The organism is Spirillospora sp. NPDC048911 (assembly GCF_043198015.1).
Taxonomy (GTDB): Bacteria; Actinomycetota; Actinomycetes; order Streptosporangiales; family Streptosporangiaceae; genus Spirillospora.
The window spans coordinates 1,182,946-1,238,531 of record NZ_JBICUD010000002.1 but is presented as its reverse complement, the minus strand read 5'-3'; the positions used below and the strand labels follow the sequence as shown (position 1 = coordinate 1,238,531).

Below are 55,586 nucleotides of genomic sequence, written 5' to 3'. Positions count from 1 at the left end.
AGCGTGACCATCAGCTTGCAGGAGGCGTTCTCGCACGCCGCCGGAACGTAGGCGAAGCCCTCGTTGCCCATGCTCACCGAGGCCGGGTTACCGCCGGGAACGTAGGCGCTCTGATCGAACTGGACGAGCTTGCCCGTCAGCGGCGACGTGGTGGCCGGCGCCACGGTGCCGAACAGATGGGTCAGCATCTGTTTCACCGGATCGGCGGTGCCGCACTTGTTGACGTAGGGGGACGTGGTCGAGCCGCAAGCGTTCGGGCCGATCGGGCTAACCCAGGCATGCCCAGCGCCAGACGTCTTGTCGTAGGCGACGTTGGCGCCGAGGTCCCGGTAGTAGGTGGCGAGATCGTCGTTGACGGCCGTCTTGACGGTCGCGTCGGCGGTGCCGTGGAAGAGCCAGACCGGGGCGCCCGACAGGCCCTGGACCGGGTCGAGACTTCCCGCCGCCGCCCGGTCCCGCGTCAGCTGTTCGAGCTGGGCGGGGGTCTTGCGCGGCAGCGTGGTCTCCATGCACGCGTACAGGGCGGTGCTCAGGTTGTTCTGGGCGCAGTCGTACGCGCCGGCGGAGAAGATGCCGGCGCCCTTGAAGACACTGGAATAGGCGACGTGGAGCTGGTTGGCCATGAAGCCGCCGGACGACAGTCCGCTGACGTAGGTGGCCGAGATGTCGTGCTCGGTGAGCGTGCTCCGGGTCGGTGGCGGCACCGACGCCCTCGCGACGGATAGGGATGCCATCAAGCTCAGAGCCGTCAGAACGACCAGGAGCACGGGCCTGATCCGCATGATCGCGCCTCCTCACGAACGGGATCCCGTCAGTGTGAAAGCCCGATGTGACCCAGGCCACGTCGCCCGAGCACATACTTGCCGCGCCTCGTGTGTGGCGGAGGCGCGGCGAGTGCGGCGTGCGGCGCAGGGTCGCGGGGTCGCAGGAGGCGCCGGCGTGACGCCTAGACCTTCTTCTCCGCTAGGAGCTCGGCTATGGCTTGGAGGGCCAGGACGTAGGACATGAGGCCGAAGCCTGCGATCGTTCCGGTGGCGACGCCCGCTACGACGGAGTTGTGGCGGAACTCCTCGCGCGTGGCGGGGTTGGAGATGTGCACCTCGACCAGGGGCGCCGTGCGCTGGGCGAGCGCGTCGCGCAGCGCGTACGAGTAGTGGGTGAACGCGGCGGGATTGAGGACGATCGGAAGCCGTTCGTCGGCGGCCTCGTGCACCCAGCGGACCATCTCCGCCTCGTCGTCGGTCTGCCGGACCTCGGCGTGCAGGTCGAGGTGGCGGGCGGTGTCCCGGCACAGCGCGACCAGGTCGTCGAACGTGGCGGCCCCGTACACGTCGGGCTCGCGCGTGCCCAGACGGCGCAGGTTGGGCCCGTTCAGGACGAGGACTCTGTTCATCGGTTCGCTCCGCTCCGGGCGTTCATCGGCCGACCTCCTGGTAAGCGGCGGCGAGCAGGTCTTCGCCCGGGCCCTCCAGCCGGCCGGGAGAGGCGACGGCGTCGAGCACGACGAAGCGGAGCGTGGCGCCGCGCGACTTCTTGTCGATGGTCATGGTGGCGCGGAGCTCCTTCCACGCCTCCGCCCCGTACGAGACGGGCAGGCCGACGGAGGAGATCACCTCGCGGTGCCGGTCGACGACGTCCGGCGCGAGGCGCCCGGCGAGGCGGGACAGCTCGGCGGCGTAGACCATGCCGATGGCGACCGCGTGGCCGTGCCGGAACCGGTAGTCCTCGGCCTTCTCGATCGCGTGGGCGAGCGTGTGGCCGTAGTTGAGGATCTCCCGGAGCCCGCTCTCCTTGAGGTCGGCGGACACCACGTCGGCCTTGACCTGGACGGCGCGTTCGACCAGCTCGCGGGTGTGCGGCCCGGTGGGCGACGCGGCGCCCGCCGGGTCGGCCTCGACCAGGTCGAGGATCACGGGGTCGGCGATGAAGCCCGCCTTGATCACCTCGGCGAGGCCGCTGATGTAGTCGTCGGGCGGCATGGTGACCAGCGTGGTGAGGTCGCACAGCACCCCGGCCGGCGGGTGGAAGGCGCCGACGAGGTTCTTGCCCTCGGGGATGTTGATGCCGGTCTTGCCGCCGACTGCGGCGTCGACCATGCCCAGCAGGGTCGTCGGGACGAGCACCGCCTTGACCCCGCGCAGCCAGGAGGCGGCGGCGAAGCCCGCCAGGTCGGTGGTGGCGCCGCCGCCCACGCCGACGACCGCGTCCGTGCGGGTCATGCCGAGCTGGGCGAACCGCGACCAGAGCCCGGCGAGCACGCCCACCTCCTTGGCCGCCTCTCCGTCCGGCACCGGCAGGGCGTGCACGGTGTAACCGGCCTGTTCGAGCGCGCCGCACACGGGCCGCGCGATCTCCGGCAGGCCTTCGGCGTGGACGACGGCCACGGCCTGCACGCGGTCGCCGAGCAGGCCCGGCAGCTCGCCGAGTACGCCGGCGCCGATGACCACGTCGTACGGCTCGGCGCCGCCGACGTGCACCCGGGACTCGGTCACGAGCGCTCCAGTTCCTTGACGATCTCCTCGACGAGCTCGGCGGGGTCGCGGCCGTCGGTGGCGACCGTGATCGCGGCGAGCCGCTCGTAGATCGGCAGCCGTTCCTCCAGCAGCTTGCGCAGCTGGCTGCGGGGGTTCATGACCAGCAGCGGCCGGGCCGAGGCGAGCCCGACCCGCTTGACCGCCTCCGACAGCCCTACCTGGAGGTAGACGACCGTGTGCCCGGCGAGCAGTTCTTGGGTCTCAGGGGCCAGGACGGCGCCGCCGCCGAGAGCCAGGACGCCGTCGTGCTCGGCCAGCGCGGCCCGCACCGCGGCGTGTTCGAGGGCGCGGAAGTGGTCCTCGCCGTCGTCGATGAAGATCTCGCCGATCGGCTTGCCGGCCGCGGTCTCGGTGTCGGCGTCGGTGTCGCGCAGGGCGACGCCCAGGCGCTCGGCCAGGGCCGCACCGACGGTGGACTTGCCCGAGCCGGGGGGCCCGATGAGGACTGCCTTGGGCCGCGTCATGTGAGTTCCAGCGTCATTTGATTTCCAGGGAGGACAGGTATCCCCGCACGTTGCGGGCGGTCTCCTCGATCGAGTCGCCGCCGAACTTCTCCAGCACGGCGTCGGCCAGCACGAGCGCCACCATCGCCTCGGCCACCACCCCGGCGGCGGGCACCGCGGTCACGTCGCTGCGCTGGTTGATGGCCTTGGCGGGCTCGCCGGTCCGGACGTCGATGGTGTCGAGGCGCCGGGGCACGGTGGAGATCGGCTTCATCGCGGCCCGGACGCGCAGCACGTCGCCCGTGGTCATGCCGCCCTCGACGCCGCCCGCGCGGTTGGTCCGGCGCCGGATGCCCCCGTCCGTCATGTCGATCTCGTCGTGGGCGCGCGACCCGGGCCGGCGCGCCGTGGTGAAGCCGTCGCCGACCTCGACGCCCTTGATCGCCTGAATGCCCATGAGGACCCCGGCGAGCCGGGAGTCCAGGCGCCGGTCCCAGTGCACGTGGCTGCCCAGGCCCGGCGGCAGCCCGTAGGCGAGGACCTCCACGACGCCGCCGAGGGTGTCGCCCGCCATCTTGAGCTCGTCGATGTGCGCGACCATCTCGGCCGACGTCCCGGCGTCGAAGCAGCGCACCGGGCTCTCGTCGACCGCCGCGAGATCGTCCGGGGCGGGCAGGGCGGCGTCCTCGGGCACGGCCACCTCGCCCAGCGCCACCACGTGGCTGAACACCTCGGCGCCGAGCGCCTGCCGCAGGAAGGCCTTGGCCACCTCGCCCAGCGCCACCCGCGCCGCGGTCTCCCGCGCGCTGGCCCGCTCCAAGATCGGCCGCGCGTCGTCGAAGCCGTACTTCTGCATCCCCACCAGGTCGGCGTGGCCGGGCCGCGGCTGCGACAGCGGGGCGTTCCGCGCCTGCGCCGCCAGGACGTCGGGATCGACCGGATCGGCCGACATCACCGTCTCCCACTTGGGCCACTCGGTGTTGCCGACCTCGATCGCGACCGGTCCGCCCTGCGTGAGCCCGTGCCGGACCCCGCCGAGGATCGTGACCTCGTCCTGCTCGAACTTCATGCGGGCGCCCCGCCCATGCCCGAGCCGCCGGCGGCGCAGCGCCTCGGCGATATCGCCTGAGGTCACGCGCACACCGGCCGGAAGGCCCTCCACGATCGCGGTGAGGGCCGGGCCATGGGACTCCCCCGCGGTCAACCAGCGCAGCATGCCGTCGATCCTAGTGACTCGGCGCCGGTGGGCGGAGCCGCGTCCGGCTGATGAGAACCACCGGAACGCCCCACCGCCGCCCTGCCGACGGGTAGCGTGATCACAACGAGACGTCCGAGACGGAGGTGGCGCGCCATGACGGACGAGGACTGGAAGCCGGTCGGCATCGACACCACCACCCCGAACGCCGCCCGGATGTACGACTTCTTTCTCGGCGGCAAGGACAATTTCCCCGCCGACCGCGCCGCGGCGGAGAAGATCCTGGAGTTCGTGCCGGAGGTGCACCACGTCGTCCGGCAGAACCGCGCGTTCCTCGCCCGCGCCGTCCGCCACCTCGCCGAGAACGGGATCCGCCAGTTCATCGACGTCGGCACCGGCCTGCCCACGCAGAACAATGTGCACGAGGTGGCCCAGGCCTTCGCGCCGGACTCCAGGGTCGTGTACGTCGACAACGACCCGGTCGTCCTGGCCCACGCCCGCGCGCTCCTGACCGGCGAGGGCACCGGGGAGGTCGCCGTCGTCGAGGGCGACCTGCGCGACCCCGAGAAGATCATGTCGGACCCCACGGTCCACTCCATGATCGACTTCGACGAGCCGGTCGCCGTCCTGCTCCTCGCCGTCCTGCACTTCATCCCGACGGAGCCCGCCGACCTGGTGCGCCGCCTCTGCGAACCGCTGGGGCCGGGCTCCTACCTGGTGATCACCCACGCGACGCCCCAGGACAGCCGGCTGGAGGACGTGCCCAAGGTGATGGACGTCTACAACTCCTCCACGGCCCCGGTGACCCTGCGCGACCACGACGAGATCCTGCCGTTCTTCGATGATTTCGACCTGGTCGACCCTGGCCTGGTCTACGTCTCCCAGTGGCACACCGACCCCGACCGCGTCCCGTCCGGCCCCGACCGTTCCCGCGCCTACGGAGGCGTGGCCCGCCGCCCCGTCTAGTCTCGAGGCATGTCCCCGGAGCAGGCGGCGCTGGCGCTCATGCGCCACGTCGCCGACACCGTCCCGGCGTACGCCGCGTTCCTGGCCGATCACGACATCGATCCAGCGGCCGTCACCGCCCTGCACGACGTACCGGTGACGACCAAGGACACCTACGTCCGCCGCCGCTACCCCCTCGCCGAGCGCTGCCGCGACGGAACGATCGGCGACATGATCGCCGTCTCCTCGGGCTCCACCGGCGAGCCGACGTTCTGGCCCCGCTCATCCACCTGCGCCCGTTCGCCGACCCCGAGTACTTCCCACCAGGCGTACAACACCGCTACACCCGTAGCTCCTTGCCGTAACAGCGGCTGGTTGGGGAGTCTCGGTAGTGGCCGAATTTGAGGACGAAGTGGCCTAGGGGGCCTCGAATTCGGCGGGGTCCGTGGGGGTCTCGTCCTCGCTTCCGTAGCGCAGGACGTACTCCTGCTGGACCTCGGCGATCAGCTTCGCCGCGATCGGGTCGTCGTAGGCGCAGGGCACTAGCTCCATGATCGAGAGCGTAGGCGTTTCAGGCGATTTGGGGCCAGTCGAGGATTGCTGCCAGGTCGCGGATGTCGGCCAGGAAGCCCAGGCGGTTGGCGCGGATGGTGGGGTTTTTGTCCATCACCATGACGTCGTCGAAGTAGGCGTCGATGGGCTCGGCTAGGGGGAGGGTGGCGGCGGTGAATTCGGGGAGGGTCGCGTAGTGCGGGAGCTCCGTGCGGACGCGGACGAAGGTGTCGTAGAGGCGTTGTTCGGCTTGTTCGGTGAAGAGGGCGGGGTCGTATTCGGGGTTTGTGTTTTGGGGGACGATGCGGAGCACTCTTTGGAGCGCGGTTGTCAGGCGTTGGAAGTGGGAGTCGTTCAGGAGTTTGCTTAGGTCACCGGCGGCTCGTTCGGCGTAGGCGGGTGAGCCGGCGTGGGGCATGACCGCGCGGACTACCTGGATCGGGTGGCCTTCGTCTATGAGGGACTGTTCCAGGCGGCGGGCTACGAATTGGGTGGCTTCTGTGAGGGCCTCTGGGGGGACGTCGACGGGCTGGTTGCGGGCCGCGATCGCCAGGCCCTCGTCCACGGTGACCGCCGCCAGGCGGGGGTTCGTCCGCAGGATCGCGGTGAGCGCGAGGGCGGCGCGGCGCAGGCCGAACGGGTCGGATCCGCCTGTGGGCGCGGAGCCCACGGCGAAGAGGCCGGCGAGGAGGTCGAGGCGGTCGGCGGCGGCGAGCAATGACCCGGCGATGCCGGTGGGGAGCACGTCACCGGCCGAGCGGGGCAGCTCCATCTCGTAGAGCGCCTGCGCGACGTCTTCGGTTTCGCCGGCACGGCGCGCGTACTCGCGGGCCATCGTCCCGGCGAGGCTGGACAGCTCGATCACCATGGACGTGGCCAGGTCGAACTTCGCCAGCTTTCCTGCGCGGCGGACGACCTCGAACTCCTCATTGGCCAGGTCGACATGGCTCGAAAGCTCGTTGGCGATCGCACGGATGCGGGCGGCGCGGTCGGCCATCGAGCCGAGACCTTCGGCGAAGGTCAGCTTCTCCAGGCCGCTCTTGAGTGCCTCGGGCTTGCTGCGCAGGTCGTGCTGGAAGAAGAACGCGGCGTCCTCGTAGCGGGCGCGCAGGACGGCGGCGTTGCCCGTGGCAACCGCAGTGGTGTCGCAGGCGCCGTTGGCGACGGTGACGAAGTACGGCAGGAGGTTGTTCGTGGACGAACGCACCGGCAGGTAGCGCTGGTGCTTCTTCATGACCGTGGTGAGGATCTCTTCGGGCAGCGTGAGGTAGGACTCGTCGAATGCGCCCAAGACGGCTGTGGGCTTTTCGATGAGGTTGACGATCTCTTCGACGAGGGCCTGCTCGGCGGGGAAGTCGATGGTGCCGCCCGAGGAGCGAGCGAGTTCTCCGGCGGTCTCGATGATCTCGGTGCGGCGGCGGTCGATGGCGGGCTCGATGCCGTTCGCCCGGAGGGTCTCCAGAAGGGCGGCGGCGGCCGGGACGGAGACCAGGGGCTCGGCGGCGGTTCGGTGCACGCGGGTGATTCGGTCGGTCCTGAGGCCGGCGATGCTTGCGGGGACTACGTGCTCGTCCAGCAGCGCCACGAGCCAGCGGATGGGGCGGCTGAACGAGAGGCCTGGAGTGTTCCACCGCATGTTGCGGTCGGCGCGCAGGCTCTTGACCAGGCGGGGAATGAGGTCTGCCAGCACCTCGGCGGCGGGGCGGCCGGTGACGGCGCGGGTGAGCCCGGCGTACTCGACGTCGCCGATCATGACCGTGCCGACGTCGGCGGGGTCGACTCCCTGGCCGCGCGCGAAGCCCTGCAACGCCTTGGTCGGGTTGCCGTCGGTGTCGTACGCGGCCGAGAGACGCGGGCCCTTGACGACCTTCCGGGTGTCGGGCTCCCGGGGCTGGAGGTCGGTGACCAGCACGATGATCCGGCGGGGCGTGGCGGCCGTCTCGATCTCGGACGCGTCGGTGATGAGCCCGCTCTCCTCCAGGCTCTGGCGGAGGGCATCGGAGACATGGGCGGTGGTCGGGGCCACCTCGTGCGGCGGGAGCTCCTCGACTCCGATCTCGAACGCGAAGGTGCCGGGCTCGGAGATCTCCGGAAGGGCGGCGGGCGTGTTCTCAGGTGGCCGCTGGATCGTGGCGTTGCCCAGGGGGTGGTCCAGTTCGGCCCGGCGTTCGACCCATAGTTCTGCCACCTCGTGCGCCAGGCCGCGCATGCGGGCGAACGCGCGGGCGCGCTCGGTCGTGCCGATCGCGCCGCGCGAGTCGAGGACGTTGAAGGCGTGCGAGCACTTCAGGACGTAGGAGTGCGCGGGGACGGGCAGCCGGGCGTCCAGCATCCGGCGCGCCTCGCCGGCGTACGAGTCGAAGAGGCTCCGGTTGGTCTCGATGTCGGCGTCGTCGAGGTAGTAGCGGCTCATCTCGTACTCGGACTGCCCGAACGCCTCGCCGTAGGAGATGCCCGGCGCGTACGCGATGTCCTTGAAGTGGGAGACGCCCTGGAGCGCCATGATGATGCGCTCCATCCCGTAGGTGATCTCGACCGAGACCGGGTCGAGCGTCAGCCCGCCGGACTGCTGGAAGTACGTGAACTGCGTGATCTCCAGCCCGTCCAGCCACACCTCCCAGCCGAGGCCCCACGCGCCGAGCGCCGGGGACGCCCAGTTGTCCTCGACGAACCGCACGTCGTGGGCGTCGAGGTCGATCCCGAGGGCCCGCAGGCTGCCCAGGTAGAGCTCCTGCGCGTCGCCGGGCTCCGGCTTGAGGATCACCTGGAACTGCGTGTGCGTCTGCAGCCGGTTGGGGTTGTCGCCGTACCGCGAGTCGTCGGGGCGGACGCTGGGCTCGACGTACGCGACGCGCCAGGGCTCGGGGCCGAGCACGCGCAGCGCGGTCGCCGGGTTGAGGGTGCCCGCGCCGACCTCGGTGTTCATCGGCTGGGTGACGAGGCAGCCGTGCCCCGCCCAGTAGCCGGTCAGCCTGATCAGCGCGTCCTGCATGGTCAGCACGGGGGTCCTCCGGAGGGCGACGGGTTCTCAGCGTACGGCGGTCACCACCCGGCGGGGGGTCACCGCCCGAGACCTCGCCTGATCGCCACCTCGACGGGCGAGTACGCCCCGTCGGCGCGCTCGATGTCGAGCTCGCGCCCGGCCGCCGGGAGGAGCGGCGGCTGTGCCATGAACCGCGGCTCGGTGCCATGGTGCGGCTGGGCCGCGTGCACGACGAACGGGTGGCAGAGGTACACGTCACCGGCCTGGCCCGTCGCGTATGCGACGGGACGATGGTCGCTGGCGGACACGGCCTTGCCCGCGAGCTCCATGAACGGCAGGCCCCTGTCCCCCGCCGGTTCGAGGATCGGCGGGACGTCCAGGTGCGAGCCCACGCGGATACGTGTGGGGGCGTCGTCCTCGCTCACGTCGGAGAAGAGGAAGAGCATCAGCAGCACCCGCCCCTTGGAGAAGACGTTCGTCCGCCAGGTCATGAAATTGGCGGGGTCGTCACCTTGGAGGCTGGCCTCGACGTGCCAGCCGTCGTCGCCGGGCTCCTCGTCGCTGGGAAAACGGACCGGGAAGGTGCCGAGACCGCCCTGCGGCTGCCAGCGGCCCTCGCCCACCAGCGCGTCGAACGCGGCGTGCAGGCGCGGCGTGTTGGCGGCCCGCCGGAAGGGCTCCTGCGCGTAGTGGCCGAGCCGCACGACGGGCGTGGTCCAGGTGGAGCAGTCGTTCGGATCGGCTCCGGTGTCCCGCCAGAGGATCTCGCGGCACTCCGCGACGAGGTCCTGCGGGACCGCTTCGGCCAGCCGTACGAAGCCGTCCCGGATAAAGGTCTCTGTCTGCGCGCCATCGGGCATGATCCTCAGCATGCCCGCCGGTGGCCGCATCCGGCCAACCATTTTTCAGGCGTGGACGAGAACGGCGAGCAGGGCCCCGAGCAGGAGGAACGGCCCGTACGGCAGCTCGGACTTGCGCCCGGTGCGGCGCGCGGCCAGCAGCCCGGCCGCGACGAGCCCGCCGATCACGAACGTGGCGACGACGCCGAGCAGCCAGGCGTCCAGGCCGAGCCAGCCGAGATAGAGGCCGAGGACTCCGGCGAGCTTCACGTCACCGAGGCCGATCGCGCTCGGCATCAGGAACCACTGGACCGCGAACAGCGCCCAGAGCGCCGCGAGCCCTATCAGCGCGTGCAGGAAGCGGCCGCTGCCGCCGTCGGTGAACGGCGCCGCCGCCCCCAGCAGCGCCGCGCCGACGCCGTACGAGGGAAGCGTGAGCGGGTCGGGCAGCCGTTTGATCGCCACGTCGACGAAGCCGAGCGCCGTCCCGACCGTCCCGAGGCAGAGGAACGCGGGCAGGGCGGGTTCGACGCCGACGCGCCAGGTCAGGAGGGCGAGAACGGCCGCGCAGACGAGTGCGGCCGGGACGGGCCGTGCGCGCAGCGGTTCGGTCCAGTCGGCCCGAAGCGACCAGACCCGGGGGGGTGCCTCCACGGAAAGCGACCCTAGCGGGCGCCGCCGCGCAGCACGGTGAGCTCGACGCCGCCGACGATGCGGCCGCGCAGCAGCTCGGCGAGGCGGTCGGAGACGCGCTGGACGGTCTGCCGCTCGTCGTGGCCGGGCACGACGGCGAAGCGGATCGCCAGCTCGGCGGCCTCGCCCTTGCCGATCTTCACCCCGCTGACGGCCGGCTCGGAGCCGAACGCGGCCTCGATCGCGGCGAGCATCTCGGGGTCCTCGTGCGGCGGCGGGATCGGCCGGCCCTCGGCCAGCAGGTGCAGGCGCAGCCCGTCGACGGCGAACGGCACCGGGCCCGCGACGTCGACCACGAGCGCGTGGGCGCCCTCGTCGAGCGCGGCCAGGCAGGCCTGCCGCGCGTGCACCGCGACCGGCCGGGCGTCGGGCCGCCACGCCTGCAGCGTCTCGGTGGAGGTGAACCCGAGCACGCCGCGCCGGCCGTCCTCGCCGACGAGCGTGGGCAAGGCCATGTCGCTGGACTTCTCGCGGCGGAGCTCGCCCGGGGCGACCGCCTCCTCCTCGGTGAGCACGGCCACGACGGGCACGAGCAGGCGCGAGTCGTAGAGCTCCGCGAGCACCGCGTGCTCGCCGACGCGCCCGCCCGCGTATCCGGCGAGGGCCTCGGCCAGCCGCGGGTCGGCGCTGCCGTCGTCCGCGGGGAACTGGGGTTCGGGAATGGTCTTACCTGACACGGCAGAGAGGCTATAGCCTCCCGTGACCGCACCGGGTACCTACTTCAATACTCTCCGATATCGATCGGTTCGTCATCCCAGGTCGGCGATGGCGGCGACCGTGCCGCCGCCGGACGGCCCCTGGTGCACGGCGGCGACCGACACGAACACCGCCGGGTCGCCCGTGACCGAGGCCGCGACGCCGCCGACGCACGCCTTGATCTGGCGGTGCCAGTGCACGTCGGAGTCGTCGAGCATGATGTTGCGGCGGCCCCGGACCGAGCCGCTCGGGTCGGCCTCGCACTTGATGAAGACGTTGACGAGCCGGTCGCCGAGATCACTCAGGTGCGGCCGGTCGGGCAGGTCCAGGCCGGTCGAGCGGATCGCGTCCCAGACGCCGTCGGCGTCGAGCGCGTCCTTCATCACACCGTGCCCGGCGCGGTAGCGGCCGCCGATGCCGCGCACGTTGCCGACGACGACGATCTGCGCCCGGTCGAGCTCCACGCCCGACGAGCAGGACGCCACCGACGAGTAGAGCGACAGGTCGCGGTGGATCTGCTCGGCGGCGGGCGGCTCGATCTCGCCGAGCACCACGGCGATGCCGAGGGCGGTGGTCGAGTTGGAGATGTCCATCGACTTGAGCGTGTCCTCGGTGACGACGCCCTGGCCGCGGCGCTTGGCGTCGTTGATGGTGTCGAGGGTCAGCAGCGGCGTCTTGGTCTGGACGTAGTGCACGTCGGCCGCGTCGTCGATCCCGGCGATCTTCATGGCCGCGCGGACGCCGGCGGCGACCTTGTCGACCATCGCGGGCCGCCCGATGTCCTCGGGCAGGATGACGTCGCTCATCGCGACGCCCACCGACAGCCGCGGCTCATCAGAGGCGGGCACCGACGCGGGGTCGACCGTGGCGAAGACGGTCGCGTGCGGGCTGAGCACGCCGTCCGTGCCGCCCGACCACACCAGCGGGACGCCGCGCACCTCGTCCTCGGAGCGGGTGCCCTTCGCGAGCAGCACCTCGCGGAACGCCCGGTCGGCGAGGATGCGCGTGTAGTCGTTCACGCCTCCGTTGCCCTCGGTCTTGCCCACCACCGCCAGCACCCGGTCCGCCTCGATGACGCCGTCGTCGATGAGACGGGCCAGCCCGGCGGCGTCGGTCACGCTCTCGATGGGGATCTTGCGGACTTCGATCGGATCGGGCACGTCGCGTCACTCCTCGCGTTCGATGATCGTCCCGGCCTTGCCCTCGACCGCGTCGGTGATCCGGTCGAGCGAGGTGATCGCCGCGCGCCGGCCGCCGCCGGCCATGAAGCGCAGCAGCGCCTCCACCTTCGGCCCCATGCTGCCACCAGCGAAGTGCCCGGCGGCGGCCAGCGTGCGCAGTTCGGCGGCGGTCGTCCGGTGGAGCGGGCGGGCGCGCGGCGTGCCGAACCCCACCATCACGTGCTCGACGTCGGTGGCGATGACCAGGGTCCCGGCGCCGAGCCGCCGGGCGAGCAGCTGCGCCGCCAGATCCTTGTCGACGACGGCCTCGACGCCGGCGAACGCCCCGTCCGCGCGGACGACCGGCACTCCCCCGCCGCCCGCCGCCACCACGATGTGCCCCGCCGCCAGCAGCACCTGCGCGGCGTCCGCGTCGAGGATCTCCAGCGGGTCGGGCGAGGCCACCACGCGCCGCCAGCCGCGCTCGCCGAACGACTTCCAGGACTGGCCGATCGCCATGAACCGCTCGGCCTCCGCCGCCGGGAAGTACCGCCCGACCGGCTTGACAGGGTCGGTGAACCCGCGGTCGGCGGCGTCCACCAGCGTGCGCGTGACGACCGTGGCGACGGGCCGGGACACGCCGCGGGCCGCCAGCGCCCGGTCCAGCGCGTTCATGATCAGCACGCCGATCGTGGCCTGGGTCTGCGCCCCGCACCAGTCCAGCGGCACGGGCGGCACCACATGCGCGGCGAGCTGGTTCTTGATCAGCAGATTGCCGACCTGGGGGCCGTTCCCGTGCGCCAGCGCCACCTGCGCGCCGGCCGCGACGAGGTCGGCGACATGCTCCATCGCCGCCGCGACCGCCGCCGCCTGCGCGGCCGGGGTGGCGCTGCCGTCCGGCGCGGTCATGGCGTTGCCGCCGAGGGCGATCAGGACCCGCTCACCGTCGAGCCGGTTGGTGTTCACGCAGTGAAGTTATCCACGAAACGGCCGGTGCTCATGGGCGGAATCCGCCCAAGGAGCACCGGCCGTTCGGCAACTCTGGCCCGATTGACAGGACGGCGTCAGGGCCGGGCCCCGAGCGCGTTCACCCAGCCCATGGCCTCGTAGGTGATCGTGAGCGACGGGCGCCCCGCCGAACGGCGCGCCTCGTACGACAGGAGCCGTCCGGTCTCCGGCGAGACGATCAGCCGGTACTCGGTGATGGCGTCGCCGCTGACGTGGGTCTGCTTCCCCTCCGGGGGCATCGCCACCGCGACGCCGCGACGGCCCTTCTCGTCCGTGACCCCGCCGACCAGACGCAGGCCGGGCTGCTTCGCCAGCACCTTGAACATGGCCGCGCGAGTCCCCGGCTTGATCGGCCCCGCCAGGAGATCCTGCGCGGTGCTCCACACGTACTGCGGGAAGCTGTCCTGAAGCGGGTACTTCGGGTCGTTGACATCCGCCTCGTACCGGCGGCGGAGCTCGGCCGTCAGGGCGCCCGCCTCGGTGGGCAGCTTCGACAGCTCGGCGAACGTCAAGGTCCGCTGGCCGATGGTCAGCCGCATCGGCTCGTGGTAGTCGTTGACGTGCCGCTTGGCCGACCACGGTTCGAGCTCGGGCGAGCCCATCTTCTTCCACTTCGCCTCGTCGGCGGGCGACGCGAAGGTGGTCGTACGGTCGATGCCGACGATCGCCCTGGTGACATCGCCCTTGTCGCGGGCGAGCCAGTCCTCCTGGGTGTGCGAGACGTACGCGAGGAACTGCGCCTTCTGCTTGGTCTTCCTGGGCCGTCCAGTGCTCTTGTCCATCCGGAGCATGAGGTCTCCGGCACGTGACGTCGTGCGCTCCCGGTGGTACCAGTAGCGGGCGGGCTTGGCCGGTTCGCGCTCGGCCGCCTGGGCGGCGGCGAGGAGGACGCTGCGCGCGTCGCTGTACGGGGCCGCCTGCTCGCGGCCCGGCGGCTTCGTCGAGGAGCCGTCGCCCTGGTCGGTCACGACGATGACACCGGCGGCGGCGCAGGCCGCCGCGGCGACCCCCGCGATCAGGAGCACCGGCCGCCGCCGCGACCGGCCCGGCACGACGCCGTCCCGCGCGTCGGTGACCGTGTCGGCCCGCATGGCACGCGCGAGGTCGCTGTCGCGGCGCCGGTGGTAGGCGTGCTCGGCGTCGTCGTCCAAGGCCGCGGGCCGCAGGGCCTGGAAGATCTTGTCGGGGTCGGTCGTGGGAGGCATGGTCGCTCCGGAGTTCATCGGGCCGCCTCCTTGGCGACCGGTGTGGATACGGGACGCCGGGCGCCCGCGGGACCGGCCGCGGGGCCGTTCTCCAGGGCCTTGGCGAGGCGTTTGCGGGCGCGGTGCAGCCGGACGAAGAACGCGGCGCTCGAACAGCCCACGACCTTCGCCGCCTGCCGTGGATCCAGCCCGTGCCAGTTGACGAGCGAGAGCACTTCGAGGTCGCGTTCGGACAGGCCCGCGATGGCGGCGAGGGCGGTCTCGCGTTCGACGACGTGCTCGGCGACGTCCCACGCGGCCAGGTCGGCGGGGCCCGTCAGCTCCGCGATCCGCTCGGCCAGCACCCGCCGCCGGTGGTGGTGGCTGCGCTGCTTGTGCAGCAGGTTGCGGGCCACGCCGAGCAGCCACGGCAGCGGCGGCTCGGCGATATCGCCCAGCCTGCGCCACGCGACGAGGAACGTCTCGCTCGCGATGTCCTCGGCGGTGTGCGGCTCGGCATGGGTGAGCGCGTACGCGAGGACGCGCCGGTAGTTCTGGTCGTACAGCCTCGTGAACCGTGATTCGGGGTCACCCACAAGGCCCTCCGCTCCAGGGGGTCGGGATCATTGACATGAGGTAGTCCCTCGGGGACGCCTCCGTTTACATCCCGGCCGCGAAAAAGATCAGCCCGCGGAGATCAGTGGAGCGCGCGGAGCCGCTCCACCGCCTCGTCGATGACCTCGTCCTTCTTGCAGAACGCGAACCGCACGAAGGGCGCGCCGGCCTCGGCGTGGTCGTAGAAGACCTGGGTCGGGATCGCGACGACCCCCGCCTTCTCCGGCAGCGCCCGGGCGAGCTCCATGCCGTCGGTGAAGCCCAGCGGCCGGATGTCGGCCTGCACGAAATAGGTGCCCTGCGGCCGGTAGGTCGCGAACCCGGCCGCCTCCAGCCCGGTGATCAGGCGGTCCCGCTTGGCCTGCAACGACGTGCGGAGGTCTTCCACCCAGGGCAGCTCGTTCCGCAGCGCGTAGGCCGTCGCCCGCTGCCACGGGCCGCCCGTCGCGTAGGTCACGAACTGCTTGACCGTCTGCACGGCCCTGATGAGGGGGGCGGGCGCGGTCACCCAGCCGGTCTTCCAGCCCGTGACGGAGAACGTCTTGCCCGCCGAGGAGATCGAGACGGTGCGTTCCCGCATGCCGTCGAAGGTGGCCAGCGGGATGTGCGGGGCGTCGTCGAACGTCAGGTACTCGTACACCTCGTCGGTGATCGCGATCAGGTCGTGCTCGCGGCACACCGCCGCGATCACTTCGAGCTCCTCCCGCGTGAACACCGTGCCCGCGGGATTGTGCGGCGAGTTGACGAGGACGACCCGCGTGCGCGGCCCCACCGCCGCCCGCAGCTCGTCCGGGTCGAACGTGAAGCGCCCCTCGACCGGCCGCAGCGTGACCGGGCGCCTGGTCGCCCCCGCCAGCGCGATCGTGGCCGCGTACGAGTCGTAGTAGGGCTCGAAGACGATGACCTCGTCACCGGGACCGGCCAGCGCGAGCACCGACGCCGCGACGCCCTCGGTGGCGCCCACGGTCACGAAGACCTCGGTCGCCGGGTCGAACTCCAGCCCGTACCGCTCCAGCCGCTGCGCCGCGACGGCCTCGCGCAGCTCGGGCAGGCCGGGGCCGGGCGGGTACTGGTTGCCGCCGGACCGGATCGCCTCGACGGCGGTCTCCAGCATCTTGGGCGGCCCGTCGGTGTCCGGGAACCCCTGGCCGAGGTTGATCGATCCCGTGGCCACGGCCAGCGCGGACATCTCCGCGAAGATCGTGGTTCCGAATCCCTGCATGCGCGGTACGAGCGGCTCTCCCACGCCGTCCACCTTAGGGTGTGCCCTCGAGCGAGACGGCCTCGAAGTCTCCGTACCGCCGCCGCAGGCCTCGGCGGCCGCCGCCGGCGCGATCAACGTACGCTGGAGGACATGCGCGTAGCCCTGTGTCAGATCGTCGTCGGCGACGACCCCAAGGACAACCTGCGGACGGCGCTGGACGCCATCGCCGAGGCCGCGGCCACACCGGGCGGCGCCGACCTGGCGGTGCTGCCCGAGGCCACCGTGGTGCGCTTCGGCAACGACCTCGCGGCCGCCGCGGAGCCCCTCGACGGGCCGTTCGTCACCGCCCTGCGCGAGGCCGCGCGCGAGCACGGCACCGCCGTCGTCGCGGGCGTCTTCGAGCCCGCACCCGAGGGCCGCGTGTACAACACGGTCGTCGGTATCGACGCCACAGGTGCCCTCGCCGGCGCGTACCGCAAGATCCACCTCTTCGACGCATTCGGCGACCGCGAGTCGGACGACGTCGCGCCCGGCGGCGAGCCGGTGGTCCTCGACCTGGCGGGCACGCGGATCGGCATCATCACCTGCTACGACGTCCGCTTCCCCGAGCTCGCCCGCGCCCTGGTCGATCGGGGCGCGGAGATGCTGGTCGTCCCCGCCGCGTGGGCGCAGGGCGTCTTCAAGGAGGAGCACTGGACAACCCTCGTCCGGGCCCGCGCGATCGAGAACACGGCCTGGGTGGTCGCCGTGGACAAGGCCCCCGACCGGACGCGCCCGCCGCGCGGCGCCCCCGGCGGCGTGGGCCGCAGCCAGCTCATCGACCCGATGGGCACGGTGGTCGCGGACCTCGGTCCCTTCCCCGCCGTCCGCGTCGCCGACCTGGACCCCGCCGTCACGGCCCAGGTCCGCAAGTTCCTCCCCGCCCTCTCCCACCGCCGCCCCGACCTCTTCTGACGGTCAGCCCGCGACGGAGATGACGCGGCCGACGGAGGCCGGGTCGTCCAGCGCGTCCAGCAGGGCCGTCGCGAGGTCGGCCCTGCTGATCGAGAAGCCGCCGGGGACGTTGCGGTCGACGGCTTTGCGGTAGGAGCCCTTCGCGGGCTTGTCGGTCAGCCGCGGCGGGCGCACGATCGTCCACTCCAGGGCGGCGGCGCGGAGCTGCCGCTCGGCCACGCGCATGTCGTCGAACGCGTGCTTGAGCAGCCGCTGCAGGATCAGCGGCTTGACCACGTACCGGGTGAACGGGTCGTCGCCGGGGCCCGCGGCCGGCCCGCTCGCGCTGACCATGATCAGCCGCCCGCCGCCGGCGGCGTCCATGGCGGCGATGACGCTCCGGGAACTGTCCGCGCAGACGGTGGTCGGGGCACGGCCCGCACGCGTGCCGACGGCGGTGATGGCGGCGTCGCACTCCTTGACGACGGCCGCGATCGACAGGGGGTCCATGACGTCGGCCTCGACGACCTCCGCCCGTTCCCGCAGCTCGGCGGGCAGCCGGGACGCGTCGCGCACCACCGCGATGACCTCGTGGCCGGCGCCCGCCGCCCGCCGCACCACCTCGACGCCCGTCCCGCCCGTCGCTCCGAAGACAGCGATCCGCATGCCGACCCCTCCTGGTTAGTGAACATTCACTCACCCCTTATCCTGGGTAAGTATTCACTCACCTGTCAAGCGGGGGGCCGATGAGCGCGCGGGAACGGATCCTGGACGCGGCCGCGGAGATCATGCGGACGCGCGGGGTCGCGAGCACCACCACCAAGGAGATCGCGCGTGCCGCGGGCTGCTCGGAGGCGCTGCTCTACAAGCACTTCCGCGACAAGGAGGAGCTCCTGACGTACGTGCTGAGGGAGCGCATGCCCGCGTTCGCCGGGATCCGGCGGCCGGGCGAGGCCACCGTCGAGGAGAACCTGGTGGCGATCGCGCACGGGGCGCTCCGGTTCTACACGCGCTCGTTCCCGATGATGGCGTCGATGGCGGCGCAGCCGGTCCTCATGGCCGCGACCCGCGAGTCCATGAAGAAGTACGACGCCGGGCCGCAGCACGCCGTCGAGTGGCTGGCGGGGTATCTGGCCGGCGAGCAGCGGCTCGGCCGCGTCTCACCGGACGCCGACATCGAGACGATGGCCGCCCTGCTGATGGGAGCCTGCTTCCAGCAAGGTTTCCTGCATTACGTCCGCGAGGGCGTGGACGGCGACGAGGTCCCCCGGTCGCTCGCCGAGAGCCTGGTCGGCGGCGTCCTCCCCGTCCTCACCCCCGGTCACGGTTCCTGACGAAGTCGATGTCCTCGGGCTCGCGCCCGGGCCAGGTGAGACGGGTGACCGCCGGAGGCGTCTCGGCGATGACGCGGCCGCGCGACACGACGTGGCTCGGCCGGGTCTGGCGGCGGACGGCGTCGTAGGGGGACGTGGCGGGCAGCACGACCAGGTCGGCGGGACGGCCCGGCTCGATGCCGTACGCGTCGCCGAGGTGGAGGACGCGGGCCGCGCGCTCGGTCACCATGGCGAACGCCTCGTCGATCTCGGCCGCGCCCGTGAGCTGCGCGGCGGCGATCCCTACGAGCGCGACCTGCAGCGGTGAGGCCGTGCCGAGGGGGAACCACGGGTCCATCACGTCGTCGTGCCCGAACGCGACGTTCACCCCTGCACCGAGCATCTCCTTCACCTGCGTGAGGCCGCGCCGCTTCGGGTAACCGTCGAAACGGCCTTGCAGGCAGAGGTTGGCGAGCGGATTGCAGACGAGGTTGATGCCCGAGCGGGCGAGGATCCGCTGGAGCTTGTAGGAGTAGGCGCCGTTGTACGAGCCCATCGCGGTGGTGTGCGACGCCGTGGCCCCGCCGCGGAGCCCGCCGCGGCGGGCGAGCGTGGCCAGCACCTCCACGAACCTCGACTGCTCGTCGTCGATCTCGTCGCAGTGCGCGTCGACCAGCAGCCCGTGCCGCTCGGCGAGGCCGAAGGCGATCTCCAGCGACCGGACGCCGTCCTCGCGCGTGTCCTCGAAGTGCGGGATGGCGCCGATGACGTCGACACCGCGCCGCGCCGCCTCCTCCAGCAACTCGGCCCCGTTCTCGAACGAGCAGATGCCCTCCTGCGGGAACGCCACGAGTTGCAGGGTGAGAACGTCACGGACCTGGTCGCGCACTTCGAGCATGGCGTCCAGCGCGACCAAACCGGGATCGGTGACGTCGACATGGCTGCGGACGTGCAGGACACCGTTCGCCGCGTACCACCGCAGCACCTCGGTGGCCCGGGAGATCACGTCCTCGCGGGTGAGCGTCCGCTTGCGTTCGCTCCAGACCGCGATGCCCTCCCACAGCGAGCCGGAGGCGTTCCAGCGAGGTTCGCCCGCGGTCAACGTCGTGTCGAGGTGAACGTGCGGCTCCACGAACGGCGGGCTGACCAGCGCGCCGCCCGCGTCCAGCAAATGCTGCCCGGCCCCCTCCCCCGCCGGTACGACACGCCCGAACCTGTCTCCCTCGATCTCGATGTCGCAGAGGTCGTCTCGGCCCTTGAGACGCGCGTTGCGAACGACGTGAGTCATGAGGCGTCCCCGAGGGTCTCGCGGAGGCGGGTTTTCACTACCTTGCCCATGGCGTTGCGGGGCAGGGTCTCCACGAGGTGGACGACGCGAGGGCGCTTGTGGGCGGAGAGACGTTCGGCGACGAAGTCGATCAGCTGCTTCCCCGCCACGCCTTCGGCGACGACGAAGGCGGTCACCTGCTCGCCCAGGTCGGCGTGCGGAGTGCCGATGACGGCGGCTTCCCGTACGGACGGGTGTGCCAGCAGCGCGTTCTCCACCTCTCCGGCACCGATCCGGTAGCCGCCGCTCTTGATGAGATCGGTCGAGGCCCTGCCGACGATCCGGTGCCAGCCGTCGGGCCCGATGGTGGCGATGTCGCCTGTACGGAACCAGCCGTCCGCTCCCAGCGCCTCCGCGGTCGCCTCAGGGCGATGGAGATATCCGCTGAAAACCATCGGCGCGCGCACATAGAGCTCGCCAGGCGTCTCGCCATCGGAGGGGCCGGGCACACCGCCCTCGCCTACGAGTTTCGTCTCCACGCCAGTGAGGGGCATGCCCACGTAACCGGGCCGCCTTTCGCCGTCAGCGCGCGCGCTCACGGTGATGAGGGTCTCGGTCATTCCATAGCGCTCCACTGGACGGTGACCCGTCAGCGCCTCCAGACGTTCGAACACAGGGACCGGCAGGGGCGCGCTACCCGAGACCAGGAGTCGCGCGCCGCGCAGTTCCTCTGCTGCGGCCGGGGCGTCACAGACCCGCGACCAGACGGTCGGCACTCCGAAGTAGAGCGACCCGCCGCGCGAGCGCGCCGCCGCGTAGGCCTCGGCACGCGGACGTCCGGTGTGCACGAGCGGCGAGCCGACCCGCAGCGCCCCCAGAACTCCCAGGACCAGCCCATGGACGTGGAAGAGCGGGAGGCCGTGCACGACCACGTCCTCGGGCGTCCACGCCCATGCCTCGGCGAGCGCGTCGAGACCGGCGGCGATGGCGGCCCGGGAGACGAGCACGCCCTTGGGCGCGCCCGTCGTGCCGCTGGTGTAGAGGATCAGCGCCGGCCCGTCGGCCGGGGGGAAGAGCTCGGGGCCGGCGGCGGCGACCCGGTCCACCGGGACGACGGGCGGCGCCTCCCCCTCGTAGGCGCCGCGCGCCGCCAGCACGAGCCGGGCGCCCGAGTCCCGGAGGATGTGGTCGCGTTCGGCGGGGCCGGAGTCGGGCGGCAGCGGCACCACCGGGACGCCCGCCAGCAGCCCGCCCACGACGGCCGCGATCGTCTCCAGCGTCGGCGTGGCGTGGACCGCGACGACGTCCGCGCCCCGGATCTCTGCCGCCACGCCCGACGCCCGGCCGAACAGCTCCTCCCGCGACACCGCCCGGTCACCGACCCGTACGGCCTCGCCGTGGCCGGCCCCTTCGCCGCCGAGCAGATCCATCATTCGTCCCTCCGGAGTCCCGTGCGCCCGAACCCATCAGTATCTGGTTCTGCGAGTATTCCGTCCCGTGGTCGACTATCGGGGGCTGGCCGCGCGGCTCCTCAGGCTGCCGCCGTCGTGCGGGCCGGTGCGGGTGGTGGCGATCGACGGGCCGAGCGGGGCGGGCAAGTCGACGCTGGCGGACGGGCTGGCCGGGGCGCTCGGCGGCGCGCCCGTGGTCCGGTCCGACGACTTCCGCGTGCCGTGGGACGCCGATCCCCTCACCTGGTGGGAGCCGCTGCGCGCGGCGGTGCTCGACCCGCTGTGCGCGGGACGCCCCGCCCGGCTGCGGCGGTACGACTGGCGGCGGGACTCCTACGGCGCCGAGGAGGAGATCCCGCCGGCACCGGTGCTGATCGTGGAGGGCGTGGGGGCGGCGTGGCGGGAGTCGCCCGCCGCGTTCCGCATCTGGATCGACGCGCCGAGAGACGTCCGGCGGGCGCGCGCCCTGGCGCGCGACGGCGCCGAATGGGCGACGGCATGGGACACCTGGGCCGCCCGTGAAGAACGACATTTCGCCAAGGACGCGACACACCGGCGCGTCGACCTGACGGTGGACGGGGCCGACGAAGATCAATGATCGCTACCGGGCCGACCTCCCGGTTTCGCAATGATGGAACGCCCTTCGTCCCGCCATCGAACAGGCTACGGTGAGACCATTCACGCATCCGCCCTGCCCCCTGCGGATCGTCGGGCGGCGGAGGACTCTGAGGTGCCGCGCAACAGCACGGACTGCCGCAGGGCGTTGATCACCGACGTGCTCGCGGCGACGCTGGCGACCACGGCGGACGCCGCGGACGTCGAGGGATCCGGGCTCATCCTGGTCGGGGGCGGGCAACCGCGCGCGGTCGGCGGCAGCGACGCCACGTGCCTGTCCCTGGCCCACGCCCAGGTGACCATGGGTTCCGGCCCGGCCTTCCGGTGCATGGTGTCCGGGCATCCGGTGGGCATCAAGGACCTGATGACCGACTACCCGTTCGGTCATCCCGAGCTCGCCCCGTACTCGGGCCAGGTCCACGCCGTGCTCTCGGTGCCGATCCGCGTCGGGCGGGTCGTCGCCGGTGCCCTGGACCTGTACGACCGGACGCCGCACTCCTGGCCCGCCCGGCAGGTGACTGTGGCACACGAGCTCGCGCAGGTCATGGCGGCGATTCTCTACCTGCTCTCCGCTGACCCGCGCGGCCCCTCGGTGTTGAGCCCCCGTTCAGGGGTACCCCAATGATCCGTGAACGTCAGGTAGAAGGAAGGCCACGATGCATCTCGATCCGGAGGCCCTGGATGCCAGCCTCCGCATGTTGTCCCACCCGCCCCGGGAGGCGGATCTGCAACGTGCGCTGGCCAAGGTCGTCACGGCGGTCCACCGGTTGTTCGACTGCGACGGGGCCGGACTCATGTTCACCGACGGGAACGGGGCGCTCCGCTACGTGACGGCCACCGACGAGCACGGCCGGCGGCTGGAGGTCGCGCAGGCCGAGCTCGGCGAGGGCCCGTGCGTCGACGCCTACGTGCACGGCCGGGTGACCTCGTGCCCGGATCTGCTGGGCGACCGGCGCTGGCCCGCCCTGGCCGCGGCGCTCGCCCGTGATCCGCAGGGGGTGCGCGGCGTGGTCGGCGCGCCCGTCCGGCTCACCGGCACCCCGGTCGGCTGCCTCAACCTGCACGCGCACTCGCCCCGGGACTGGGACGAGGTCGACCTGCACGGCCTTCCCGCGTACGCCGACCTGATCGAGGAGACCATCTCGGCCGCCCTCGCCGCCGAGCACACCAGCACCCTGGCGCGGCAGCTCGAGTACGCCCTGCGCAACCGCGTGATGATCGAACGCGCGATCGGCTTCCTGATGGCCGACCGCGGGCTCGACTCCGGCGAGGCGTTCGACCAGCTCCGCAACCGTGCCCGCAGCAGCCGCCGCCGCACCATCCACGTGGCCGCCGAGCTGCTCGGCGAGGAGATCCCGAGCGAGCCCGAGCGCCCTCCGGTCAACTGAGGAGCTTGCCCAGGACGGCGACGCCGTCCCGGATATCGGACGGGCTGGTGGCGGCGTAGCCGAGGACGAGGCCCTGTAGGGCCCTCCGCTGGCTGTGCCAGGAGAGGGGCTGGACCTTGACGCCGTGCTCCAGCGCGGCGGCGGCAAGGTCCAGGTCCGCCTGGCAACCGTCGAACGTGATCATCAAATGCAGTCCGGCGGCGGCGCCGTGCACCGTCGCCTGCGGCAGATGCGTCCGGATCGCGTCGATCATCATGTCCCTCCGCTGGCGGTGGCGTCGCCGCAGAGAACGGAGATGGCGCTCCAGCTGGCCCGACTCCATGAGCCGGGCCAGCACCAGCTGCGGCAGCACGGCGTTGCCCAGGTCCGCGAACCGCTTGGCGGCCACGAGCGCGTCGAGGTACCGGGGCGGTACGAGCACCCAGCCCATCCGCAACGCCGGGGCCAGGAGCTTGGACACGCTGCCCGCGTAACAGACGTGCTCGGCGAGCATCGACTTCAGGGCGGGCACCGGCGTCCGGTCGTACCGGTGCTCCGCGTCGTAGTCGTCCTCGATGATCAGGCCGCCCCAGCGCATCAGCCCGCGCCGCCGCTCGCCGCTGAGCACCACGCCGGTCGGGAACTGGTGGGCGGGGGTGAGCAGGATGGCCGGAGCCCCGCTGTCGTGGAGCTCGTCCACCCGGACGCCGTCGGAGTCGACCGCCACCCCCGGCGTCTCCATGCCGGAGTCGCGCAGATGCTGCCGTACGCCGAGCGAGCCGGGATCCTCCACCGCCACGGTGCCGATGCCGTCCGCGCGCAGTATCCCGGCCAGCAGGCCGAGCGCCTGCGCCGTCCCGGCGACGATGACCACCTCGTCCGGATCCGCCCGGATCCCGCGGTTGCGCGCCAGCCAGTCGGCGACGGCCCGCCGCAACACCGGGACGCCGCGCGGGTCGCCGTAACCGAGGTCGGCGGCGGCCAGCTCGGCGAGCGCCGAACGTTCCGCCCGCAGCCAGGCGGCGCGCGGGAACGCGGCCAGATCGGGCACGCCCGGCGACAGATCGATCCGGGCGGGCGCGCCCCGCAACCGGTCGAAGACATCCGCCCCAGGCTCGGAGTCGAAGACCCCCGAACGCGCCCCGCCGCCGCTCCCGGCCGCGCCCGGCCCGCCGCCGAAGGCGCCACTTCCCGGGCTGCCGCCGAGAGCGACCGCGCCTGAGCTACTTCCGGCGACACCGCCGGTCGATGGAGGGGCTGTCACGGGGGCGGCCACGACGATCGTGCCCGCCCGGCCGCGGCCCACGACCTGGCCGACCTCGGCCAGCCGCTGGTAGGCCTCGGTGACGACGCCGCGCGAGACCTCCAGCTCCGCCGCCAGCACGCGGGTGGCGGGCAGCCTGGCGCCGACCGGGAGACGGCCGTCGGCGATCGCGCCGCGGAGCCGCGCGGCCAGCCACTCCGACAGCCCGCCGGCCGGTGCGTCCGCCACGTCCAGCTGGAGGAAGTCCGATCCTATGGACCTGCCGGAAGCATCGTCATTGGACCTGTTCACCGTGCCATAGTGCCAGCAGGCTGGCACGGGTGAGCATCGCGTTCCTGCTGACCACGCTCGTCGTGGTCGCCACGCCGGGCACCGGCGTCATCTACACCCTCGCGGCGGGCCTCTCCCACGGCCGCCGCGCCGGCGTCGTGGCGGCGTTCGGCTGCACGCTCGGCATCGTCCCGCACATGCTGGCGACGATCACCGGCATCGCCGCCGTGCTGCACACGAGCGCCGTGGCCTTCCAGACCCTGAAGTACCTGGGCGTGCTCTATCTGGTCTACATGGCCTGGGCGACCCTGCGGGACAAGGACGCGCTCGTCGTGGAGGACGAGCGGGCGCCGCGCTCGGCGGCCCGGACGATCGTCTCCGGCGTGCTGATCAACATCCTCAACCCGAAGCTGACGATGTTCTTCTTCGCGTTCCTGCCGCAGTTCGTGGACGCCGGCGAGCCCGGCTCCGTCGCCTCGATGCTGGAGCTGAGCGGCGTCTTCATGCTGCTCACGTTCGTCGTCTTCGCCGCGTACGGCGTCCTGGCCGCCTCGGTGCGCTCGCACGTGACGTCCAGGCCGCGCGTCCTGACGTGGATGCGCCGGATCTTCGCCGGCTCGTTCGTGTCCCTCGGCGCCAAGCTCGCCTTCGCCTCCCGGTAAGGAAGTCATGCAGTTCCAGCATTCGTCCCGCCTCCGGTCGGAGCACCCCGGGCTCGTCGCAAGCGTCCTGGCCGCCTCGGGCATCGACGCCTCCCCCGTCCCCGATCTCTCGCCCTACTTCGCCGCGGCGAAGGACCGGCTGGGTTCGGGCACGGAGAGCGATCTTCCCGAGATCCAGGCCTGGCGCCGCGCGTTCGCCTCGATGGGGCTCAAGCCGACGCAGTACCGCTGCGCCTCGGAGGCGCTGCTGCGCCGCTTCCGCAAGGAGGGCACGCTGCCCCGGCTCCATCCGCTGGTCGACCTCTGCAACGCGATCTCGCTGGCGTTCGCCGTCCCGGTCGCCGCCCTCGACCTGTCCAAGATCACGGGAGATCTGGAGGTGCGCCATGCCGCCGGCGGCGAGAGCTACCTGACGTTCGGGGGCGAGACCGAGCACCCCGCGCCGGACGAGGTGATCTTCGCGGACGGCGCCGGCCGGGCTCATGCGCGGCGCTGGACCAACCGCCAGAGCGGGCTGTCCGCTGTGCGCGACACCACCATGGACGTCCTGATCGTCGCGGAGGGCCTGCACGACACCGCCGCCGCCGATCTTCCCCGGCTCATCGAGACGGTGGCCGCCGAGCTCGCCGCCCACTGGCACATCTCACCCCGGACGGCGATCCTCGACCAGGCTCAGCCCGGCTTCGACGTTCGCTCCTGACGGCGGCGGGCGTCGAGGACGGCCTCGAAGACCTGGGCGAGCTCGGCCGCGTCCTCACCGGCGTGGTGGGTGTGCGGGAGACCGGTCAGCTCCAGCTCTCTCTTGATGCTCGTCTTGCGGGAGTCACTCCACTCGCCGCCGGTCATGCCCATCCAGTAGCTGCGCAGGTCGATGCCCGCGCCGGAGTTGCTGAACGGGCTCCGGCCGAGGAAACGCTGGAAGTACCAGTGCACGAACATGCCGTCGAAGACGGCGGGCCCGGCCAGGAAGACCGGGCGGCCGATCCGGCGGAGGCCGTTGATCCAGCGCGCGGCCTCCGCCATCGCCGCCGCGGGGGCGGGCGCCTCGCGCAGGAGCCGGTCGCGGTCCAGGCCCGAGACCGCCAGCGCGGCGGGGACGAAGTCGTCCGAGATGGGCCGGAGCTCGGTGTAGAACGTCAGCTCGGGGCGCCCGACGACGGCGATGCCGAGCGAGATCATGCTGTACGGGCCGGGAATGGGGCCGTCCGCCTCGACGTCCACCGCCAGGTAGAGCTCCGGAAGTTTCGCCATGGCGGCCAAGCTAGGCCCGGCGGACCGCTGTGATCAACGAGATTTAGTCGACGTCCGCGCCGGGACGGCCGCCGGAGAGGCGGGGGTAGCCCGGGCCCCGGTCGAAGAAGGGCGCCGGTCCCCGGGCGGCCCGTAGACGGGCCCGGAGCTCGGCCGTGGCGGCGGCGTCCACCTCGTCGCCGGTGAGGACGACGCCGTAGTCGTCGCGGGCCCCCGTGCGGGTGACCTTGCCGTCGCGGACGTCGGCGGCGACGGCGGACGGGTCGCGGTCGAACGGGTCGCCCCAGCCGCCGCCTCCGGTCGTGCGGACACGGATGACCTGACCCGCGCGCACCGGCTGGTCGTCGACCAGGCCGTCCATCTCGGCGCCGTCGATGTCCACGCGGAACGGGCTGCCGGCCCGGCCGCCGTTGACGCCCCAGCACGACAGGATCGAACGGTCCGCGATCGACATGTAGTGGGCGTCGCGGAGCATGCGGATGTGCTTGTCGTAGCCGAGGCCGCCCCGGTGCTCGCCGGGGCCGCCGGAGTCGGCGGCGAGGCCGAGCCGCTCGACTAGGAACGGCCAGCGCGCCTCGGCGAACTCGGCGGGGATGTTGCGGGAGTCGGGCACGACGTGGATGGTGTCCTCGCCGTCGGCGTAGTAGCGGCCGCCGGAGCCGCCGCCGAGCACCTCGCGCATGAGGTACGGGCCGCGGTCGTCGTCGCCGTAGACGCCGGTGTAGCGGATCGTCTCCTGGTCGGCGGGCATGCGGCCGTTCGTGGCCTTCGCCAGGACGCCGGACAGCACGCCGAGAAGACGGAGGATGACGAACGTGCGGGCGTTGGTCGGCGCCGGGAAGACGGGCGTGAGCAGGGTGCCCTTCTCGGGGAAGCGCATCTCGATCAGCGGGACGACGCCCTCGTTGACGTCCAGCTCGGCCGCGCGTTCGGGCGTGTCGGCCAGGTTGCGCAGGATCGGCGCCAGCCATTTCTTGAGGAAGACGCCGTCGGCGTAGTCGCCCGCGTGGTTGATCGGACCCTTGGCCTGCGGGGACGTGCCGGTGAAGTCGATGACCAAGGGGACGGCGGCGGCGTTGTCGACGGTGAGGGTGATCCGCTGGGCGTGCAGGCGGGGCGGGTCGACGCCGTCGTGCTCGGCGTAGTCCTCCCAGACGTAGGTGCCGTCGGGGATCTTGGCGAGGAGCTCGCGGCGGAACGTCTCGGTGGTCTTGTCGATGATCGCGTCGAAGCAGGTCTCGACGGCGGCGCGGCCGTAGCGGTCGAAGAGCTCGCCCAGGCGGCGGGCACCCATCAGGCAGGCCGAGCATTCGGCGTCGAGGTCCCCGGCGAGCGAGTCGGGCATGCGCGAGTTGCGGGTCATGATGCGCAGTGCCGCCTCGTTGGGCACGCCCTGGTCCCAGAGCTTGATCGGGGGGACCATCAGGCCCTCCTCGAAGGCGCTCCGGGCGTGGCTGGGCATCGACCCGGGCACCGCGCCGCCGATGTCGTCGTGGTGGCCGAACGCCTGGACGAACGCCACCACCTCGCCGCCGTGGAAGACCGGGACCGTCACGCAGAGGTCGGGCAGGTGACCGATGCCGCCCTCGGACAGGTAGACGTCGTTGTGGAAGAAGACGTCGCCGGGCCGCATCGTGGCCAGCGGGAAGTCGCGTGCGATCGGCTGCACGAGCGCGGAGTACGAACGGCCCGTCAGCTTGCGCAGGCGGCGGTCGTGGATGCCCGCGCGGAAGTCGTGCGCGTCGCGGATCATGGGTGACCGGGCGGTCCGGGCGATCGCGGTCTCGACCTCGCGTTCCACGGAGGAGAGGGTGCCCTCCACGATTTCGAGCAGGATCGGGTCGACGTCGCTCATCGGGTCTTTCTCGCTTATCGGGTCTTTGTCGCTCACCGCGTCACCACCAGGTTGCCGTGGCCGTCCACGCGGGCCTGGAAGCCCGGGTGCAGCGGCAGAGTCGAGCCGAACTCCTCGATGACCGCGGGCCCCTCGACGACCGTTCCGGGTCCGAGCTTCGAGCGCTGGTAGATGGGCGCGTCCGCCCAGTCGTCGTAGAAGACGGGCCGCGTTCCCGTTGGTTCGGCGTCCCCTCCCGGGGCGCGTTCGCGCAGGACGGGACGCGTGATCGGGCCGATGCCCGAGACGCGGAGGTTGACCCATTCGACGGGATGGCGGCCGGGATCGTCGCGGTAGCAGTAGCCGTAGAGCCCTTCGTGGGCGTCGTGGAAGCGCCGCACGACCTCGTTCCGGAACGCGTCGTCCAGCGGCCCGTCCGGAGCGGCCACGCGCACTTCGAACGCCTGGCCGTAGTAACGAAGGTCTGCCGAACGCACGAACTGCTGCCGGTCGGGCGGAAAGCCTTCACGTTCCAGCGCGGTGGCGGCCTGGCGTTCGAGCTCCGCGTAGACGCCGGAGACCGCGGCGAGGTCGAGGGCGGTGTCACGTTCCACCCGGGTCCGGACGTAGTCGTTCTTCACGTCCACCGTGAGCAGGCCGAACGCCGACAGGTTGCCGGGGTTCTCCGGGATGACGGCGGCGGGCAGGCCGAGGATGTCGAGCAGGCGGCAGGCCAGCAGCGGCCCCGAGCCGCCGAACGCCACGAGCGGGTAGTCGCGGACGTCCAGGCCGCGCTTGACGGTGATCTGCCGGATGGCGTTGGCCTGGTTCCAGGCGGAGATCTCCAGGATGCCGGTGGCGGCGCGTTCGAGGGACAGCCCGAGCTTGGCGGCCAGCGCCTCGACGCCGGTGCGCGCGGCCTCGACGTCGAGGGGGATCTCGCCGCCGAGCAGGTGCGGCGGGATGCGGCCGAGGGCGGCGTGGGCGTCGGTCACCGTGACCTCAGTGCCGCCGCGGCCGTAGCAGAGCGGCCCGGGGTCGGCTCCGGCGCTGCGCGGGCCGACCTTCATCGTGCCCTCCGGGGAGAGCCAGGCGACCGACCCGCCGCCCGCACCCACCGTGACGATGTCGATCATCGGGATCTTGACGGGATGGCGGCCGATCGTCCCCTCGGTGGTCAGCGTCGGCTCGCCGCCCAGCACGACCGCGACGTCCGTGGAGGTGCCGCCGCCGTCCAGGGTGATGACCGAGCCCCGCCCCGCGGCCTGCGTGACGAACGCGGCGCCGAGGGCCCCGGCGGCCGGGCCGGACAGGACGGTCGTGATCGGCTGGTGGACGACCTCCTCCCCCGACAGGACGCCGCCGTTGCTCTTCATCACGTGCAGCCGCCCGCCCGCCGCCTCACCCTCGGTGCCCATGGTCGCGCTCGCCTGCTCACTCGTTCCTCGCTCCGCCGCTCGCCGCTCGGTGAGGCGCCCGATGTAGCTCGTCATCGCGGGTTTGACGGCCGCGTCGACGAGCGTCGTCACGGCGCGTTCGTACTCCCGGTACTCGCGCAGCACCTCGCACGACAGCGACACGACCGCGTCCGGGTGCTCGCGGCGCAGCACCTCGCGCATGCGCAGCTCATGCACCGGGTCGGCGTAAGAGTGGAGAAGGCAGACGCCGATCGCCGCTATCCCGCGGTCCCGGAACCAGCGGGCCGCCGCGACGGCCGACTCCTCGTCGAACGGGCGCAGCTCCGCGCCCGTGTGGTCGAGCCTGCCGCCGACCGTCCGGACGCGGTGAACGGGCACGATGCGGGGCGGCTTGACCCAGAAGTAGGAGTTGCCGTAGCCGTCGGGCACGCTCTGCCGGGCGATCTCCAGCATGAACTCGAAGCCCTCGGTGGTGATGAGGCCGAGGTCGTCGAGCCGGTCCTCCAGGAGCTGGTTGGTCGCCACGGTCGTGCCGTGCGCCAGGGCCCCGATGTCCGGCCGGGACGCGCCGAGCAGCTCCAGCACCTTCGCGACGCCCGCCTCGAAGCCCCGCGCCGGGTCGCCCGGGGTCGAGGGGGTCTTGGTCGTGGTGACCTCTCCGGTGTCCTCGTCCAGCGCCACGACGTCGGTGAACGTCCCGCCGGTGTCGATGCCGATGCGCAGCCGCCGTCGCGTTCGCCCTGTCATGACTCCTTCTCTACCGGGGCCGTGCCGCCCGCCACACCGTCGCTTCCTGCCCAACGGGGCGGCGGTTCTTTGGCGAGTCGGGCTGCGGCTACGCTGAACGGCATCCGAAAAGACCCGTCGACCCATGATGGAGCACGGCAATGGCGCTTGAACGCCCCGAGATCGACTTCCCCGAGGGCACCCCGCCCGACATGCTCGACATCACCGACATCACCGTCGGTGATGGTGCCGAGGCCACCACCGGCTCCACGGTGTCCGTGCAGTACGTGGGCGTCTCGTTCTCGACCGGCGAGGAGTTCGACGCCTCCTGGAACCGCGGCCAGGCCTTCGAGTTCCCGCTCGGCGGCGGCCGCGTGATCAAGGGCTGGGACATGGGGGTCAAGGGCATGAAGGTCGGCGGCCGGCGCAAGCTGGTCATCCCGCCGCACCTGGCCTACGGCGACCGCAGCCCGAGCCCGCGGATCAAGCCCGGCGAGACGCTGATCTTCGTGGTGGACCTGGTCGGCGTGAGCTGAGGCACGCCCTCGCACGCCGTCGCACGTCCCAACGGCGGGCAAGCGGAGATCAAATTCTTCTCCGCCTGCCCGCCGCCGCCGTTTCCGGGCGGGTCGCCGTCGGTATCAGCCGATCATGATCCACGCGCGGGGGCTGACGAAGCGGTACGGGGAGAAGGTGGCGGTCGACCACGCCGACTTCACCGTGCGGCCGGGGTGGGTGACCGGCTTCCTCGGCCCCAACGGCGCCGGCAAGTCGACCACCATGCGCATGATCCTCGGTCTCGACCGGCCCACCGGCGGCGACGTCACCGTCAACGGCAAGCACTACCGCGAGCTCGGCGCCCCGCTGTGCGAGGTCGGCGCGCTGCTGGACGCGAAGGCCGTGCACGGTGGCCGCAGCGCCTACAACCATCTCCTCTGCCTGGCCAAGAGCAACGGCATCCCCAAGCGCCGCGTGGACGAGGTCCTCGGCCTGGTCGGCCTGGACGCGGTGGCGAAGAAGCCGTCGAAGGGATTCTCGCTCGGCATGGGCCAGCGGCTCGGCATCGCCGGGGCGCTGCTCGGGGATCCCGGCGTCCTCATGTTCGACGAGCCGGTGAACGGCCTCGACCCCGAGGGCATCCTGTGGATCCGCAACCTGATGCGGCAGCTGGCCCGGGAGGGCCGCACGGTCTTCGTCTCGAGCCACCTGATGTCGGAGATGGCCCTCACCGCCGACCATCTGGTGGTGATCGGCCGGGGGAAGATCCTCGCCGACACGGGCGTGCGGGAGTTCATCGACACCAACGCCACCAGCCACGTGAAGGTCCGGTCGCCAGAGCTGGGCGAGCTGGGCCCGCTGCTGGCCGGGCAGGGCTGGCGGGTCGAGGTGGAGGGCGACCAGTCGCTGCGGGTGTACGGGGCGCGCACCGACCAGGTCGGTGACCTCGCCGCCGAGAACGGGCTGCGCCTGCACGAACTCTGCCCCGTCCAGCCGTCCCTGGAGGAGGCGTTCATGCAGCTGACCGGTGACTCCGTCGAATACCACGCGGGCATGCCGGGCGGCGGAACGCCGGGCGCCGGGTCGCCGGACGTGACGCGTCCAGAGGCTCCCGTGCCCGCCGCCACACCGGACGGCTCCTGGGCGGCCACGCCACCCGGCACCCAGCCACCGCCTCCCGGCACCCAACCGCCAACCAGCAGCCAGCCGCCTCCTGGCGGCCAACCGCCTTCTGGCGGCCAACCGCCACCCGCCGCCGCCCAGCCGCCGCCATCTACCGCGCAGCCGCTGTCGCCCGGCGCACCGCCGCCACCAGAGGTCCAGGACGACCAGGGCGGAGGCCTGGCATGAGCGCGGCCACCACCACGGCGCCGATGTGCGCGAAGCGCGCGACGTTCGGCAACGTCCTCGCGGCGGAGTGGACCAAGATCCTCACGGTCCGGTCGACGTTCTGGACGCTGCTCGCCGCGATCATCGTCACGATCGGGCTCAGCGTCCTGCTGGCCTGGGCGTTCACGACCGGCTACGACAAGATGAGCGCGGCGGACCGGGCGCAGTTCGATCCGGCGGCCTTCGCCCTGGTCGGCATCAACTTCGGCATGGTCGCGTTCGGCGTGCTGGGCGTGCTGGTGATCACCGGCGAGTACGCGACCGGGATGATCCGCACGTCCCTGACCGCGATGCCGCGGCGCGCGGAGTTCCTGGCGGCCAAGGCGCTGGTGCTGGGCCTGGTCACGCTGATCGTGGGCCAGCTCGTCGCGTTCGCCTCGTTCCTGCTCAGTCAGCTGATCTTCACGTCCAAGAACATCGACGCCTCCCTCGGCGACGACGGCATGCTCCGGGCGGTGATGGGCGGCGGGCTCTACCTCGCCCTGATCGCGGTCATGGCGCTGGGTCTCGGCGTCCTGCTGCGGCACACCGCGGGCTCGGTCACCACGGTCCTCGGCCTGCTGTTCGTGCTGCCGATCATCGGCCAGTTCCTGCCCGGCGGCTGGGGGAACACGGTGGCCAAGTTCCTGCCGTCCAACGCGGGCGGGGCCATCCTGTCGGCCCGGCCGTCCGACGACATCCTGGCACCGTGGACGGGTTTCGGGATGTTCGTGCTCTACACGGCGATCGTCCTCGCGGCGGCGTTCTTCCTCTTCCAGAAGCGCGACGCCTGAGCCTCAGCGGCGGGAACGGCGGGCCAGCGCGTGGCCGATCGCCACCCCGGCCAGCGCCACGGCGCCGCCCACCCCGAACGCGACGACCATGGGGACGACCGAACGTTCCCCCTCGAAGAACGCCGTGCCCGGATAGAACTCGCCCGGCCCGGCCTTGAGCGTCCGCGCCGGCCGGCCGTCCGGCACCGCCCGGCCGTCGGGCGCCACCGTGCCGTCCAGCGTCGCAGCCGGGGCGGTCAGGGCCTTCTCGACGGCCGCGAAGAACTCCCCCGCCGTCCGCTTCGCCACGCCCGCGAGCATCCGCTGGCCGACCCCGCCGACCATGCCGCCGACCACCGCGTCCGCGTCGTACTCGATCAGCGTGGAGCCCCCGGCCTCGCCCGCCCCGAGCCGCACCCGCACGGTCGCGTCGACGGTGCCGGGCCCGCCCTGCCCCTTGGCCCGCAGCACGAACGAGCGCGGCGGGTCGGGATCGGTCAGCGCCACCTCACCGGTGTAAGTGCCCTTGATGGACGCCACCCCGGCCTGGACCGTCATCCGGTAGCGATCGTCGCCGAGCGCCTCCAGCGACTCGCAGCCCGGGATCGTCAGCGCCAGCACCGACGGATCCTGCAACGCGTCCCAGACACGCGGGAGCGGAGCGGCGACGGTGGCGCTACCAGTGACTTTCATGTCCCGACCTTACGGAACGGGCATCCCCTCGCGAAGGGCAACTTGTGCCGAGCCCACGCCGGGTGTTGGTCAGATACGACCCGTTCCGGCACGGCATGATCTGATAGATGCGCGAACCTCGTCGCGCTTTCGCGCGTCAACGATGAGTGCGCCTTACAGAACTTTTACGGGGACGGGAGAGAAGCGGCTGATGCTACGGAAGATGCCCGTGATCGCCACGTTGGTGGCGGGGGCGCTCGGCGTGGCCGCCGGAGCCTGGCCCGCGGTGCGCGCGCAGGCGGGGGGCACCTCCAGCGGGCCGTCGATGCGGTCGCAGTTGGCCGCCGTGCTCGCGGACCAGCAGTGGGCGGCGCCCAAACCGGGCTCGTGGACGATGCCGAAGGCCGCCCCCGACGGCCTGCCGCCGGTCCTGCGCAAGATCGAGACGCAGGAGAAGGTCGTCTTCCTCACGATCGACGACGGCTACGTGTGGGACCCCGAGTTCGTGAACCTCGTCCGCAAGGAGCAGGTGCCGATCCTCACCTTCCTGACCACCAACTACGTCAGGGGACACGGCCAGTACTTCTGGGCCATGCGCAACGCGGGCTCGCAGATGGAGAACCACACGATCTCGCATCCCAACATGGTCACCCTGGGGCCGGAGGGGCAGCGGAAAGAGATCTGCGGCGCCTCCGAGACCATCATCCGGCAGTACGGCCGCCGTCCGCAGGTCTTCCGTCCGCCGTTCGGCAGTTACAACCAGACCACCGTCCAGGCCGCCAAGCAGTGCGGCATCAAGTCGATCCTGCTGTGGACCGCGGAGTTCTACAACGGCGCCAAGAGCCCCAACGGCAAGCTGAACGAGTTCCAGCGCGGCGACGGCGGCACGGGCTTCAAGCCCGGCGACATCATCCTCATGCACTACCGCCAGGGGCTCGCGGAGCAGTTCAAGATGATCCTCGGCTGGATCAAGGCGCAGGGTTTCCGCCCCGCCGCCGTCGAGAACTACCTCCCAAAGTCCCTCGGCGGTAACGCCCCCGACAAGCCCGCCACGCCCTGACGTCCCGACATACCAGGACGATTCGCTGATGGCCCGGCTTGTGCCCTGCCGCCGAGGTTAGGGTTCCAACGCTGACGGGGTTGAGGTCCCCCGCTCCCCGAGCAACCCCGTCAGCATTTATTCTTTCAGGGCCTTGGCCCCCGAGCCTGGCGGCTCGGGGACCAAACCCTCAAGCGGCGAGCGCGACATCGCTTCGCGATCTTCGCGTGAAGCTTCGCCTGGCGGCTCGCTCCAGCTCAGGTAGCGCGCTGGCGTGCGGGGCTGGGGTCGGAGACGTCCCGCAGCCCCGATTGGGCGCCCATGAGAGAGAAGAGTTCGGAGGGTGAGAGGGGCATCTTCGCGATCGGGATCGCGGTGGCGTCCTCGATCGCAGACGCGATCACGGCGGAGACGGGGATCACGCCCGCCTCGCCCGCGCCCTTGATGCCGAGGGGGTTGAGCGGCGACGGGGTCTCCAGGTGATCGGTCTCGACGCGCGGGATCTCGGTGGCGTACGGCATGAGGAAGTCCATGAACGAGGCGTTCAGGAGCTGGCCGGACTCGTCGTACTCCATGCGCTCGTAGAGGGCGCCGCCGATGCCCTGCGCGACTCCCCCGTGGATCTGGCCCTCCACGACCATCGGGTTGATGAGGCGGCCGCAGTCGTGGACGACGGCGTAGCGGAGCACGTGGATCTCGGCGGTCTCGGGGTCGATCTCGACGACGGCGGCGTGCATGCCCGAGGCGAAGGTGGAACGGACGGGCGAGTAGTAGTCCCTGCCCTCGAGACCGGGTTCGTCGCCAGGCGTGACCGGCGGGTCGTCGGGCGAGCCGCCCACGGCGAACTGGGTGGCGCGGGCCGCCTCCTCGTCGAAGGCATAGCGCAGCGGGTTGGAGAGGACCGCGACGGTGCGCAGGGGGATGGCCGAGGCGGGGTCGCCCTTCACGTGGACCACGCCGTCGGTGATGTCGAGATCGCCGGGGTCGGCCTCCAGCGCCTCGGCGGCGATGCGCAGGGCCTTCTCGCGGACCTTCCGGCTCGCGAGCGCGATCGCGTTGCCGCTCATCACCGCGGCTCGGGAGGCGAACGTGCCGACGGCGTAGCCGAAGCGGCGGGTGTCGCCCGTGGTGACGTGGACGTCGGAGAGGGGCACGCCCAGCTCGGACGCGGCGATCTGGGCGAAGACGGTCTGGTGGCCCTGGCCCTGGGACGTCAGGCCGGTCGACACGTTCACCCGGCCGGTCGAGTCGATCTCGACGTGCCCGCCCTCGTACGGCCCGACGCCGGTGCCCTCGACGTAGCAGCCGAGCCCGATGCCGATCCGGCGGCCCTTGGCGGCGGCGTGGGCCCGGCGGCCGGCGAAGCCGTCCCAGCCGATGAGCTCCTTGATCTTGCGGAGCATCTCGGGATAGTCGCCCGAGTCGTAGATCAGCGGCCGCCCGTCCTGGAACGTGAGCCCCTGGTCGTAGGGGAACTCGTCCGGCCCGATGAAGTTGGCGGCGCGCACCTCGGTGCGGTCCAGGCCGAGGTGGTCGGCGATCCGGTCCATCGTGCGTTCCATGCAGAACACGCCCTGCGGGCGGCCCGCGCCGCGGTAGGGGGTGACGATGACCGTGTTGGTGTAGAGGCTGGTGACCTCCGCCCGGTAGGCCCCGATCTTGTACGGGCCGAGCAGCTGGGTGGAGGTGACGATCGGGAGGATGACGCCGTACGGGGTGTAGGCGCCGTGGTCGTGCAGGATCCGCACGTCCAGGCCGAGGACCCGGCCCGCGCCGTCGAAGCCGACCTTCACGTGCTGCACCTGGCCGCGCTCGTGCGCGGCCGAGACGAAGTGCTCGCGGCGGTCCTCGGTCCATTTGAGCTCGCGGCCGAGCAGCCGCGCGGCCCACGGGACGAGGACCTCCTCCGGCCACGGATGCACGATCTTGACCCCGAAGCCGCCGCCGACGTCGGGCGCGATCACCTCGACCTTCCCGGGCGGCAGCCCCAGCCTGGCGGCGATCGCCGCGCGCACGCTCGTGGACGCCTGGGTCGAGGAGTAGACGCGCAACGACCCGTCGTCGGCGTCCCAGCGCGCGTAGACGCCGCGTCCCTCCAGCGGGGTCGCGGCGCTGCGCTCGATGTCGAGCCGGAACTCCAGCACGTTCGGCGCGTTCTCGATGGCGGCGGCGACGTCTCCGGTCTCCTGAAGGAGCACCGCCCCCACGTTGCCCGGCACGTCATCGTGGACGAGATGGTCGGCGCGCGCGGCGTTCTCGATGCCGACCACGGGCGGCAGCGGGTCGTACTCGACGCGAATCCGCTCGGCCGCGTCCTCCGCCAGGTAGCGGTCGCGGGCGACGACCATCACCACGGGCTCCCCGACGTGCCGGACGATGTCGCGCGCGAGCGGGTGGGCGGTCCGGCCGTGGGTCAGCGACGGATGCGGGATGAGCAGGGGCAGCGGCTCGCCGATCCGGCCGGGGAGGTCGTCCCACGTGTAGATGGCGACCAGGCCCTCGACGTCGAGCGCGTCCGTGACGTCGATGTCAACGATGCGGGCATGCGCGTGCGGTGACCGGACGAAGGCCGCCGCGAGGGCGTCCCGTCCGAGGTCGTCGAGGTAGCGGCCCTGGCCGGTGAGGAGCCTCGGATCCTCCCGCCGGGGAATCGGCTCGCCGAACATGCGCGTGCTCATTGCCTCGCTCCGCTCGGCGGTTCAGAGCCGCCTTTTCGCGACGGCTTCCCTCGTCGTTCTGGTCGCAAGCTCCCGACACTCCTCAGTCCAGCCGCCGCGCGGCTGTTCACAGGCCCCATCACGCCTCCTCGCCGAGCAGGTCGGCCGCCCGGTGCACCGATTTGAGGATGTTCTGGTAGCCGGTGCAGCGGCACAGGTTGCCGGAGATGCCCTCCAGCACCTCGTCGTCGGTGGGGCGCGGATTCTCCTTGAGCAACGCCGTGACCGTGCACAGGAAGCCAGGCGTGCAGAAGCCGCACTGGAGCCCGTGGCACTCCTGGAAGGCCCGCTGGACGGGTGACATCGTCCCATCAGGCTCGGCGAGCCCCTCGACCGTCACGATGTCGTGGCCCGCTGCGGTCACGGCGAACATCAGGCACGAACGCACCGGCTCGCCGTCCATCAGCACCGTGCAGCAACCGCACACGCCGTGCTCGCAGCCTACGTGCGTACCCGTCAGCCCCAGGTCGTGCCGCAGGAAGTCCGACAGCAGCCGCCGGGCGGGCACCTCCGCCGTGCGGTGCACCCCGTTCACCGTCAGAGCGACCTCGTGTGTCATCGGACCCCCTCGTGCGCGGCGGCGGTGGCGGCGTGCAGAACCCGTTCGGTCAGCACCCCGACCAGGTGGCGCCGGTACCCCGCGTCGGCGTGGATGTCGCTTTCGGGATCGACCCGTTCCCGGGCGAACGCGGCGGCCCCGGACCAGTCGAGCGCCCCCGGCGGGCGGCCGGCCTGCGCCGCCGCCGCGGGCTCGGCCAGCTCCAGCACGAGCGGCACGGCACCGACGCCCAGATAACCGGCACGAGCATCGCTCACCCGCAGATCCTCGTCGAGCGTGACGAGCGCCGCCACCCCCACGAGCGCGTAGTCGCCGTGCCTGCGGGCCGTCTCCAGGAACGCGGTGCCCGTCCGGGGCGGAGCCGCCGGGAAGAACGCGGCGATCGCGAGCTCGCCGGGATCGAGCGCCGACTCCAGCGGCCCCTGGAAGAACTCCCCCGCCGGGATCGTCCGCCGGCCCCGCGCCGACGCCGCCTCGACCTCCCCGCCCAGCAACGCCAGGACGGCGGGCAGCTCGGCGGCGGGATCGGCATGGGCCAGGCTGCCGACGACCGTGCCGCGGTTACGGATGACGGGATGCGCGACGTGCCGGATCGCCTGGCGCAGCAGGGGCTGCGCCCGCGCCGCGTCCGCCGCCCGCTCGACCGCCGTGTGCCGGGCGAGCGCGCCGACCAGCACGCCCCGGCCGGACACCTCGATCGTGTCGAGGGCGGCGATCCGGTTGATGTCCACCAGCCGCGCCGGGGCGGCCAGCCGCATGTTGAGCAGCGGGATCAGGCTCTGGCCCCCCGCGAGCACCTTCGCGCCGGCCTCCCCGGTCAGGGAGCCGAGGGCTTCGTCGAGGGTGCGCGGGGAGTGATAGTCGAAAGGGGGTGGTTTCACACGGCTCCTACTCCGTTGTAGGCCGGCGGACGGGTCCGCCTATCTCCGTCTCCGCCGGTGCGATCACACCGGCGCCGGTGTCGGGGCCGCGGCGGGTCCCGGCGATCGCGTTGAGGACGTGGTAGCCGACGAGCAGGGCGATCGTGCCCAGGGCGATGCCCTGGAGCGGGAAGTCGTCGGTGATGGTGAGGGTGACGTTGCCGATGGCCAGGATGATCCCGGCGGCGACCGGGACCAGGTTGACCGGGTCGGCGAAGTCGACGCGGTTCTCGATCCAGATCTTGGCGCCGAGCAGGCCGATCATCCCGTAGAGGACGACGGTGATGCCGCCGAGCACGCCGCCGGGGGTCGCCGCGACCAGCGCGCCGAACTTCGGGCACAGGCCGAAGAGGATCGCCACCACGGCGGCGATGTAGTAGGCGGCCGTCGAGTAGATCCGGGTGGCGGCCATGACGCCGATGTTCTCGGCGTAGGTCGTGGTGGGCGAGCCGCCGACCGCCGACGCGAGGGCGGTGCCGACGCCGTCGGCCGCGATGGCGCGGCCGAGCACCGGGTCGAGGTCGTCGCCGGTCATCGCGGCGACCGCCTTGACGTGCCCGGTGTTCTCGGCGATCAGCGCGATGACGGCGGGCAGGGCGAGCAGGATCGCCGAGGTCTTGAAGTCCGGGCCGTGGAGGTCCGGGAATCCGAACCAATCTGCTGCTTTGACTCCGTCGAAGTTGACGCGGTCGTGCGGGAAGGACGTGGCGACGCAGTAGGTGCCCTCTTGGGGGCAGGCCTCTCCGGCGGCGTCGCGGAGGTTCTGGCCGGGCAGCGCCGAGGTGATCTGGCCTGCGGTCTTGTCCAGGAGCCAGGAGAGCGCGAAGCCGAAGACCAGGGCGAGCAGGATGGCGATGCGCGCCCAGAAGCCTCGCAGGAGCACTGCGCACAGGACCGCGAAGGTGAGCGTCAGGAGGGCCACCCACTGGTCCTGCGGCCAGTAGACGTTGGCCACCACCGGCGCGAGGTTGAAGCCGATGAGCATGACCACGGCGCCCGTCACGACGGGCGGGAAGACCGCGTGGATGACCGCCGGGCCGAGGAAGTGGATCAGGAGTCCGACGGCCGCGAGGACCAGGCCCGCGACGAGGATCGCGCCGGTGACCTCCGCGCTGCTGCCGCCCGCCGCCCGGACGGCCGCGACGGCGCCGACGAACGAGGCGCTGGTGCCGAGGTAGCTGGGCACCCGGCCGCCGACGATCAGCAGGAAGAGGATCGTGGCGACGCCGGACATCATGATCGCCAGGTTGGGGTCCAGGCCCATCACGATCGGGAAGACGAACGTCGCGCCGAACATCGCCACCACGTGCTGGGCGCCGATCCCGGCGGTCCGCGGCCACGACAGCCGCTCGTCCGGGCGCACCACCTCACCGGGCGGCGGGGTCTTCCCGTCTCCGTGCAGCTTCCAGCCGATGGCCATGCCGCCTCCTCATCGCCCCGAGTGATAGCCCCACTGGCTCCGGGGGGCGCCCCTGCGCGCCGCCCCTGGAGCGTTCCGGTGAAGAATGCCCCAACCAGGTGTGTTTCAAATCACGGGTCTGTTAAATCCCGAATTTCCCTCAGATTCCGCGCATGCGCAGGACGTGGAGTGCGAGCGTGAGGTTGAGCCGCAGGTGCGCGTCCTCGGTGAAGGGGCCGAGCATCCTTTCCAGTTTGCCGATGCGGTAGCGCAGGGTGTTGTAGTGGAAGTGCAGGCGGCGGGCGGTCTCGGCCACGTTGAGGTTGGTCTCCAGCAGCACCTGAAGGGTCCGGCGCAGGTCAACCAGTTCCGGCTCGTCGTCGCCCGCGAGCTCGCCGAGGGTCTCCCGGACGAACGCGTGCAGCTCCTCGGGGTCGGAGACCAGGCTCAGCAGCCGGTAGACGCCGAGCTGGTCGAAGTGGGCGCGGGCGCCGGAGCCGTGCAGCTGGCGGCCCACCCGCACGGCCTTGACCGCCTGCTCGTACGCCTCGGGGAGCGCGGCGGGCGAGCCGACCGTGCGGCTGATGCCGGTGGAGAACGTGCGGCGGACCGACAGATGCTCGGCGAACAGCGCGCTCGCCTCCTTGAGCATGGTGTGGACCGGTCCCGTGGCGAGCGCGTCGTCCGCGTCGGCGCCCACCACGGCGACGACCTCGTGCGCGAAGCTGGCCACGGCCGCGCCGCGGTCGTGCCGCCGGACGACCGCGGTCCAGGCGGCGGCGAGCCGCTCCTGGGCCAGCCGCTCGTCGGCGCCGCGGCCGCGGGTCACCGGGGCCTCGGCCTCCGGCTGGCGGCCGGGACGGGTCTCGGCCTCCCCCGGACGGGCACGCCCGTCCAGCTCGGCCACCACCACCATGACGGGGCGGTCCAGGTCCCAGCCGAACCCCGCGCAGTGGGCCACGACCCGGTCGTCGTCGCCCGCGCGCCCGGCCAGGATGTCGCGCAGGAAGTCGGCGCGGTACTTGCTCTCGACGGCGGCGACGGCCTGCTGCTTGGTCACGACCAGCGCGGCCACCGTGGCGGCGCGTTCGAGGATGCCGAGGTCGGTCTCGCGCAGGGCCCCGTCCGGGCTGTAGGCGAGGATCCGGCCGTGGTCGAAGCCGCCGGCGACCACCGGCACCATCAGGTGGTCCCCGCCGGAGAGGCCGGAGAGTCTCGGGTGCCCGGAGCCGCCGGTGTGCGCGGCGAGGCCGGAGCCGCCGGGGTTCCCGCCCTGCGGGGGGACGCCGTGGGCCGACACCGCGTTGAAGGCCCGCATGGCCTGGATGTGCTCCTCGGGCCCGGCGCCCGCGAGCACGCGCTGCTCGGCGTCGAGCACGACGACCGCGACGTCCAGCAGCGACGCGACCTCGTTGACGATCTCCTGGAGGCCGCCGCCGCAGAGCACGATCTGCACCAGCGCCCGGTGGACCTCCTCGGTGCGCGCCAGCACGGCGGCCTGCCGGTTGAGGATGTCGGTCAGCACCTGGTTGAGGATGTCGTCGAAGCCCACGTCATTGGGTAGGAGGATCAGGGGGAAGCCGCGCCGGTCGGCCTGCTCGATCATCTCGGGCGGCAACGACTCCAGATAGCGGCCGAGCTTGATCGCCAATGCGGCCAGGCCGCGTTCGTCGAGGTCGGCGACCAGGTTGCCGAGCGACTGGGGGGTGTTGCGGAGCGGATAGCCGGTGGTCAGCAGCAGCTCGTTGGGCTTGACCCACGACAGGATGTCGGGGACCTCCATGACGTTCAGCCGCTGCACGATGCGTTCGAGTCCGGCGCGTCCCGCGATGAGCCGAGCCCCGTTCAGGGTCGACACCCCCAGGACTTCGCCGACCGACAGACCGTACGTCAGTGTTCCGGTACTCGCGAGCCTCAGGGCCGGTGGGCCCGGGTCCGCCGTGGTGTAACTCATGCCAGGGGTCACCTCGCCTTTTGGTGCGTACATCGCCCTATATGGCGTGATCGCTACCGCTTTCCGATCAACCCTGACAACAAAGACGAAGGATGACAACCAGTCTTGGCAGCTTTCTCCATACGTCGCGTCGGAGAGCCGGTCTACCGTCTCGGCAGAGGCCGGGCGGCCCCGCCCACCCCGGATCTGCCTTGTTCACAGTGGCCGCCACGTTCCCCGCCTCGGGAGGACCCCGTGACAGCCGTCGTCCGTGACCCGATCCCGTTGTCCGCGCGGCCGGGCCTCCGGCCGCCGGCGGCCGGCGCCGCGAGCCTCGCGCTGCGGCCCCTGATCGACGCGCCGCGCGTGCAGGCACGGGTGATCGCGGTCTTCCCGACGGCCGTCTACCTGGAGCTGCGCGGCCCCGGTGAGTCCGGCGCCGCCGAACCGCGCGTCGTGGCGGTGGTCAGCTCCGACGCGGTGCGGCTGCCCAACGCGGTCGTGGTCGTCGCCGCGAGCCGCGAACGCCCGTTCCACGCCGTCCGCGAGGGGTCGGACGCCTTCGTCGGAGACGGGCGCGTCGAGATGGACGGGCTGCAGGTCCGGGTCCGCCGCTGGTGGGACCCCGCCCCCTCGCTCGGCGCCCTCTCGGTGCCGGCGCTGGCCCGCGGGGTGCGCGGCCTGGAGACCGCGCTCGACGCCGCCGGCGGCACGGCCGGATGTGGACTGGCGGGCCACCCCGATCCGCTCCGGCTCGCCCGGCACTGCGCCGCCGGCGAGCTCGCCGGCGCGGTGGAGGCCGCCGAGCGCATCGTGGGGCTCGGCCCCGGGCTGACGCCCAGCGGCGACGACATCCTCGCCGGGCTGCTGGTCTCGCTGCGCCTGGTCGGCGGCGCCGTCCGGCACGGCGGCACCGCCGTCTGGCTGGCCGGCTGGCTCGGGGCCGCGGTGACCACCGACGCCGGCACCCGGACGACCGCGCTGGCCGCGACCCTCCTGCACTGCGCCGCGGGCGGTCAGGCCGGCGCCGAGGTCGCCGCCGTGCTGCGCGGCGTGGCCGGGCACGAGCCGCCGGCACCGGCCGTCCGGCGCCTGCTCTCCGCCGGGCACACCTCCGGCGCCGATCTCGCCTGGGGCGTGCGCACCGGCTGCCGCGCCGTCCTGGAACTGGCCACCGCGGCGGCCCGCGATGGGAGAGCGACGGCTTGAGCGACGGCTTGCGGTCCTGGGTCGAGGTACGGCCGGGGGCCTACCACGACTCCGTGACGCTGATGCGGGTGAGCCGGCGGCTCACCGAACGGGCGGGTGTGACCGACGCGATGGCCGCGATGGCGACCGGGCTCAACCGCGAAGTGCTGGAACGGATGGGCTTCGAGGTGCCAGCCGAGGCGGGGCCCGGCGATCTGGTGGTGGCGATCCGCGCGGAGGACACCGCGTTCGACGGGGCGCGGCACGCCCTGGACGGCCTCCTGCACGAGGCCGCGCATCCCGCTCCGGCGGACGCCGCGGGCGGGCTGGGCGCGACGGCGCCGGCGCGGACGACGGCCACGGCGGCGGCGCGGGTGGAGGCGAGCATCGCGCTGCTGTCGGTGCCGGGCCCGCAGGTGTTCCCCGAGGCGATGGACGCGCTCGACGCCGGCCTGAACGTGATGATCTTCAGCGACAACGTGCCGCTCGACCAGGAGATCGCGCTCAAGGAGACCGCGGCCCGGCGCGGCCTGATCGTGCTCGGCCCCGACTGCGGCACCGCCGTGGTCGGCGGCGCGGGACTCGGCTTCGCCAACGCGGTCGAGCCCGGCCCGGTGGGCATGGTCGCCGCGTCCGGCACCGGCGCGCAGCAGCTCATGTGCCTGCTGGACGCGGCCGGCGTCGGCGTGAGCCATGTGCTCGGCGTCGGCGGCCGGGACCTGTCCCGCCAGGTGAGCGGGCGGTCCGCGCTGGCGGCGCTCGCCGCGCTGGACGCCGACCCGGCCACCGAGGTGATCCTCATGGTGTCCAAGCCGCCCGCGCCGAAGGTCGCCGACCTGATCCGCGAGGCCGCCCGGCGGCTCGACACGCCGGTGATCTTCGCCCTGCCGGGGGCCGGCGACGGCGAGCACGGCGACCTGACGCGGGCCGCGGAGGAGACGCTCGAACGCCTCGGCCGCCCGGTGCCGCAATGGCCGTCCTGGCTCGCCCCGGCGCCCGAGGACGGTATCGCCCGGGGGAGCACGACGCCGGGCCTGCGCGGGCTGTTCGCGGGCGGGACGCTCCGTGACGAGGCCGAGGCGGTCATCGGTGACGCGCTCGGCTGGGACCTCGCCGCGCACGGGCACTCGCTGGTGGACTTCGGCGACGACGCCTACACCCGCGGCCGCGCCCACCCGATGATCGACCCGACGCTGCGGCTGGCGGCGCTGGCCGAGCGGGCCGCCGATCCTTCCTGCGGGGTGCTGCTGCTCGACGTGGTCCTCGGGTACGGCGCCGAGCCCGACCCCGCCGCCGCGCTCGCCCCCGCCATCGAGAAGGCCCTGCGCGACCGCGACGACCTGGCGGTGGTCGTGTCGCTCTGCGGCAGCCGCGCCGACCCGCAGGGCCGCGAACAGCAGGCCGACGCGCTGTGCCGGGCGGGGGCGGCGATCTTCCTCTCCAACGCGGCGGCCGCGCGGCACGCGGCGAGCCTCGTCCGGCCGGGCGACGGCGACGGCGAGCCGGCCGCACGGAACGCTTCGCGGGGGGCGACATGAGCGAGTCCCGGCCACGCCTGGGCGGGTTGCTGAGCCGCGAGCCGCACATCGTCGCCGCGGGCGTGGACGTGCTGGCCGAGGCGCTGCACCGGCAGGCCGTCCCGGTCGAGCGGGTCGACTGGCGGCCCCCGCCGCCGGGCACCGAGGAGTCCCTCGCCACCGTCCTCGGCGATCCCCGGCACTCCGAGGCCAACGCCCTGGCCGCCGGGCGCATGCTCGGGGCCCGTCCGCAGCTCGTGGACGTGCGGCCCGCCCGGGAGGTGCTGGGCCTGGAACGCGGCGCCTTCCTGCACGCAGGCCCGCCCATCGACTGGGAGCGCGCGTCCGGCCCGATGCGCGGGGCTCTCATCGGCGCGATGCTCCTGGAGGATCTGGCCGACACGCCGGAGCGGGCCGAGCAGGCCCTCGCCCGGGGCGCGGCGACGCTGGAGCCCTGCCACCACCACGCCACGGTCGGGCCCATGGCCGGGCTGGTGAGCCCGTCGATGTGGATGTTCGTCGTCAAGGACGCCGAGCACGGCGGCACCGCGTACTGCTCGCTCAACGAGGGGCTGGGCAAGGTGCTGCGATACGGGGCGTACGGGCCGGAGGTGATCGAGCGGCTCCGCTGGATGGGCGCCGTGCTCGGGCCGGCGCTGCGCGACGCGGTGCGGCTGCGCGGGCCGCTCGACCTGATGACGCTGATGGCGCAGGCCATGCAGATGGGCGACGAGCTGCACAACCGCAACCGGGCGGCGACGTCGCTGCTGCTGCGGGAGCTGGCGCCCGCGCTCGCCTCGTCCGAGGCGTCCCGCGCCGACCTCGCCGGGGTGCTGAGCTTCATCGGCGGCAACGACCACTTCTTCCTCAACGTCGGGATGGCCGCTGCCAAGTGCGCCGCCGACGCCGCCCGGGACGTGCCAGGGTCGAGCCTGGTGGTCGCGATGGCCCGCAACGGCACCGACTTCGGCATCCAGGTGTCGGGCACGGGCGACCGCTGGTTCACCGGGCCGGCCGGGGTGCCCGACGGGCTCTACCTCGGCTCGTACGGCCCGGCGGACGCCAACCCCGACATCGGCGACTCGGCCATCACCGAGACCGTGGGGATGGGCGGGTTCGCGCTCGCGGCGGCCCCGGCGATCGTGCGGTTCGTGGGCGGCGAGGTGCCCGACGCGCTGGCGGCGACCCGGCGGATGTACGAGATCACCATGGCCGAGCATCCGGCCCTGCAGGTGCCGCTGCTCTCGTTCCGCGGCACGCCCGCCGGGGTCGACGTGACCCGGGTCGTGCGGACCGGGATCCTGCCGGTGATCGACACCGGTATCGCCGGCCGGGAGGCGGGCACCGGCCAGGTCGGCGCCGGGCTGGTCGAGCCGCCCGGGGAGATCTTTACGCAGGCCCTGCACGCCCTGGCCGGGTGACGCCGGGACCCGGCCGGGTAAGTTGTCGATCATGAGCGAGCCGATCACCGGGGCCCAGTACGAGATCACCGCCGGGCCGTACCACGCCGTCGTCACCGAGGCGGGCGCGTCCCTGCGGGCCCTGACCCATCACGGTCATGCGCTGGTCCTCACGCACGGCGCCGACGAACCCGCCCCGGGCGCGTTCGGCCAGCTGCTGATCCCCTGGCCCAACCGGGTCGACCGCGGCCGCTACTCCTACGACGGCGAGGACCACCAGCTGGACGTCTCCGAGCCCGGCCTCGACTGCGCGATCCACGGACTGGTCCGCTGGTCGCCCTGGCGGCTCGCGGAGCGGAGCCCGGACCGGGTAAGGCTCACCCACCGCCTCCTCGGCGCCCCGGGCTACCCGTTCCGCCTCGATCTGGAGGCCGACTACTCCCTCGACCCCGAACACGGCCTCACCGTCCGCATCACCGCGACGAACACCGGCTCGCGCACCGCCCCGTACGGCCACGGCGCCCACCCGTACATCACGGTCGGCGAGCCGATCGGCGCCTGCACCGTGACCATCCCGGCCGACCACTACCTCCCCGTGAACGACCGCATGATCCCGGACGGGCCGCCCCAACCCGTCTCCGGCACCCCGCACGACCTGCGCGACGGCCGCGTCCTCGGCGACCACAAGATCGACAACGCCTTCACCGGCCTGGCCCGCGACCCCGGCGGCCTGGCCTGGGTCCACCTGGCCGGCTCGAAGCGCACCACCTCGTTCTGGCTGGACGCCACGCACCCCTGGCTGGAGATCTTCACCGCCGACACGATCCCCGCCGAGTACCGCCGCCAGGGCATGGGCGTGGAGCCGATGACCTGCCCCCCGAACGCCTTCGCCACCGGAACCGACCTCATCGACCTCAAGCCGGCCGCCACGCACACCGGCACCTTCGGCATCCGCGCGTCATGAGGTGATTCAGCATGCCGGAGAGCTGGGCGAGGCCGTAGTCGATGACCTGCAGGTCGGTGAGCTCCTGTTCCAGGCGGCGCGCTTCCTCCTCGGTGGAGCCGATGATCGGGCAGATGCCGGGCAGAATCTTGATGCCGTCCGGGTCGCGGCCCGGGCGCTCGGCGCGGGTCTTGACGTCCTTGGAGAACGTCTGGCCGTCGGCGAGGGTCTGCGCGGACGCGCGCGGGGTCGGCGTAGCGGCCCGTCTCTGGCCGGCCCGACCACCGGAGATGTGGTCCAGTGAGGCGAAGTGGAGCGCGCCACGAATTCCCTGGTGAATCAATAGGGGTTAAAGGTTTTGGGACGTGACCGGTTCGGGCCAGGCGGCCCGGTGCGGCGTGGCGGCGGGCCGCCTTGTTCCCAGCGGGCATCGTCTTGGGGGATCATTGCGGGGTGAACCTGAGCGTTACCTCGATCGACGATCTGTCCGAGCGCGTGACGGCCGTGACCGCCGAGCACGCCGCGCACTTTCCCGGACCGCCGTCGGGACGTCAGCCGGTGCACACCGTCTACGTCCCCGCCGACCGGTTCTCCCGCTCGACGCCCGCCGACTTCGGCGCCGAGGCGCTGCGGCTGCTCAACACCCACACCCCGGGCGCGGGCTCGTTCGGCACCGCGTTCGGCATCGAGCCGGAGATCGCCGGGCTGGTGCGGGAGCGGGTGGCCGCCAAACTGGCGAGCGAGCCGATCGAGGACGTGCGGATCGACTTCGAGGACGGCTACGGCGTGCGGTCCGACGAGGAGGAGGACGGCCACATCGCGCAGGTGGTCGAGGCCGTCGCCACCGCCTACAACGCCAAGGGCCTCCCCCACTACTGGGGCCTGCGGGTCAAGTCGTTCGCCGACGGCGGCCACGAGCGCACGATGAAGACGCTCGACGGTTTCCTCACCGCGCTGCGCGACCGGCTCGGCCGGCTGCCCGGCGGCTTCACGATCACCTTTCCCAAGGTGATCATGGCCGAGCATGTCGTGATCTTCGTGGACTACCTGGAACGGCTGGAGACCGCGCTCGGCCTGCCCGAGGGCATCCTGCGCTTCGAGGTCCAGATCGAGACCACCGAGGCCGTGATCGATCACGAGGGGCGCTTCGGCCTGCGGGCGATCGCCGAGGCGGCGCGCGGGCGCATGTCGGCCGCGCACTTCGGGGTCTTCGACTACACCGCGGCCATCGGGCTGCCGCCCGCCGAGCAGCGCCTGGACCACCCGGCCTGCGACTTCGCCCGGAACGCCATGCAGGTCGCGCTGGCCGGCACCGGCATCCGCCTGTCGGACGGCTCCACCAACGTCATCCCGCGCAACGACGGCCCGGACGAGGTCAACCAGGCCTGGTCGGTGCACGCGGCGCAGGTGCGCCACTCGCTGAAGCACGGCTTCTACCAGGGCTGGGACCTGCATCCCGCGCACCTGCCGAGCCGCTACGCCGCCGTCTACGCCTTCCACCTGAGCGGCGTGGACGAGGTCATCGGCCGTGTGCGGGCCTGGCAGGAGCAGGCGGCGGCCGGCGCCGGCGGCGTCCTCGACGAGCCCGCCACCATCAGGGCGCTCACCGCCCGGCTGCGGCGCGCGGTCGACTGCGGCGCGCTGGACGAGAGCGTGCTCCCGGAATAGCGGTCGCCTCCTGGGATTCCGCCCGAAAAATCACTGACCGGAACTGTCCATTGCCGGACGGTCATCGCGTGCATACGTTCGGGATTCCACGGGCCCTTCATCCATGAGCCCGCCCCAAGGGGAAGGAGGCGGGCCATGGAAGCCGCCATGCCGCCTTCGTTCATCGATCTCGTCGAGCAGAACCTCGGAGGGATGGACACCGCCGTTCACGCGGTCAGCGCGGACAACCTGATCCGCATCGTCGACACCCCGCACATCTGGGGCCAGCCGATGGACGCGTCGGCCGGGGCGCTCGCCAAGCAGTCGGTGCAGAGCATGGCCGACACCGTCGAGACCATCATCGGGACCGCCGAGCGGCATGTGGACGTCGTCTCGCTCAACCCGCCGACCGGGGTGTTCCAGAAGGCCGTCGAGAACGGCCTGCTCGCGCTGGCCGAGCGGTCCAAGAGCTCGCCGATCACGGTGCGGTTCCTGTTCGGGTACGTGGTCGTGTACGACACGATGACCACGTTCGTCCAGCGGATCAGCGCCGTCTGCCGGGACAACAAGCTGCCGATGACCAACCTGAACATCGTCATCGGGCAGCTGTCCACCAAGTTCGTCTCGGCCTCCTGGAACCACGCCAAGATCGTGGCGGCGGACGGCCACATCGCGCTGGTCGGGGGCCACAACCTCTGGGACGAGGCGTACGGCACCTACCCGCCCGTCCACGACGTCTCCGTGCAGGTGTACGGCGACGCGGCGGCGCACGCCCAGCAGTTCACCGAGTGGCTGTGGCAGACGGGCGGCACGATCCTCATCGCCAAGAAGATCAACGCGACGTACGGCGTCGACACGCTCGCCCCCGGCACCGATCGCGACCGGCTCACCCTCATCAAGCCCGCGCCGCCGACGGCACAGCAGAAGGCCCCCCGGACGGTCGTGGGCGAGGCCTTCGAGGAGCCGGAGGAGGACGACCCCGGGTGGGTCAAGGGCCGCGTCCTCGCGCTCGGGCGGGGCGGCGCGCTGGGCCACAACGCCAGCGACGTCGCCAAGGAGCAGATCATCCTCAACGCCCAGCGCACGTTGAAGATCTGCCAGCAGGACCTGCTGTTCACCGGCGCGTTCAAGGAACGCGAGCACCTGGTGTGCCACTGGATCGCCAACGCGCTCCTGGCCAACACCGAACTGGAGGTCCAGGTCATCATCTCGCCGATCGACGCGTCGGGCGGCCAGCAGCAGTACTCCTGGGGCAGCGGCGCCGTCGGCACGCACGAGCTGTTCAAGCGGCTCCTCACGGAGAAGAGCAAGTCCAGCCCGAAGGGCCAGGCGGACACCGCCCTCGTGGCCGACGCGATGAAGCGGCTGAAGGTCGCGCCGTTCTGCTTCACCAACGTGACGTTCACCGCCGAGGGCACCGACTACCGCTGGCCGGCCCCGCCGCCCGGCAGCCGCATCGGCCGGATGGGCACCACGATCCCGACGCCGAGCCTCGCCAACCACGACCCCGCGCCCGGCCTGCACGCCAAGGTGTACATCGCCGACGACTCGGTCTACTACGTGGGCTCGGACAACCTGTACCCGCACAACCTGATGGAGTTCGGCTACCTGGTCGAAGGCCCGGCGTGCGCCGCGTTCATTCGCGACTACTGGACGCCCGCCTGGAGCGCCTCGGCCCCGCACGCCATCAAGAACAAGTAGGACCCGTTCCGCACACCTCTTGCGGGTGAGTGCTCACTCAGTTAGATTTGAGTGAGCACTCACTCAACGAGAGGCGGAACCATGTCCGACGTAGCCGAGCTCGCCGCGCGCTGGGCCGAAGGCGAGCGCACCAACGACCCGGAGATCCTCGACGAGGTCCTGCACCCGGACTTCCTCGCGGTCGGGCCCTACGGCTTCAAGCTGACCAGGCTCCAGTGGCTGAGACGGTACGAGGCGGGCCTGAAGGTCGACTCGTTCGAATGGAAGGACGCCGAGATCCGGGTCTTCGGTGACAGCGCCATCTCCGTCGGCACGCAGCTGCAGGAGGCCACCCACCAGGGCAACCCCGCCGGCGGCGAGTTCCGCGTCACCCACATGTACGTGCGCGAGAACGGCGAGTGGAGCATCGCCGGCATCCACATCTCGCTCGGCGGACTGCCGGCCAAGCCTGAGCAGGGAAAGCCCTAGACGGAAGTCCTAGACGGCCGAGTCCTGAACGGGCTCGAAGACGACCACCGGGATCTCACGATCGGTCCACGACTGGTAGTCGTCGTAGGCGGGATACATCTCGACGAGCCGCGGCCAGAGCTCCGCGCGCTCCGTCCCGTCCGCGGTACGGGCGCGCATGGGGCGGCGGTGCCGGCCGATGTGCACCAGCACGTTCGGATTGGCCCGCAGGTTGAGATACCAGAGCGGGTGGCGCGGCATGCCGCCCTGCGAGGCCACCATGACGATCCGCTCGCCGTCGTTCAGGTACAGCAGCGGCACGGTCCGGGCCTGGCCGGACTTGCGGCCGATCGTGGTGAGCAGGCAGACCGGCGGCGCCCCGCGCAGCTGCCCCTGCATCCGGAACCGCCTGCCGATCATCCCGCCGGTCAGCTTGAAGATCGCGACGTGCACGGCGCTGCCGCGTTTCAGCATCGCGGTGGTGCGCGGCTCGTCGAGATAGTCCGGACGAGGCTTGGCCACGAAGACCTCCAGGAAGTGAACCGCGGGAGCCGGCAGCTCACCATTGTGGCCCACGGACCATGATCACGATTATGTGTAGGGCACGGGAGAGGGCTTTCTCGGGCGGCCGGGGCGTGGTTATCGTCCCGGCGTGACCGAACCAGCGCTCGTCCCCTTCACGCCCGGCCCGCAAGGACGCCTGCCCGCCGAGTTCACCCGGCGGCACCGGGAGGAGCCGCTCGGACCGGTCCGGCTGCCGAGCGGTGACGGCGCGGTCATGGCGGTGCGGTACGAGGACGTCATCACGGTCCTGTCCGACCCGCGCTTCACCCGGGAGCTCGACTTTCCCGGGGCGCCCCGGATGGTGTCGGGGATGGACGTCTCCAGCGACCCCGAGCAGATGCTCAACATGGACCCGCCCCGCCACACGCGGCTGCGGCGGCTGCTGTCGGGCACGTTCACGCCCCGGCAGATCACCGCCTGGCGGCCGCGGGTGCGCGCCATCGCGAACGAGCTGATCGACGGCATGCTCGCCAAGGACGAGCCGGTCGACTTCGTCGCGGCGCTGGCCTTCCCGCTGCCGATCCAGGTGATCTGCGACATCATGGGAGTCGAGGGCATCGACACCGAGCGTGTCCGCGGCTGGTCCGACGACCTGCTGTCCACGGCCGCGCTGACCCCGGACCAGCGCATCGAGTCGGCGTTCGCGTTCGCCGTCCACATGGCCGAGCTCATCACGGCGCACCGCGCGGCGCCCGGCGACGGCCTGATCGGCACACTCATCCGGGCGCGGGACGAGGACGGCAACGACCGCCTCAACGACGACGAGCTGACCCGCATCGCGATGACCCTGGTGGCGGCCGGGCACGAGACGACCGCGTCGGTGCTGAGCCGCGGGCTGCTGCGGCTCCTGGAGCCGCGCGAGCGGTACGCGGCGCTGGTCGCCTCGCCCGGCATGGTCGGGCACGCCGTGGAGGAGCTGCTCCGGATGGAGGTGCCGGGCGACGCGGGCCTGCCCCGGGTGGCCAAGGAGGACGTCGAGCTCTCGTGCGGCGTCGTGCGCAAGGGCCAGGCGATCCTCTCGCCGCCGCTGGCCGCCAACCATGACCCGGACGTCTTCCCGGACCCGCAGGAGTACCGTCCCGGCCGTGAGGGCGCGGGCCACATCGCGTTCGGCCGCGGCGCGCACTACTGCCTGGGCGCCAACCTGGCCCGGATGGAGTTGCAGGAGGCCCTGTCGGCCCTCGTCGAGCGCCTGCCCGCCCTCGCGCTCGTCGGCCCGGCCGCCGACGTTCCCTGGACGACCGGCCATCTCGTCCGGCGTCCCGCACGGCTCCTGGTCACGACCCGCTAGGCGCCGGGCTCCCCGGCCTGCCGAGGTCGGCGGGGGTGAGGGTGTTGAGCACCGCGACGAGCTCGCGTTCCTCGTAGGCGAAATGCTCCTCCAGCTCGCCGGTCATCCGGTCGAGCTCGGCATGGAACCGGCCGGGGTCGGTGGCGCCGATCTCCTCGACCAGCTTCCTCAGATCGTCCTTCGTCCTGGCCACCGCGACGTGCTCGCGACTCAGCCGCTCCAGCAGCGGCGCCAAGCCGGGGAACCGCGCCCGCACGGCCGGGAACGCGCCGTCCTCGTTGGTGTGATGGCCGGTGAGCGCGTCGCAGACAGTCAGGCAGTGCGTGCGCAGTTGCTCGCCCAGCTCGGGCTTGCGTCCGCCCTCGAAGTACACCGCCGCGTCCTGCCTGACGGACGCCAGGTCGGCGCGCAGCTCGGCGTGCACATTGGTCAGGAAGTCGCCGACCGCCTGCGCGCGCTCCCGCCCCCGGCCCTCGCGGTAGAGCGCCACCACGGGGATGACGCGGGTGGTCCGCCGCTGGTAGTCGGCGAACGCGGGCACGAGCTCGCTCTGCGCCGCGTACATCCGGTCGCGTTCCTCGCCCTCCAGAGGAATCGCGGTCGCGTCGAAGGAGTCGGCCCCGATCTCGATCGTGACGCGCGGGTCGGCCACCACGTTGTGGAACCACGCCGGATCGGCGTCGGATCCGGCGTAGGAGGCGAACACCAGCAGCCGGTCGCCGTCGGATCTGTAGGCCAGCGGTGTGGTGTGGCGGCGGCCGCTCCGGCGGCCGGTGGACGTCAGCAGGAGGAGCGGCACCCCCTCGAACTTGCCGCCGGCCCTCCCCTCGTTCGCCCGGAACTCCTCGATGATCTGCACGTTCCCGTCCGGCATCGCACCTCGCTCAAATAGCTTTGCTTGCCAAGCAAAATATTTGAGATAACAAAGGTAAGTCAATCCGGTCGGCACCGGCCCCGGTCAGTCGGTGAAGGCCGCCAGGTCCTCGGGCGTGTCGATGTCGTCGGGCGCCGCGACGTCGCCGCAGGGCACCGGGGTCACCAGGCCGGGGTGCGCGCGCAGGAAGGGCCGGGCGCCGACATCCCCCTCCGCGGCCTCCGCGACCGCCGCGAAATGGGCGCGGACGAAGAGCACCGGGTTGCGCGCCTCGCCGCCGTACGTGGCGACCGCGACCTCGGCGCCGCCGTCGTACGCCTCGACCAGGCGCCGGACGGCCGCGGTGGTGACGCGCGGCTGGTCGACCAGCGCGACCACGACGGCGGGACAGTGGGGCGGCAGCGCGGCCAGCCCGGTGCGCAGCGAGGAGCCCATGCCCGTGGACCAGCCGGGATTGGGCACCACGACCGCGCCCATGACCTCCAGCTCGGCGGCACCCGTCACCACGATCACCGGCGAGCAGCCCGCCTCCCGCAGCATGCGCACCCCGCGGTCGACGAGGCGCTCACCGCCGAGCTCCACCAGCGCCTTGGGCCGGCCGAGCCGGCTGCCCTCTCCCGCGGCCAGCAGCAAACCGGCCGGAGGCACCTCACCATGCAAGGTCATCCCGAGAGGGTAAGCCCTCTCACCCCGTTTCGCCGTGGATCCTGCCGCTGGTGTCGGTGAGCGGCCGGCCCGACCCGCCCCACCGCAGCTGGATCAGCTCGGCGGCGATCGAGACGGCCGTCTCCTCGGGCGTGCGGGCGCCCAGGTCGAGCCCGATCGGCGACCGCAGCCGCGCCAGCTCGGCCTCGGCGAGACCCGCCTCGCGGAGCCTCTTCAGCCGGTCGTCATGGGTCCGGCGCGACCCCATGGCGCCGATGTACCCCGCCGGCGTGCGCAGCGCGACCTCCAGAAGCGGCACGTCGAACTTGGGGTCATGCGTCAGGACGCAGATCGCCGTCCGCGCGTCCACCTCCGCCTCGCCGAGGAACTTGTGCGGCCACTTGACCACGACCTCGTCGGCGTCGGGGAACCGCTTCGGCGTCGCGAACACCCCCCGCGCGTCGCAGACCGTCACGTGGTAGCCGAGGAACTTGCCGATCCGCGCCACCGCCGCGGCGAAGTCGATCGCGCCGAAGACCAGCAGGCGCGGCGGCGGCGCGAAGCTGTGCACGAACACCGTGAGCTCGTCGAGCCGCCGCTCCCCCTCCCGCCCGTAGTGCCGCTGCCCCGTCAGCCCCTGCGCGAGCATGCCCCGCGCGTCGTCGTCGACCGCGTCGTCCAGCCGCCCGGCGTGCGAGGTGCCCGGCGCCAGCGACCCGGCGGACCGATCGGCCCACACGATCCGCCGCGCGCCCACCTCGCCCGGCCCGGCGACCACGGTCGCGACCGCGACCGGCTCGCGCGCCGCGATCGACGCGGCGACCGCGCCGAACTCCGGGAAACCACTCGGCCCCACCGGCTCGACCAGGATGTCGAGAATGCCGCCGCACGTGAGGCCGACCGCGAACGCGTCGTCGTCGCTCACCCCGTACCGGCGCAGCACCGGCTCACCCGACTCGAGCACCGACTGGCACAGGTCGTAGACCGCGCCCTCGACGCACCCGCCGGAGACGCTGCCCACCACCTCACCGGAGGCCGACACCGCCATCGCCGCCCCCGGCGGCCGCGG

The 55,586-nt window shown here is 72.2% G+C and carries 53 protein-coding genes and 1 pseudogene (2 of these 54 only partly in view); 21 read left to right on the top strand and 33 right to left on the bottom strand.

Going from position 1 to position 55,586, the window contains the following annotated elements; translation table 11 throughout:
* From ACGFNU_RS13075 to aroC, 5 genes are all read right to left on the bottom strand, one after another.
* Window positions 1–782, bottom strand: the 5' portion of a protein-coding gene (locus ACGFNU_RS13075; protein ID WP_392593043.1) for a prolyl oligopeptidase family serine peptidase. The gene continues 442 nt to the left of window position 1, outside the view; the window shows 782 of its 1,224 coding nt (coding positions 1–782); the start codon lies at window positions 780–782; its stop codon lies beyond the left edge, outside the window.
* A gap of 164 nt (window positions 783–946) precedes the next feature.
* Window positions 947–1,393: a type II 3-dehydroquinate dehydratase gene (gene aroQ, locus ACGFNU_RS13070; protein ID WP_392593041.1), complete on the bottom strand. Its 447-nt coding sequence runs from the start codon at window positions 1,391–1,393 to the stop codon at window positions 947–949.
* Between the two features lie 22 nt (window positions 1,394–1,415).
* Window positions 1,416–2,492, bottom strand: a complete 1,077-nt coding sequence (aroB, locus tag ACGFNU_RS13065) for a 3-dehydroquinate synthase (protein WP_392593039.1) — start codon at window positions 2,490–2,492, stop codon at window positions 1,416–1,418.
* A complete protein-coding gene (locus tag ACGFNU_RS13060) occupies window positions 2,489–2,998 on the bottom strand; it encodes a shikimate kinase (protein ID WP_392593037.1) in 510 nt (169 codons plus the stop codon). Before ACGFNU_RS13060 ends, aroB begins: the two co-directional genes overlap by 4 nt.
* A gap of 13 nt (window positions 2,999–3,011) precedes the next feature.
* Entirely contained in the window at window positions 3,012–4,193 is a 1,182-nt protein-coding gene (gene aroC / locus ACGFNU_RS13055) for a chorismate synthase (RefSeq protein WP_392593035.1), read from the bottom strand.
* 135 nt (window positions 4,194–4,328) lie between these two features.
* Between aroC and ACGFNU_RS13050 the strand changes: the two genes are divergently transcribed.
* Both ACGFNU_RS13050 and ACGFNU_RS13045 read left to right on the top strand, forming a co-directional pair.
* Window positions 4,329–5,138, top strand: a complete 810-nt coding sequence (locus tag ACGFNU_RS13050; protein WP_392593033.1) for an SAM-dependent methyltransferase — start codon at window positions 4,329–4,331, stop codon at window positions 5,136–5,138.
* A gap of 9 nt (window positions 5,139–5,147) precedes the next feature.
* Window positions 5,148–5,522 (top strand): hypothetical protein, encoded by a 375-nt coding sequence (locus ACGFNU_RS13045; protein ID WP_392593031.1) that lies wholly within the window; start codon window positions 5,148–5,150, stop codon window positions 5,520–5,522.
* A 12-nt stretch (window positions 5,523–5,534) separates the two neighbouring features.
* On the opposite strand, the gene ACGFNU_RS13040 is transcribed toward ACGFNU_RS13045, so the two are convergent.
* The 10 genes from ACGFNU_RS13040 to ACGFNU_RS12995 all read right to left on the bottom strand — a co-directional run bounded on the left by ACGFNU_RS13040 (window position 5,535) and on the right by ACGFNU_RS12995 (window position 16,093).
* On the bottom strand, window positions 5,535–5,669 hold the full coding sequence (locus ACGFNU_RS13040; RefSeq protein WP_392593029.1) for a hypothetical protein: 135 nt from the start codon (window positions 5,667–5,669) through the stop codon (window positions 5,535–5,537).
* A 19-nt stretch (window positions 5,670–5,688) separates the two neighbouring features.
* Entirely contained in the window at window positions 5,689–8,661 is a 2,973-nt protein-coding gene (locus ACGFNU_RS13035; RefSeq protein ID WP_392593521.1) for a glycine--tRNA ligase, read from the bottom strand.
* Window positions 8,662–8,729: 68 nt separating this feature from the next.
* A complete protein-coding gene (locus tag ACGFNU_RS13030) occupies window positions 8,730–9,512 on the bottom strand; it encodes a phytanoyl-CoA dioxygenase family protein (protein ID WP_392593027.1) in 783 nt (260 codons plus the stop codon).
* Between the two features lie 45 nt (window positions 9,513–9,557).
* On the bottom strand, window positions 9,558–10,145 hold the full coding sequence (locus ACGFNU_RS13025) for a prepilin peptidase (protein ID WP_392593025.1): 588 nt from the start codon (window positions 10,143–10,145) through the stop codon (window positions 9,558–9,560).
* A gap of 11 nt (window positions 10,146–10,156) precedes the next feature.
* Window positions 10,157–10,861, bottom strand: coding sequence for an SseB family protein (locus ACGFNU_RS13020; protein ID WP_392593023.1), 705 nt, complete (start codon window positions 10,859–10,861; stop codon window positions 10,157–10,159).
* 72 nt (window positions 10,862–10,933) lie between these two features.
* On the bottom strand, window positions 10,934–12,040 hold the full coding sequence (locus ACGFNU_RS13015; RefSeq protein WP_392593021.1) for a ring-opening amidohydrolase: 1,107 nt from the start codon (window positions 12,038–12,040) through the stop codon (window positions 10,934–10,936).
* Window positions 12,041–12,046: 6 nt separating this feature from the next.
* Window positions 12,047–13,006: a carbamate kinase gene (locus ACGFNU_RS13010; RefSeq protein ID WP_392593019.1), complete on the bottom strand. Its 960-nt coding sequence runs from the start codon at window positions 13,004–13,006 to the stop codon at window positions 12,047–12,049.
* A gap of 98 nt (window positions 13,007–13,104) precedes the next feature.
* Window positions 13,105–14,271, bottom strand: a complete 1,167-nt coding sequence (locus ACGFNU_RS13005; RefSeq protein WP_392593017.1) for a CU044_5270 family protein — start codon at window positions 14,269–14,271, stop codon at window positions 13,105–13,107.
* Window positions 14,268–14,828: an RNA polymerase sigma factor gene (locus tag ACGFNU_RS13000; RefSeq protein ID WP_392593015.1), complete on the bottom strand. Its 561-nt coding sequence runs from the start codon at window positions 14,826–14,828 to the stop codon at window positions 14,268–14,270. The genes ACGFNU_RS13005 and ACGFNU_RS13000 overlap by 4 nt, the downstream gene beginning before the upstream one ends.
* A 101-nt stretch (window positions 14,829–14,929) precedes the next feature.
* A complete protein-coding gene (locus ACGFNU_RS12995) occupies window positions 14,930–16,093 on the bottom strand; it encodes a pyridoxal phosphate-dependent aminotransferase (RefSeq protein WP_392593013.1) in 1,164 nt (387 codons plus the stop codon).
* Between the two features lie 108 nt (window positions 16,094–16,201).
* Here ACGFNU_RS12995 and ACGFNU_RS12990 point away from each other — a divergent pair, with 108 nt between their 5' ends.
* Window positions 16,202–17,005 carry a carbon-nitrogen hydrolase family protein gene (locus ACGFNU_RS12990; RefSeq protein ID WP_392593011.1) on the top strand — a complete coding sequence of 268 codons (804 nt, stop codon included), beginning with the start codon at window positions 16,202–16,204 and terminating at the stop codon, window positions 17,003–17,005.
* A 3-nt stretch (window positions 17,006–17,008) separates the two neighbouring features.
* On the opposite strand, the gene ACGFNU_RS12985 is transcribed toward ACGFNU_RS12990, so the two are convergent.
* Entirely contained in the window at window positions 17,009–17,650 is a 642-nt protein-coding gene (locus ACGFNU_RS12985) for an NAD(P)-dependent oxidoreductase (RefSeq protein WP_392593009.1), read from the bottom strand.
* A gap of 80 nt (window positions 17,651–17,730) precedes the next feature.
* Between ACGFNU_RS12985 and ACGFNU_RS12980 the strand changes: the two genes are divergently transcribed.
* A complete protein-coding gene (locus ACGFNU_RS12980; protein ID WP_392593007.1) occupies window positions 17,731–18,318 on the top strand; it encodes a TetR/AcrR family transcriptional regulator in 588 nt (195 codons plus the stop codon).
* Here ACGFNU_RS12980 and codA read toward each other — a convergent pair.
* Both codA and ACGFNU_RS12970 read right to left on the bottom strand, forming a co-directional pair.
* Window positions 18,296–19,585, bottom strand: a complete 1,290-nt coding sequence (gene codA / locus ACGFNU_RS12975) for a cytosine deaminase (RefSeq protein ID WP_392593006.1) — start codon at window positions 19,583–19,585, stop codon at window positions 18,296–18,298. The two genes, ACGFNU_RS12980 and codA, sit on opposite strands and share 23 nt — an antisense overlap.
* Window positions 19,582–20,997 (bottom strand): acyl-CoA synthetase, encoded by a 1,416-nt coding sequence (locus ACGFNU_RS12970; RefSeq protein ID WP_392593004.1) that lies wholly within the window; start codon window positions 20,995–20,997, stop codon window positions 19,582–19,584. The genes codA and ACGFNU_RS12970 overlap by 4 nt, the downstream gene beginning before the upstream one ends.
* 64 nt (window positions 20,998–21,061) lie before the next feature.
* On the opposite strand from ACGFNU_RS12970, the gene ACGFNU_RS12965 reads away from it, so the two are divergent.
* The 3 genes from ACGFNU_RS12965 (at window position 21,062) to ACGFNU_RS12955 (ending at window position 23,018) form a co-directional block, all read left to right on the top strand.
* Complete coding sequence (locus tag ACGFNU_RS12965) at window positions 21,062–21,613, top strand: uridine kinase (RefSeq protein ID WP_392593002.1); 552 nt, start codon at window positions 21,062–21,064, stop codon at window positions 21,611–21,613.
* 132 nt (window positions 21,614–21,745) lie between these two features.
* Complete coding sequence (locus ACGFNU_RS12960) at window positions 21,746–22,255, top strand: GAF domain-containing protein (RefSeq protein WP_392593000.1); 510 nt, start codon at window positions 21,746–21,748, stop codon at window positions 22,253–22,255.
* Window positions 22,256–22,286: 31 nt separating this feature from the next.
* Complete coding sequence (locus ACGFNU_RS12955; protein WP_392592999.1) at window positions 22,287–23,018, top strand: GAF and ANTAR domain-containing protein; 732 nt, start codon at window positions 22,287–22,289, stop codon at window positions 23,016–23,018.
* Here ACGFNU_RS12955 and ACGFNU_RS12950 read toward each other — a convergent pair.
* Window positions 23,011–24,552, bottom strand: a complete 1,542-nt coding sequence (locus tag ACGFNU_RS12950) for a PLP-dependent aminotransferase family protein (RefSeq protein ID WP_392592997.1) — start codon at window positions 24,550–24,552, stop codon at window positions 23,011–23,013. The two genes, ACGFNU_RS12955 and ACGFNU_RS12950, sit on opposite strands and share 8 nt — an antisense overlap.
* A 29-nt stretch (window positions 24,553–24,581) precedes the next feature.
* Between ACGFNU_RS12950 and ACGFNU_RS12945 the strand changes: the two genes are divergently transcribed.
* Entirely contained in the window at window positions 24,582–25,193 is a 612-nt protein-coding gene (locus ACGFNU_RS12945; RefSeq protein WP_392592996.1) for a LysE family translocator, read from the top strand.
* A 7-nt stretch (window positions 25,194–25,200) separates the two neighbouring features.
* Window positions 25,201–25,893, top strand: coding sequence for a B3/4 domain-containing protein (locus ACGFNU_RS12940; protein WP_392592994.1), 693 nt, complete (start codon window positions 25,201–25,203; stop codon window positions 25,891–25,893).
* Here ACGFNU_RS12940 and ACGFNU_RS12935 read toward each other — a convergent pair.
* From ACGFNU_RS12935 to ACGFNU_RS12925, 3 genes are read right to left on the bottom strand one after another with little or no spacing between them, the layout of a single operon-like run.
* Window positions 25,866–26,444, bottom strand: a complete 579-nt coding sequence (locus ACGFNU_RS12935; protein WP_392592992.1) for an exonuclease — start codon at window positions 26,442–26,444, stop codon at window positions 25,866–25,868. The genes ACGFNU_RS12940 and ACGFNU_RS12935 overlap by 28 nt on opposite strands.
* 43 nt (window positions 26,445–26,487) lie before the next feature.
* The gene (locus ACGFNU_RS12930) at window positions 26,488–28,299 is read right to left on the bottom strand and encodes a hydantoinase B/oxoprolinase family protein (protein ID WP_392592991.1); all 1,812 of its coding nucleotides are present in this window, start codon (window positions 28,297–28,299) and stop codon (window positions 26,488–26,490) included.
* A 32-nt stretch (window positions 28,300–28,331) separates the two neighbouring features.
* Window positions 28,332–30,443 (bottom strand): hydantoinase/oxoprolinase family protein, encoded by a 2,112-nt coding sequence (locus ACGFNU_RS12925; protein WP_392592990.1) that lies wholly within the window; start codon window positions 30,441–30,443, stop codon window positions 28,332–28,334.
* Window positions 30,444–30,583: 140 nt separating this feature from the next.
* Here ACGFNU_RS12925 and ACGFNU_RS12920 point away from each other — a divergent pair, with 140 nt between their 5' ends.
* From ACGFNU_RS12920 to ACGFNU_RS12910, 3 genes and pseudogenes are all read left to right on the top strand, one after another.
* Window positions 30,584–30,958: an FKBP-type peptidyl-prolyl cis-trans isomerase gene (locus ACGFNU_RS12920; protein ID WP_392592988.1), complete on the top strand. Its 375-nt coding sequence runs from the start codon at window positions 30,584–30,586 to the stop codon at window positions 30,956–30,958.
* A 115-nt stretch (window positions 30,959–31,073) separates the two neighbouring features.
* Window positions 31,074–31,976 (top strand): annotated as a pseudogene (locus tag ACGFNU_RS12915) (ATP-binding cassette domain-containing protein); the annotation flags it as partial.
* A 290-nt stretch (window positions 31,977–32,266) separates the two neighbouring features.
* The gene (locus ACGFNU_RS12910; RefSeq protein WP_392592986.1) at window positions 32,267–33,082 is read left to right on the top strand and encodes an ABC transporter permease subunit; all 816 of its coding nucleotides are present in this window, start codon (window positions 32,267–32,269) and stop codon (window positions 33,080–33,082) included.
* A gap of 3 nt (window positions 33,083–33,085) precedes the next feature.
* On the opposite strand, the gene ACGFNU_RS12905 is transcribed toward ACGFNU_RS12910, so the two are convergent.
* Window positions 33,086–33,754, bottom strand: a complete 669-nt coding sequence (locus ACGFNU_RS12905) for a carbon monoxide dehydrogenase subunit G (RefSeq protein WP_392592985.1) — start codon at window positions 33,752–33,754, stop codon at window positions 33,086–33,088.
* Between the two features lie 202 nt (window positions 33,755–33,956).
* Here ACGFNU_RS12905 and ACGFNU_RS12900 point away from each other — a divergent pair, with 202 nt between their 5' ends.
* Complete coding sequence (locus ACGFNU_RS12900) at window positions 33,957–34,793, top strand: polysaccharide deacetylase family protein (RefSeq protein ID WP_392592983.1); 837 nt, start codon at window positions 33,957–33,959, stop codon at window positions 34,791–34,793.
* Window positions 34,794–35,029: 236 nt separating this feature from the next.
* Here the strand turns inward: ACGFNU_RS12900 and cutA are convergent, their stop codons facing one another.
* The 5 genes from cutA to ACGFNU_RS12875 form a co-directional block, all read right to left on the bottom strand.
* Window positions 35,030–37,450 (bottom strand): aerobic carbon-monoxide dehydrogenase large subunit, encoded by a 2,421-nt coding sequence (gene cutA, locus ACGFNU_RS12895; protein ID WP_392592981.1) that lies wholly within the window; start codon window positions 37,448–37,450, stop codon window positions 35,030–35,032.
* Window positions 37,451–37,568: 118 nt separating this feature from the next.
* On the bottom strand, window positions 37,569–38,048 hold the full coding sequence (locus tag ACGFNU_RS12890; RefSeq protein WP_392592979.1) for a (2Fe-2S)-binding protein: 480 nt from the start codon (window positions 38,046–38,048) through the stop codon (window positions 37,569–37,571).
* The gene (locus ACGFNU_RS12885) at window positions 38,045–38,929 is read right to left on the bottom strand and encodes an FAD binding domain-containing protein (RefSeq protein ID WP_392592977.1); all 885 of its coding nucleotides are present in this window, start codon (window positions 38,927–38,929) and stop codon (window positions 38,045–38,047) included. Before ACGFNU_RS12885 ends, ACGFNU_RS12890 begins: the two co-directional genes overlap by 4 nt.
* Before the next feature lie 7 nt (window positions 38,930–38,936).
* Entirely contained in the window at window positions 38,937–40,388 is a 1,452-nt protein-coding gene (locus ACGFNU_RS12880; RefSeq protein ID WP_392592975.1) for a uracil-xanthine permease family protein, read from the bottom strand.
* Window positions 40,389–40,527: 139 nt separating this feature from the next.
* Window positions 40,528–42,321 carry a PucR family transcriptional regulator gene (locus ACGFNU_RS12875; RefSeq protein ID WP_392592973.1) on the bottom strand — a complete coding sequence of 598 codons (1,794 nt, stop codon included), beginning with the start codon at window positions 42,319–42,321 and terminating at the stop codon, window positions 40,528–40,530.
* A 234-nt stretch (window positions 42,322–42,555) separates the two neighbouring features.
* Here ACGFNU_RS12875 and ACGFNU_RS12870 point away from each other — a divergent pair, with 234 nt between their 5' ends.
* The 4 genes from ACGFNU_RS12870 to ACGFNU_RS12855 are packed head-to-tail and all read left to right on the top strand — an operon-like array spanning window position 42,556 to window position 47,369.
* A complete protein-coding gene (locus ACGFNU_RS12870; RefSeq protein WP_392592972.1) occupies window positions 42,556–43,509 on the top strand; it encodes a DUF2877 domain-containing protein in 954 nt (317 codons plus the stop codon).
* On the top strand, window positions 43,506–45,026 hold the full coding sequence (locus ACGFNU_RS12865) for an FdrA family protein (protein WP_392592970.1): 1,521 nt from the start codon (window positions 43,506–43,508) through the stop codon (window positions 45,024–45,026). Before ACGFNU_RS12870 ends, ACGFNU_RS12865 begins: the two co-directional genes overlap by 4 nt.
* On the top strand, window positions 45,023–46,426 hold the full coding sequence (locus ACGFNU_RS12860) for a DUF1116 domain-containing protein (protein ID WP_392592968.1): 1,404 nt from the start codon (window positions 45,023–45,025) through the stop codon (window positions 46,424–46,426). Before ACGFNU_RS12865 ends, ACGFNU_RS12860 begins: the two co-directional genes overlap by 4 nt.
* 31 nt (window positions 46,427–46,457) lie before the next feature.
* A complete protein-coding gene (locus ACGFNU_RS12855) occupies window positions 46,458–47,369 on the top strand; it encodes an aldose 1-epimerase family protein (protein WP_392592966.1) in 912 nt (303 codons plus the stop codon).
* Here ACGFNU_RS12855 and ACGFNU_RS12850 read toward each other — a convergent pair.
* A complete protein-coding gene (locus tag ACGFNU_RS12850) occupies window positions 47,320–47,691 on the bottom strand; it encodes a hypothetical protein (RefSeq protein WP_392592964.1) in 372 nt (123 codons plus the stop codon). The genes ACGFNU_RS12855 and ACGFNU_RS12850 overlap by 50 nt on opposite strands.
* Window positions 47,692–47,801: 110 nt before the next feature.
* Here ACGFNU_RS12850 and ACGFNU_RS12845 point away from each other — a divergent pair, with 110 nt between their 5' ends.
* From ACGFNU_RS12845 to ACGFNU_RS12835, 3 genes are all read left to right on the top strand, one after another.
* On the top strand, window positions 47,802–49,016 hold the full coding sequence (locus ACGFNU_RS12845) for a DUF6986 family protein (protein ID WP_392592963.1): 1,215 nt from the start codon (window positions 47,802–47,804) through the stop codon (window positions 49,014–49,016).
* A 135-nt stretch (window positions 49,017–49,151) separates the two neighbouring features.
* The gene (locus ACGFNU_RS12840; protein ID WP_392592961.1) at window positions 49,152–50,696 is read left to right on the top strand and encodes a hypothetical protein; all 1,545 of its coding nucleotides are present in this window, start codon (window positions 49,152–49,154) and stop codon (window positions 50,694–50,696) included.
* Between the two features lie 81 nt (window positions 50,697–50,777).
* Entirely contained in the window at window positions 50,778–51,164 is a 387-nt protein-coding gene (locus tag ACGFNU_RS12835; RefSeq protein WP_392592959.1) for a nuclear transport factor 2 family protein, read from the top strand.
* 9 nt (window positions 51,165–51,173) lie between these two features.
* Here ACGFNU_RS12835 and ACGFNU_RS12830 read toward each other — a convergent pair whose 3' ends face one another.
* Window positions 51,174–51,665 carry a nitroreductase family deazaflavin-dependent oxidoreductase gene (locus tag ACGFNU_RS12830; RefSeq protein WP_392592957.1) on the bottom strand — a complete coding sequence of 164 codons (492 nt, stop codon included), beginning with the start codon at window positions 51,663–51,665 and terminating at the stop codon, window positions 51,174–51,176.
* A gap of 130 nt (window positions 51,666–51,795) precedes the next feature.
* On the opposite strand from ACGFNU_RS12830, the gene ACGFNU_RS12825 reads away from it, so the two are divergent.
* Entirely contained in the window at window positions 51,796–52,998 is a 1,203-nt protein-coding gene (locus ACGFNU_RS12825; RefSeq protein WP_392592955.1) for a cytochrome P450, read from the top strand.
* Here ACGFNU_RS12825 and ACGFNU_RS12820 read toward each other — a convergent pair.
* From ACGFNU_RS12820 to ACGFNU_RS12810, 3 genes are all read right to left on the bottom strand, one after another.
* The gene (locus ACGFNU_RS12820) at window positions 52,985–53,872 is read right to left on the bottom strand and encodes a nitroreductase/quinone reductase family protein (RefSeq protein ID WP_392592953.1); all 888 of its coding nucleotides are present in this window, start codon (window positions 53,870–53,872) and stop codon (window positions 52,985–52,987) included. The two genes, ACGFNU_RS12825 and ACGFNU_RS12820, sit on opposite strands and share 14 nt — an antisense overlap.
* A gap of 84 nt (window positions 53,873–53,956) precedes the next feature.
* A complete protein-coding gene (locus ACGFNU_RS12815; protein WP_392592951.1) occupies window positions 53,957–54,538 on the bottom strand; it encodes an NTP transferase domain-containing protein in 582 nt (193 codons plus the stop codon).
* Window positions 54,539–54,557: 19 nt separating this feature from the next.
* Window positions 54,558–55,586, bottom strand: the 3' portion of a protein-coding gene (locus ACGFNU_RS12810; protein WP_392592949.1) for an XdhC family protein. It continues 90 nt past the right edge of the window; the window shows 1,029 of its 1,119 coding nt (coding positions 91–1,119); the start codon falls outside the window, past its right edge; its stop codon occupies window positions 54,558–54,560.

Excerpts from the sequence above, each read along its gene's own strand:
- aroQ (WP_392593041.1), bottom strand. The coding sequence starts at position 1,393 with ATGAACAGAGTCCTCGTCCTGAACGGGCCCAACCTGCGCCGTCTGGGC.
- ACGFNU_RS13060 (WP_392593037.1), bottom strand. The coding sequence starts at position 2,998 with ATGACGCGGCCCAAGGCAGTCCTCATCGGGCCCCCCGGCTCGGGCAAG.
- aroC (WP_392593035.1), bottom strand. The coding sequence starts at position 4,193 with ATGCTGCGCTGGTTGACCGCGGGGGAGTCCCATGGCCCGGCCCTCACC.
- ACGFNU_RS13050 (WP_392593033.1), top strand. The coding sequence starts at position 4,329 with ATGACGGACGAGGACTGGAAGCCGGTCGGCATCGACACCACCACCCCG.
- ACGFNU_RS13045 (WP_392593031.1), top strand. The coding sequence starts at position 5,148 with ATGTCCCCGGAGCAGGCGGCGCTGGCGCTCATGCGCCACGTCGCCGAC.
- ACGFNU_RS13040 (WP_392593029.1), bottom strand. The coding sequence starts at position 5,669 with ATGGAGCTAGTGCCCTGCGCCTACGACGACCCGATCGCGGCGAAGCTG.
- ACGFNU_RS13035 (WP_392593521.1), bottom strand. The coding sequence starts at position 8,661 with ATGCAGGACGCGCTGATCAGGCTGACCGGCTACTGGGCGGGGCACGGC.
- ACGFNU_RS13030 (WP_392593027.1), bottom strand. The coding sequence starts at position 9,512 with ATGCCCGATGGCGCGCAGACAGAGACCTTTATCCGGGACGGCTTCGTA.
- ACGFNU_RS13005 (WP_392593017.1), bottom strand. The coding sequence starts at position 14,271 with ATGAACTCCGGAGCGACCATGCCTCCCACGACCGACCCCGACAAGATC.
- ACGFNU_RS12990 (WP_392593011.1), top strand. The coding sequence starts at position 16,202 with ATGCGCGTAGCCCTGTGTCAGATCGTCGTCGGCGACGACCCCAAGGAC.
- ACGFNU_RS12985 (WP_392593009.1), bottom strand. The coding sequence starts at position 17,650 with ATGCGGATCGCTGTCTTCGGAGCGACGGGCGGGACGGGCGTCGAGGTG.
- ACGFNU_RS12980 (WP_392593007.1), top strand. The coding sequence starts at position 17,731 with ATGAGCGCGCGGGAACGGATCCTGGACGCGGCCGCGGAGATCATGCGG.
- codA (WP_392593006.1), bottom strand. The coding sequence starts at position 19,585 with ATGACTCACGTCGTTCGCAACGCGCGTCTCAAGGGCCGAGACGACCTC.
- ACGFNU_RS12970 (WP_392593004.1), bottom strand. The coding sequence starts at position 20,997 with ATGATGGATCTGCTCGGCGGCGAAGGGGCCGGCCACGGCGAGGCCGTA.
- ACGFNU_RS12955 (WP_392592999.1), top strand. The coding sequence starts at position 22,287 with ATGCATCTCGATCCGGAGGCCCTGGATGCCAGCCTCCGCATGTTGTCC.
- ACGFNU_RS12940 (WP_392592994.1), top strand. The coding sequence starts at position 25,201 with ATGCAGTTCCAGCATTCGTCCCGCCTCCGGTCGGAGCACCCCGGGCTC.
- ACGFNU_RS12935 (WP_392592992.1), bottom strand. The coding sequence starts at position 26,444 with ATGGCGAAACTTCCGGAGCTCTACCTGGCGGTGGACGTCGAGGCGGAC.
- ACGFNU_RS12930 (WP_392592991.1), bottom strand. The coding sequence starts at position 28,299 with ATGAGCGACGTCGACCCGATCCTGCTCGAAATCGTGGAGGGCACCCTC.
- ACGFNU_RS12925 (WP_392592990.1), bottom strand. The coding sequence starts at position 30,443 with ATGACAGGGCGAACGCGACGGCGGCTGCGCATCGGCATCGACACCGGC.
- ACGFNU_RS12920 (WP_392592988.1), top strand. The coding sequence starts at position 30,584 with ATGGCGCTTGAACGCCCCGAGATCGACTTCCCCGAGGGCACCCCGCCC.
- ACGFNU_RS12910 (WP_392592986.1), top strand. The coding sequence starts at position 32,267 with ATGAGCGCGGCCACCACCACGGCGCCGATGTGCGCGAAGCGCGCGACG.
- ACGFNU_RS12905 (WP_392592985.1), bottom strand. The coding sequence starts at position 33,754 with ATGAAAGTCACTGGTAGCGCCACCGTCGCCGCTCCGCTCCCGCGTGTC.
- ACGFNU_RS12900 (WP_392592983.1), top strand. The coding sequence starts at position 33,957 with ATGCCCGTGATCGCCACGTTGGTGGCGGGGGCGCTCGGCGTGGCCGCC.
- cutA (WP_392592981.1), bottom strand. The coding sequence starts at position 37,450 with ATGAGCACGCGCATGTTCGGCGAGCCGATTCCCCGGCGGGAGGATCCG.
- ACGFNU_RS12890 (WP_392592979.1), bottom strand. The coding sequence starts at position 38,048 with ATGACACACGAGGTCGCTCTGACGGTGAACGGGGTGCACCGCACGGCG.
- ACGFNU_RS12880 (WP_392592975.1), bottom strand. The coding sequence starts at position 40,388 with ATGGCCATCGGCTGGAAGCTGCACGGAGACGGGAAGACCCCGCCGCCC.
- ACGFNU_RS12875 (WP_392592973.1), bottom strand. The coding sequence starts at position 42,321 with ATGAGTTACACCACGGCGGACCCGGGCCCACCGGCCCTGAGGCTCGCG.
- ACGFNU_RS12860 (WP_392592968.1), top strand. The coding sequence starts at position 45,023 with ATGAGCGAGTCCCGGCCACGCCTGGGCGGGTTGCTGAGCCGCGAGCCG.
- ACGFNU_RS12855 (WP_392592966.1), top strand. The coding sequence starts at position 46,458 with ATGAGCGAGCCGATCACCGGGGCCCAGTACGAGATCACCGCCGGGCCG.
- ACGFNU_RS12840 (WP_392592961.1), top strand. The coding sequence starts at position 49,152 with ATGGAAGCCGCCATGCCGCCTTCGTTCATCGATCTCGTCGAGCAGAAC.
- ACGFNU_RS12835 (WP_392592959.1), top strand. The coding sequence starts at position 50,778 with ATGTCCGACGTAGCCGAGCTCGCCGCGCGCTGGGCCGAAGGCGAGCGC.
- ACGFNU_RS12820 (WP_392592953.1), bottom strand. The coding sequence starts at position 53,872 with ATGCCGGACGGGAACGTGCAGATCATCGAGGAGTTCCGGGCGAACGAG.
- ACGFNU_RS12815 (WP_392592951.1), bottom strand. The coding sequence starts at position 54,538 with ATGACCTTGCATGGTGAGGTGCCTCCGGCCGGTTTGCTGCTGGCCGCG.